Raw genomic sequence first — 44,009 nt, 5'->3', positions numbered from 1 at the left:
GATCCGATGATCACCCACACCATGGCCCTCGACGACATCAACAAGGGATTCGAGCTGATGCATTCCGGCGAGAGCATCCGCTCGGTCGTGGTCTACTGAGCGCGAAGATGGAACTTGTAACGCAAAACCAATGCTTCGGCGGGACCCAGTCGGTTTACCGGCACGCGTCTGAGGCGTGCCGCGTCGAGATGACGTTCGGCCTCTATATCCCGCCACAGGCGCGAACGCGTTCGGTCCCGCTGCTATGGTTTCTGTCGGGGCTGACCTGCACGCATGAGAACGCCATGATCAAGGCGGGCCTGCAGCGGCACGCGGCGGAACAGGGTCTGGCACTGGTATTCCCCGACACGTCGCCGCGCGGCGAAGGCGTCGCTGACGACGAGGCCTATGACCTCGGTCAAGGCGCAGGGTTCTATGTCAATGCGATTCAGCAGCCCTGGGCACGGCACTACCGGATGTACGACTACATCGTAACGGAACTGCCCGCTTTGCTGCAGGAGCAATTTCCGGTCAACGGCGTCAACGGCATTACCGGGCACTCGATGGGCGGCCATGGCGCGCTGACGATCGCCTTTCGCAATCCCGGCTTGTTCCGTTCGGTTTCCGCCTTCGCGCCGATCGTCAATCCGACCCGCTCGGATTGGGGCCGCAAGCAGTTCTCGGCCTATCTCGGCGATGACGAGGCCCATTGGGGCAAATACGACGCCTGCCTGCTCTTGAGCGAACTCGGCTGGCAGGGCGATATCCTGATCGATCAGGGTGCGGCGGACCAGTTTCTCGGACAGTTACAGCCCGAGGCGATGGCTCGGCTGCTGGCGGAGCGGCGGCAGGCCGGCGTCCTCAGGATGCAGGCGGGATACGATCACAGCTATTGCTTCGTGGCGAGCTTTGGCGAGGACCACGTGCGCTGGCATGCAGAGCGGCTGAACACCGCGTAAGGGAGAGTACGCATGGCTTCAAGACTTGGTGACCTAGTTGCGGCTGGACTCGTATTCGGTGGAGTTCTTGCAGGCGCGGCTGAACCGGCAGTTGCGCTGGATCCCGCAACGGGCGATCCAGCGGCGGGTGAGAAAGTCTTTCGCAAGTGTCAGGCCTGTCACGCGATCGGTCCGGATGCGAAGTCGAAGACCGGTCCCGCGCTGACCGGCATAATCGGCCGGCCAGCCGGCAAAACGGAAGGCTTCAGCTATTCCACCGCGATGAGCAAGGTGGCCGAGACCGGCTTGGTCTGGACGCCGGACAAGATCGGCGAGTTTCTGACAAACCCGAAAGGATTCCTGCCCGGCACGAAGATGACCTTTGCGGGATTGCGCAAGGATCAGGAGCGCGCCGATCTGATCGCATATTTGGCGAAGTTTCCTTAACCGCAAAACAGGAGCCGAAACACCAGCAGGAGGAAGGCGGCCCAGGCAGCGCATGGATCTTCGGAAATAGTGTCGCAAGCCGATACCGGGAAAGAGGAGACCGTAAGGTTTTCCCGGGGCGAGCGGGGTGAATTGCCCTGATCGGCAGCACTCAAGAGGAGGATGAAATGAAACGACTTATTTCAATGCTTGCCTTGATGTCGATAGGCGGCGCGAACGTCGCCCTCGCCAACTCGGAACTTCAAAAGCAGATCGAGGATCCCAATCAATGGGCCATCCAAACCGGCGACTATGCCAATCTGCGCTACTCCAAGCTCGACCAGATCAACAAGGATAATGTCGGCAAACTGCAGGTGGCGTGGACTTTCTCGACCGGCGTTCTGCGCGGTCATGAAGGCTCGCCGCTGGTTGTCGGCGACATTATGTATGTCCATACGCCGTTCCCGAATACGGTCTATGCGCTGGATCTCAGCAAAGACGGCCAGATCATTTGGCGTTATGAGCCGAAACAGGATGCGGAAGTCATTCCCGTGATGTGCTGCGACACCGTCAATCGCGGCGTCGCCTATGCCGACAACAAGATCTTCCTGCATCAGGCCGATACGACCGTGGTCGCGCTGGATGCCAAGACTGGCAAGGTGATCTGGAGCGTCAAGAACGGCGATCCGGCCAAGGGCGAGACCAATACCGCCACCGTTCTGCCGGTGAAGGACAAGGTCATCGTCGGCATCTCGGGCGGCGAGTTCGGGGTTCGCGGTTCCGTGACGGCCTATTCGATGGCGGATGGCAAGCTCCTGTGGCGCGGTTACTCCATGGGGCCGGACAGCGACACGCTGATGGATCCTGAGAAAACCACCCATCTCGGCAAGCCGGTCGGCAAGGACTCCGGCCTGACCACCTGGGAAGGCGATCAGTGGAAGATCGGCGGTGGCACGACCTGGGGCTGGTATTCCTATGATCCCGAAGAGAACCTCATGTACTACGGGTCGGGCAATCCTTCGACCTGGAATCCGACCCAGCGGCCCGGCGACAACCGCTGGTCGATGACCATCTGGGCGCGCGATGTCGACACTGGCATGGCCAAATGGGTCTATCAGATGACGCCGCATGACGAGTGGGACTATGACGGCATCAACGAGATGATCCTCACCGAGCAGAAGATCGACGACAAGGATCGCAAGCTGCTGACTCATTTCGACCGCAACGGCTTTGGCTATACGCTGGACCGCGTTAACGGCGAACTGCTGGTGGCGGAGAAATACGATCCCACCGTCAACTGGGCGACTGAAGTGGTCATGGATCCGAAGTCCGACCAGTATGGGCGGCCGCAGGTGGTGTCGCAGTATTCGACCGAGCAGAATGGCGAGGACACCAACACGACCGGCGTCTGCCCGGCAGCGCTCGGCACCAAAGACCAGCAGCCCGCGGCCTACTCGCCGAAGACCGAGCTGTTCTACGTGCCCACCAATCACGTCTGCATGGACTACGAACCGTTCCGGGTAAGCTACACCGCCGGCCAGCCCTACGTCGGGGCCACGCTTTCGATGTATCCGCCGAAGGATAGCCACGGAGGCATGGGCAACTTCATTGCCTGGGACAACAAGGAAGGCAAGATCAAGTGGTCGCTGCCTGAACCGTTCTCCGTCTGGTCGGGTGCGCTGGCAACAGCCGGCGACGTGGTCTTCTACGGAACGCTCGAGGGCTATCTGAAGGCGGTCGACGCCGCGACAGGCAAGGAGCTCTATCGCTTCAAGACGCCTTCCGGCGTGATCGGCAACGTGATGACCTATGCTCATGGCGGCAACCAATATGTGGCCGTCCTTTCGGGTGTCGGCGGCTGGGCCGGTATCGGTCTGGCGGCCGGCCTGACCAACCCGACTGACGGTCTCGGAGCCGTCGGCGGCTATTCGGCCCTCAGCAACTATACTGCGCTTGGTGGCACGCTCACCGTGTTCTCGCTGCCGAAATAAGAGGCAATCCTTGCCCAGGGAATTGGCGCGGGTTCATGAAAGCCCGCGCCAATTCGTTCTCTGCCCAAAGGACGTAAGATGACCAGAACTAGACCAGCACTGCCGATGATCTTCGCCGTGTGGACGCTTATGGCCGGCGCCGCCGGCGCACAGGATGCCCCGGCGGCAACGGACAATATCACCGCCGTCCGCGACGAAAATGGGCGCTACTATACCGCCGATGACGTTCCCACCTTCAATATTGCCAAGGATGGCACGGTCGACTGGATGACCTATTCGGGCTTTCGCCGCTACCACTCGGAATGTCATGTCTGTCATGGTCCGGAGGGCGAGGGCTCAAGCTATGCGCCGGCCTTGAAGAAGTCTGCGATAACAATGGACTACTACGCTTTCATCGATGTCGTCACGAACGGACGCAAGAAGGTGAATGCTGCCGAGAATTCGGTGATGCCGGCCTTTGGCCAAAACGTCAACGTGATGTGTTATCTCGATGACATCTACACCTATTTGAAGGCGCGCGGAGCCGATGCGCTGCCGCGGGGACGCCCGGCCAAGAAGGAGCCGAAATCCGATGCGATCCGGGATGCTGAAAACGATTGCCTCGGCCGCGATTAGCCTTGCTGCAACCGGCGTACTGCTGCTGGCGGTTGCCGGCACTGCGCCGGTAGCGGCTCAGACGTCGGACCTGGTGTCGAAGCAGGCGTTTCGGGTCTGTGCCGATCCGGCCAATCTGCCGATGTCGGATCGCTCAGGTGCAGGGTTCGAGAACAAGATCGCCGAGCTGATGGCGTCCAGGCTCGAACTACCGCTGGAATACAGCTGGTTTCCCATGGCGACAGGCTTCATTCGCAAGACCCTGCAGGCCAATGCCTGCGATGTGGTCATCGGCTACGCCCAGGGCGACGAACTGGTATTGAACACCAACCACTACTACACCTCCGCCTATGTACTGATTGTCCCCTCGAGCGGTCCGTTGGCAGGCGTCACGACACTGGCCGATCCTCTTCTCGAGGACAAGCGGATCGGCGTCATAGCGGGAACTCCGCCGGCAACGCATGTGGCAAGAAATGGACTGATGTCGAAGGCGAAGGGGTACCATCTGATGGTCGACCGGCGCTACGAGGATCCGGCCGATGACATGCTGGCCGACCTGAAATCCGGAGCCATCGACGCAGCCATCCTCTGGGGGCCGATCGGCGCCCCACTGGTCAAGGCGAGCCATCCGGACCTGAAAGTGACGCCGCTCTTGTCGGAGCCGACACCGCCGAAGCTTTTCTATCGCATCACCATGGGCGTGCGGCAGGGCGAGAAGGTCTGGGAGCGCAAGCTTAATTCCCTGATCCGCCGCAATCAGTCCGAGATCAACGCAATTCTCGCAGAGGCGGGCGTGCCGCTCATGAACGATATGGGGACGGGGCCGCTCGAGCTGCCAAAATGATAAGTCTGCGGCTTGTTTCCCTGTTCCTGCTTATCGCTTCTCCGGTCGGTGCCGCCGAGGAGCCGGCCGGCTACCGCGAAAGCGAATACCGCGCCGAGGTGCCGGCAACACTTTCCGGCGCAACCGTCGTATCGACCGAAGCCGCCCATGCGTTGTGGAAGACTGGTCAGGTGGCCTTCATCGACGTTCTGCCCCGTGCGCCGAAGCCGGAGAACCTACCCGCGGGTACGGTCTGGAACGAAAAACCGCGGCTATCCGTCCCTGCCGCTCTGTGGCTGCCGAATGTCGGCTATGGCCGCCTGGCGGATGTCATGCAGAGCTACTTTCGTGCCGGGCTGGAAAAGGCCACGGGCGGCGACAAGGATCGGCCCGTGTTGTTCTTCTGCATCAGTGGCTGCTGGATGTCCTGGAATGCCGCCAAGCGCGCCGTGGAATATGGCTACACCCGTGTCTTCTGGTATCCACAGGGGACCGATGGCTGGACAACGGCCGGTTATCCCATCGAGCGCCTCGACCCGGAACCGAGTGGGCAATGAAATGATCACTGCCGGAAAGCAGGCTCCCCGACGCGACCGGGCGCCGGCGCCAGAAAGCGTCCGAAAGCACGCGGCCCGTCGCCGGTTGCGATCTCGCCGATAGTCTCCAAGCTTTCGGAGTCGATCACCGTGAGGCTGTTTGAAAACCAGTTCGCCACGACGATCTGTCGGCCATCCGCTGATGTGTCGATGCCTTCCGGATATTCGCCGGTATCGATGACCGCGACCGCGGCCAAGCTTTGCGCGTCGAAGACGCTGACGCTGTCGTCATATTGGTTGGTGACGAAACCTCGTCCGGAGGCAAAGGCCACCGCATAGGGTCGTTCGCGGGTCGCGGCATGGCCGAGCACTCGGCCGCTGACGGGATCGACGGCCGTTACCGTATTGCTGCCGACATCCGCGGAAAACACCCGGCCATCAGGCGAAAATGTCACACCGAACGGACGCGATCCGACGGCCACCCGATGTCGAAGCGTCAGCGTCTCAGCATCGAAGATCGAGATCTGGTTGGCGTCCCGGTCGGCAGTCGCCAGCCATTGCCGGTCATGGGAAAGGGCCAGGCCGGCTGGCGCGCTGCCCGTTGAAAGCACGTTCAAGGTGGCAAGGCTATCGGCGGCGATGACAAAGACCCGCGCATTGTACCAGTCCGACACGAAGACCCGGCCGCGCCGCTCGTCTACCGCAACGCCGATCGGCCCGCCGTCAAGCCTCCGCTCGGCTGCCGGCGCGCCGGCTGGCATGCCGTAGCGGCGCAGCATCTTGCTGTCCGGACTGACGGTGAAAACGGCACCAAGCTCAGGCGCGACGGCAATGCCCGCCGGCTGACCCGGCACCGAGATCCGTCCGACCTCGACCATTCGGTCGAGGTCGATCACGCTGAGATCGCTCGACGACTGGTTGGTGACATAGGCATAGTCGGCAAAGGCGCTGCCTGGCGTCGTCAGGCCGACGAGCGCCACGGCGAGGAGGCGGCAGCTATTTGCCAAACTTCTTTTCGAGCGCATCGAGGCCGGCCTTGTAGACTGCGCCAACGGCGGCAAGGGCTGCCTCGTCGTTCAAGTCGGCGGGGGGATCGTTGTTCGGATAGCCGCGGTAGAAGGCGCCCTTCCATTCGATATGAGAGCCGCCGCCGGCCTTCGGCGTCACCGTCAGGTGCCCGGAAAAATTGGTGACCGGCAACACGGACACGTCGACCTCGGTAATCCTGTAGGAATAGGACATTTTCGCCCCGTCATATTTATAAAGGACCTCGGAAATTGTCGGGCCTTCGGCCTCTTTGAGCGTCAGCAGGCGCGTCGCGTCAAGCGCGTTGCCACCCTGGCCCGTGGTCGAGAACACATCTGGGTGCCAGGTCATATCCTGGAAATTGCCGATCACCGCCCAGACTGCATCCGGTGCCGCCGCGACATCGACCGCGAGCACCAGCTTCTGGCGTGTCGGACCATGGGCAAGGGCTGTATTTGTCAGCAACAGCAGGAATGTCAGCAGGAGATGACCGAGATACCGCATGAAACGCCTCACGATTTGAAGAAGTGGTTTTTCAGGATGTAACGCATGCCGCGCAGCCAGCTGTCGTCCGTATTCGACCGGATGTCGACCGCGAGGCCACGCAGTCTCCCGCCGGAACGTGCGTCGCGCAGCACGAGATTGATCGACAGGACGAGGTTGGAAACCTTCCGCACTTCGCCGACCAACGCATAGTCGGCGCCGAGCCGGGCGGCCATCCGCACGTCGCAGCCGTAGCAGTCGGCCGGGTTGACCGTGGCAGCGAGCTCGGCCGCGACGGGATCATTCGAGAGGATGACGAAACCTTCCTCGACGAAACGGTCGCGCGTCGCACTCTTCAGCAGTTCTATCCGCGCTGTTTCGTCGGCGCGCACACCATTGTAGGCGCCCTCCGTGGAGAGATCGATGAAGGTCAGGCCAAGGAAAGCCACCTTGGCGCCGGGCATCAGTGGCTTGTACGGCGCTGCCAAAGCAAGCGCCGGCGACAAGGCGAGCACAAGTGCGATCAGGATGCGTTGCATAAGGCTCAGCCTAACACAGGCATTTTGCGCGACTACGCTCCATAAGTCTCGGTTTTGCTACACAAATTGGGCTGATAATCTCCTCCCAGAGGAGTGCCAGGAAGATTGGGAGGTCGGTCCGGCGATGTCTAAGCTATCGCTTACGCTTGCCGTTCTTTCGGTGGCGATGCTTGTCGCGTTCCCCTTGCGGGCCGCGCAGGTGAAGACGGCCGTGCTGCGGATCGATCGTGTGGTCGGCCCGCCGATCTCGCGGCTTGATGCGCCGCCTGCCGATCTCGGTTTTGCCGGCGGTATGCTGGGCAACGAGGATAATCGAACGACCGGCGCCTTCACGGGCATGGATTACACCCTGAAAACGCAAGCGGTTGCGCCCGAGCAGGCGGGGACGGCGCTCGATGCGCTGAAAGCCGAAGGTATCCGCCTTATCGCGGTGATCGCTGAAGGTGACACCCTGAAGGCGCTGTCCGACAGGGCCGGCCCCGACGTGCTGCTCCTGAACGCAGGCGCTCGCGACGAGACGCTGCGCGATGCCGACTGCCGGGCCAATGTGCTGCATGTTTCGCCGAGCCGCTCCATGCTCAGCGACAGTATTGTCCAGTTTCTCATGTGGAAGAAATGGTCGCGTATCCTGCTGATTCACGGCTCGCATCCCGAGGACAAGCAACTGGCCGACACCTATCGCAGTTCAGCCGCCAAATTTGGAGCGAAGATCGTCGAGGAGCGCGAGTTCGTTGACACCGGCGGGGGCCGCCGCACGGACACTGGCCATGTCATGGTGCAAAAGCAAATCCCCGTCTTTACCCAGGATGCCGAGGATTATGACGTGATCATCGCGGCCGATGAGGCCGGCGTCTTCGCACCCTACCTGCCTTATCATACTTGGGATCCGAGACCTGTGGCGGGGTCTGCGGGCCTTCGCCCGGTCTCCTGGCATGCCGCTCATGAATCCTGGGGCGCGACCCAGTTCCAACGCCGCTTCGAGAAACTGACCGGCCGCAACATGCGCGAGGAGGACTACCAGGCCTGGCTCGCCATGCGCGTGATTGGTGAGGTCGTGACGCGGTCCGGCAAGGCTGATCCGGCCACCGTGCGGGCCTATGCCCTTTCGGCGGAGTTCGAATTGGCTGCGTTCAAGGGCCAGAAGCTGACCTTCCGGCCTTGGAACGGGCAACTGCGCCAGCCGATCCTTTTGACCGACGGCCGGGTGACGGTTTCCGTGTCGCCACAGGATGGTTACCTGCACCAGCACTCGCCGCTCGACACGCTGGGCATCGATGCGCCTGAAACCGCCTGCCGCGCTTTTGGAGGATAGAATGCCGAGATTCGCACTGGTGTTTTTGCCAGCCGTTCTGATGCTTGCCAGTCCCGCCGAAGCCAACAAGGTTTTCGTGAGCAACGAGCGCGGCAACAGCGTGACCGTGCTCGACAGCCAAAGCTGGGAGGTGATCGCCACATTTCCGGCCGGCAACAGGCCGCGCGGCATCACCATCAGTCCGGATGGCAAGGAACTCTATGTCTGCGCTTCGGATGACGACACTGTCCGGGTCTTCGATCCCGAGACCTACAAGGAACTGCATACGCTGCCGTCAGGCCCGGATCCGGAACTTTTCGCCCTCAATCCCGCGGGCAACCCGCTCTATATCGCCAACGAGGACGATAATCTGGTGACCGTCGTCGACGTCAAAACGCGCCAGGTTCTGGCCGAGGTGCCCGTAGGGGTCGAACCGGAAGGCGTCGCGGTCAGTCCGGATGCCCAGACCCTGATCAATACGTCCGAAACCACCAACATGGCGCATTTTATCGATACCTCGACCTACAAGATCGTACACAACGTGTTGGTAGACCAGCGGCCGCGCTATGCCGAATTCACGGCTGACGGCAAGAAGCTCTACGTCAGCTCTGAGATCGGCGGCACCGTTTCGGTGATCGACGTGTCGAAGGCTGAGCCGACCATCGAAAAGAAGGTCAGCTTTGCCGTGCCGGGGGTTTTGCCGGAATGGTTGCAGCCGGTCGGCGTCAAGGCGACCAAGGACGGCTCGCGCGTTTTCGTGGCGCTCGGCCCAGCCAACCGCGTCGCGGTCATCGACGGCGCGACGGATGAGGTCCTCGATTACCTGCTTGTCGGGCAGCGCGTCTGGCAGTTGGCATTCACCCCAGGCGAGGAATTCCTGATCACCACGAATGGTAATTCCAACGACGTTAGTATCATTGACGTCAAGTCACAAAAGGTGATCCGCTCGGTCCAAGTCGGCGAGCAGCCTTGGGGGGTTGTGGTCGCCCCGAACTGAAGTGGAGCAATGCGGAAAGACCTATTGGGAGGAATGTTCACGGTGCATAGATTTATTATCGCGGCATTGGCCGCGCTCTCTCTGGCAGGCCCGGCCGTTGCGACACCGCTCTGCACCGAACTCGGCTTTGCCGGGCTGCTTGCCAAATGCAACCGGGGCGAGCCGATCGAGATCACGCTCGGCTCCGGCAAGCCGCTTGGCAAGGGTGCCGTTGCGCTTCAGTCTGGCGCTTATTACGAAATGCGCATCACAGCGGACGGCTCGGCGGAACTGGCAATTACCGGCGAGCCGTTCTTTCGTGCGATCTGGATGAACGAGATCGTCATCAACGGCATAGAAGTACGCCCCATGGCGATCGACAGCCTCGAGTTCGACGAGGCGGGCACGGCGACCCTGTCCTTCATCGCCATAAAGCCGGGCAGCTACGAGGTGAGGATTCCGAACACGACAAGCGACAGCCAGAAGGTGGTGATCTCCATTCAGTGACGCGGTTCTAGAAGAGGGAAAGCCGATGAAAGTCCGTTTGATGACCACCGTCATTCTTGCCGTTCTGCTCGGCGCGCCGTTGGCCCTGTATGCCGAAGAGATTTCTGCGGACAAGCAGAAGGCGATAGCGGACATGCTCGCCACCATGAAATGCGAGGTGGACCCCGCCAATATCGAGGCGGGCGGCGAGGGCTACGAGCTCGATGATGTGTTCTGCAGCGATGGCCAATACGATATGAACCTCAACGCTGACCTGACCGTCGCCGATAAACGCAAAGAATGAGTGCGGGCGTGAACCGAGTAGCGAAATCACATAGAGGTCCGCTGTCCGGCAAGCAAAAAACGAAGGCGGCAGTTTGGGGAGGAAGGCAATGAACTTTTTGAAACGATTTCTCGCCGCATGTTTGTTCGCCTTCGGGCCGGCGGCTGCCGTGGCCGAGGATCTGCCTGAATTGCGCGCTGCGATGCTGGCGTCGGGCACCGTCAACTGGGAGATTTCCACCATCAAGGCCCACGAGTTCGACCGCAAGAACGGCTTCGAGCTAACCGTCCAGGACTATGCAGACAACGGTGCAACGCGCGTCGCCTTCGAGGGCGGTGAGGCTGACACGATGGTGGCCGACTGGATATGGGTGGCCAACCAGCGTGCCGCTGGCAAGAACTACGTTTTCATTCCCTATTCGCTGGCAGTCGGGGGACTGGTGGTCAAGGATGACAGCGGCATCAAGGCGCTGCCGGACCTTGCCGGCAAGAAGATAGGCATCGCCGGCGGGCCGCTCGACAAGAGCTGGCTGATCCTGCGCGCCTATGCCAAGCAGCAACATGGCATGGACCTGGCCACTGAGACCGAGCAGGTGTTCGGGGCGCCGCCGCTGATCTTCAAGTCGGCTCTGTCCGGCGAGACGGCGGGCGCCATCAATTTCTGGCACTTCCTCGCTAAGATGAAGGCCAAGGGCATGCATGAGTTGATCTCCGTCTCGGATGCCGCAGCGGCACTCAAGCTTGATCCCGACACGCCGCTGCTCGGCTATGTGCTGAAGGGCGATTATGCCGCGGCCCATCCGGGGATCGTGAAGGGGCTCTACAAGGCATCACGCGCGGCCAAGGATCTGCTGCGCGATGATGACGAGGCGTGGAAGGGTTGCGAGACAAGATGAATGCTGGGGACGACGCTGAATTCATCGCGCTGCGCGACGGCTATCGCGCCGGCATTCCGAGCGGCAAGCCGATCGACGAGGCGGCCGCCGACCGGTTTCTGCGGCTGATGGCGGACCTTGGCGGAACCGAGCTGGTCGGCAAGGCGACAAGCCTGCCCAATGGATTATTCCTGCACCTTGAGTAAGACGTTGCAACATCCTGCGCTGGTTCGTGCATCGTCATTGGGCCTTCTGCTGGTGTTCTGGATAGCAGCGGCAGGACTGACGGCGGACGCGTCGGTCCTCCCTCAACCCTGGGCACTGTGGGTACCTTTTGAGAAGGCCGCGGCCTCCGGCGCTTTGCCTTATCACCTCGGCATGACGTTGTGGCGTGTGATTTGCGCCTTCGTCCCGGCGATGGCCATCGGCGTGGCGCTCGGCTTTCTGATGGGCCGCGTTCCCGCCGTCGATCGATGGCTCGATCCGTGGCTCGTCGTCTTTCTCAACCTGCCGGCTCTCGTGCTGATTGTGCTGTGCTATCTCTGGATCGGCCTCAACGAGACGGCGGCGATCATCGCAGTTGTTCTCAACAAGATTCCGAATGTCGCCACGATCCTGCGCGAAGGTGCGCGGGCACTCGATCCGCACCTCGGCGCCATGGCTCAGGTCTATCGCATGGCGCCAATGGCGCGGCTGCGTCACGTGATCATGCCGCAGCTCGCACCCTTCCTTGCCGGTGCTGCCCGCTCCGGGATTGCGGTGATATGGAAGATCGTCCTGGTGGTCGAGTTTCTCGGCCGCTCCAGCGGTATCGGTTTTCAGATCCATTTCTATTTTCAGCTTTTCGACGTTGCCATGGTACTGGTCTACGCGCTTTCCTTCATCGGCGTGATGCTTCTCGTCGAGGCGATGTTCCTGCAGCCGGTCGAACGCCGCGTGCGGCGCTGGAGGACGGCATGATCAAGGTCGATATCAGACGAAAGGCGTTCGGAGATGACGAGATCCTCCGCGACATCCACTTCGAGATGAAGGTCGGCGAGACTCTCGCTATCCTCGGCCCGTCGGGTATCGGGAAATCGACGCTGCTTCGGCTGATCGTCGGCATCGACTTGGCCTTCGAGGGTGAGATCAACCGGCCGGAAAAGATCGCCATGGTTTTCCAGGAGCCCGTTCTCCTGCCGTGGCGGAGCGTACTGGAGAACCTCACCTTGGTGCATCCGCAACTTGGAACGCAAGCGGCGCTTTCGGCGCTGGAGCGGACAGGCATTGTCGACAAGGCGCAGCTCTTTCCCGGCCAGCTGTCGCTCGGCCAGCAGCGGCGGCTGGCGCTGGCGCGCGCTTTCGCCGGGCGGCCCGAACTTCTTGTGATGGACGAGCCCTATGTGTCGCTCGACCCGACGACCGCCGAGGAAATGCTGGCGTTGACCGAGGCGCTGATCGCCGAAACCGCCCCTGCCGTCATCCTCGTGACCCATTCAGACGTCGAGGCGAACCGGCTGGCTCGGCGTTGCCTCCGTCTTGCCGGAAGCCCGGCGACGATCATAAGGGAGTTTGCGGCAGGATCGGCCTCGGCCTTCTGGGAAGGACGTCATGATCGGGCTTGAGATCAGCCATGTCAGCCACAGCTACGGATCGCGCAAGGCGCTCGACAATGTCAGTTTCTCCGTAGCGGCTGGCCGGTTCTGCGCGCTGCTTGGGCCGAACGGTGCGGGTAAATCGACGCTGTTCGCGCTCCTCACCCGTCTGATTGCGACGGGGGAGGGCCACATCAGCGTGGCCGGCTTCGACATTGCGCGCGATCCGCGTGCGGCGCTCGCCCGCATTGGCGTTGTGTTCCAGCAGCCGACGCTCGATCTGGACATGACGGTGCGCCGCAATTTGCGTTATTTCGCTGGACTGCATGGACTGGCGGGACGGCAGGCCGCCTTGGCGACCGAAGCGGCTCTGGAGCAGCTCGGCATGGCCGAGCGGGCCGACGAGCAGGTGCGCGCTCTCAACGGCGGACATCGCCGCCGCATGGAGATCGCCCGGGCGCTGATCCACGGGCCGCAGGTCCTGCTGCTCGACGAACCGACGGTCGGATTGGACGCCGCCTCCCGGCAGGCGATTACCGATCATGTACATCTTTTGGCCGAGGCCGGGCTTGCCGTGCTCTGGGCAACCCATCTGGTCGACGAGATCCGGCCGGCCGATCAGGTCGTCGTGCTGCATCGTGGAAAGGTCCTCAGCGATGGCAGTGCCGAGGACCTCGCTGGCGGGCAGGGGCTTGCCAAGGCGTTTCTGTCGATGACGGCCGAGGGCCGGGAGGTTCCGGCATGAAGGCATGGCTGATTGCGCTTTGCGCCATCATCACCCGCGAAAACCTGCGCTTCGTTCGCCAGCGGGGCCGCTTCCTGGCGGCCCTCGTTCGCCCTCTTGTCTGGCTTATCGTCTTTGCCGCCGGCTTCCGTGCAGCACTCGGCGTATCGATCATACCGCCCTACCAGACCTATATCACCTACGAGGTCTATATCCTTCCGGGACTTTGCGGCATGATCCAGCTGTTCAACGGCATGCAATCGTCGCTGTCACTGGTCTACGATCAGGAAATGGGGTCGATGCGCCTGTTGCTGACGTCGCCCCTGCCGCGCTGGTGGCTGCTTTTCTCAAAGCTGCTGGCCGGCGTGATCGTATCCATCCTGCAGGTCGCCGTGTTCCTGGGGATTGCGGCACTCACCGGCATCACTGTGCCACTGTCCGGCTATATCGCGGTGCTGCCGGCATTGCTAGTCAGCGGATTGATGCTCGGCGCCCTTGGGTTGTTGATTTCGTCGACCGTCCGGCAGCTCGAGAATTTCGCCGGCGTCATGAACTTCGTGATCTTTCCGATGTTCTTCCTGTCCTCGGCGCTTTATCCCTTATGGAAGATGGCGGAAAGCTCGCCGTTGCTGCACGATATCTGCGCCTTGAACCCGTTTACCTATGCGGTTGAATTGATACGCTTTGCGCTCTACGGCGAGCTTAATCTCACGGCGCTCGCCTGGGTCAGCACCTGCTTCGTCCTGTTCATGCTGGCAGCCCTCTGGGGCTATGATCCAGCCCGCGCCATGCTCCGCTCGAAGGGCTGAGCTGGGGCGCGGGTCATAGCCGTTCGACGCCGAAAACCGACACTTTCCGCTATGTTGCCGCCGGCGGCATTTGCCTTGATCCTGTTTTCTCACGGAAGACGCGAAGACGTTCAAGAGAGAGGAGGAACCAATGCTAAAGCTACATCCGTCCATCGACAACGGCTTTCCGCCGGCCAGTCCGGGCTTCCAGGGGGGCAGGCTGAAATGCCAATGCGCAACCAATCCGGTAGCCGTCGAGATCGGTGCGCAGACGGCGCACAATCATGCCTGCGGCTGCACCAAATGCTGGAAGCCCGAGGGTGCCACCTTTGCTCAGATCGCCGTCGTCAGCCGCGACAAGGTGAATGTCGCCTCAGGCTCGGAGAAACTGCAGATCGTCGATCCGAGCGCGACGATCCAGCGCTACGCCTGCAAGGATTGCGGCACGCACATGTACGGCCGGATCGAGAACACCAAGCATCCCTTCTATGGCCTCGATTTCGTTCACACCGAACTCAGTGACGAGACCGGCTGGTCGCCGCCCGAATTCGCGGCCTTCGTTTCTTCCATCATCGAAAGCGGCGTCAACCCCGACAGGATGCCGGAAATTCGTGCACGCCTGACGGAACTCGGTCTGCAGCCCTACGACTGCCTGTCTCCGACCCTGATGGATGCGATCGCGACGCATGTCGCCAAACAGTCCGGCGCCCTGCCGGCCTGACTTCGAGGCCAACGCCTCCTCCCTCGGACTCCGCCCGTTGTTCTCCCTCACGGGGGATCTCCCCAGCGGGCGGGGTCTGAAGCATATCTTCAGCCGGTCCGAAGAAAATGACTGCGCCTGCTGAGCCACAGGCATGCTACAGGCCGAGTAGCTACGCTTTCCATTTGATGGAGCAGCCCATCGAGGGCTGCTGGTCCGCCGGTCCTTTGCCGGTCCGCAAAACCATGGCCATGGCCTCGAAGAGATCCCGCCTCAAATCGGCTGGGTCGATTTCCTTGCGCGACGCGTCCAATCGGCCGCGATATTGCAGTTCCATGTCCCTGTTGAAGCCGAAGAAGTCGGGTGTGCAGACCGCGCCATAGGTTTTGGCGACGGACTGGTCCTCGTCGTAGAGATAGGGAAAGGGCAGGGCGTGCCGCGACGCGAAAAGCTTCATGTTATCGAAGGAGTCCTCCGGATAGGCCTCGGCGTCATTGGCGTTGATCGCGACGAAACCGATGCCGTGTTCCTTGAGGGCGATCGCGTCCCGGGCGATGCGGTCGATGACCGCTTTCACGTAAGGGCAGTGATTGCAGATGAAGACAACGACGAGCCCGTTCGGGCCGGAAAGGTCCAGGATCGAATAGGTTCGACCGTCGGTTGCCGGCAGGCGGGCGTCGACGGCCTTCCAGCCGAAATCACAGAGGGGTGGGATTGCTGCCATGCCGCCGTCACCTCGCCTTTCAACAACGCGATGAGGAAAGTGTACGCCGTTTTTCGCCCGCTTCCCGCTCAAATGTAATTAGGATCAATCACGATTTTTTGGTTCGATGCCTAACTTCAGCGTGATCCGAGCGCTGCCAATCTCGGTTCATCGGCGGCGGTGCGCAGCGCGCTGATATTGCCGGCATAAGCCTCCCGCCCGCCTTTGAAGACGGCCGAGCCGGCAACAAGCACGGCGGCGCCGGCTCGGGCGACGAGCGGCGCGGTCTCGGGTGTCAACCCGCCGTCGATTTCGATGAGGATCGGCCTCGCGCCGATCATCGCCCGGACCCTCGCTACCTTATCGATGACGGACGGGATGAAGTCCTGGCCGCCGAAGCCGGGATTGACCGACATCAGCAGGATCAGGTCGAGCCGGTCGAGCACATATTCGATGACGGTTTCCGGCGTCGAGGGATTGAGCGAGACGCCGGCCTTGCAGCCGAGGTCGCGGATCGCCTGCAACGACCGGTCGAGGTGGGTGGTCGCTTCGGCATGCACGGTGATGATGTTGCAGCCGACAACGGCGAAGGCCCCGAGATATCGCTCGGCCGGTTCGATCATCAAGTGACAGTCGAAGATCTTGTCTGTCCGGTCCCGGATCGCCTTGATGACCGGTGGCCCGAAGGTGATGTTGGGGACGAAGTGGCCATCCATCACGTCGAGGTGGATCCAATCGGCGCCCGCCTCGCAGACGGCCTCGACCTCTTCGCCGAGCCGCGAGAAATCAGCCGACAGGACCGAGGGGGCTATGATGGTCTTCGGGCTCATGACGAGATCTCCGGATGGTTGGGCTCGACCGTGCTGAACACGCGGCTGGCGGAAATGTCCCCAGCCGTGATGGTCGACAGTTGCTGGGCGTCGACCGGCCCGGCGCTTTCCTCGAACAGGCGGTTGGCTTGCCGCAGCCGGGCCCGGTCGAGCGCGTTGCGGATCGAACGCGCATTGGCGAAGTGCGGCTGGCGCCGACGACGGGCGATGTAGTCGCTCATCATGGCCGCCGCCTTGGTGTCGAACTGGTAGCCCTGACGACCCAGCATGGTCTCGGCGATCGACAGGAGTTCCTTGTCGTCGTAGTCGGGGAAATCGATATGGTGGGCAATGCGCGAGCGGAAGCCCGGATTGCTCTCGAAAAAACGGTCCATGCGATCGGCGTAGCCGGCGAGAATGACCACCAGGTCGTCGCGGTTGTTCTCCATCACTTGCAGCAGGATCTCGATCGCTTCCTGGCCGTAGTCGCGCTCGTTGTCCGGTCGGTAGAGATAATAGGCTTCGTCAATGAACAGCACGCCGCCCATTGCTTTCTTCAGGATTTCTTTGGTCTTGGGCGCGGTGTGGCCGATATACTGCCCGACCAGATCGTCGCGCGTCACCGACACCAGGTGCCCCTTACGGATATAGTCGAGTCTGTGCAGCAGGTTGGCCATGCGCAAGGCGACCGTTGTCTTGCCGGTGCCCGGATTTCCCGTGAAGCTCATGTGCAGCGACGGCGGCTCATGGCTGAGACCCATTGCACGGCGAGCCCGCTCGACGAGCAGCAGGGCCGCCGTCTCGCGGATCCGCTGCTTCACGGGCTTCAGCCCGACGAGTTCCCGGTCCAGTTCGTCGAGGATCTCGGCGACGCCGGAGGCGTTGTATTCCTCAACGAGGTCGACCGATGTCGGCAGGCCTTCGGCGCTTGATGAAGCTTCCGCCATCGCCATCTTGTCTCTCCTTCTACCGCTGCGTTTCCCAGGCATAATGCTGGCTGCGACCGCGGCTCTCCGTCCGGGTCATCCGCAGTGTCGGCTCGTTGTCGGGACGGTTGACGATGAACGACATCGTCACGGTCTCCAAGCCGCGGCTGGAATCGAAGGCGTTGAGGCGGATGTAGTCCTGCGGGTGGGCCTTGCGGCAATCCTCCAATTCCATCATGACGCCCTTGGCGTCCCTGAGATCGAACATCGGATTGCCCCACATTTCCCAGTAGGTGTTGCGGGGGTGCGGATCGTCGGTATATTCAACGCCGATCGCCCATCCCTTGCCGAGGCAATATTCCACCTGTGCGGTTATCTGCTCATCCGACAGGTCCGGCAGGAACGAGAAGCATCCTTGGGTGATACGCATGTCGTCTCTCCTTCTTGTCCGTCAGGCAACGCTTACGCTCGGGACGAAATCCGAACTGTCCGTCGGGGTGTAGTTGAAGCTGATGTTGCCCCAGGTATCGAGGGCGGCTTCCAGCGGCTTGCACCACTTCGCCGCGGCCCTCAGGATTTCAGGACCTTCATGGGCGATGTCGCGGCCTTCGTTGCGGGCCAGCACCATGGCTTCCAGCGCGACCCGGTTGGCGGTGGCTCCTGCCTGGATGCCCATCGGATGGCCGATCGTGCCGCCGCCGAACTGCAGCACGACGTCGTCGCCGAAAAGATCGAGCAGCTGGTGCATCTGGCCGGCATGGATGCCGCCCGATGCCACCGGCATGACCTTCTTGATATCCGCCCAGTCCTGCTCGAAGAAGAGACCGCGCGGAAGGTCGATCTCGTTCCTCATTTCGCGGCAGACATTGTAGTAGCCCTGGACAGTCAACGGGTCGCCCTCGAGCTTGCCGACGGCGGTGCCCGCATGGAGGTGGTCAACACCGGCGAGCCGCAGCCATTTGGCGATGACGCGGAAGGAGATGCCGTGGTTCTTTTGCCGTGTGTAGGTGCCGTGACCGGCCCGGTGCATGTGCAGGATCATGTCGTTCTGCCGGCACCATTCAGAGATCGACTGGATTGCCGTCCAGCCGATGATGAGATCCACCATGACGATGACCGAGCCGAGTTCCTTGGCGAATTCGGCGCGGCGGTACATCTCCTCCATCGTGCCGGCGGTGATGTTGAGGTAGTGCCCCTTGACCTCGCCGGTGACGGCGGAGGCATGGTTGACGGCGTCCATGCAGTAAAGATAGCGGTCGCGCCAATGCATGAAGGGCTGCGAATTGATGTTCTCGTCGTCTTTCATGAAATCGAGGCCGCCCTTCAGGCCCTCGTAGACGACGCGACCATAGTTCTTGCCGGAAAGTCCCAGCTTCGGCTTGGTGGTGGCGCCAAGCAGCGGCTTGCCGAACTTGTCGAGCCGCTCGCGCTCGACGACGATGCCGGTCGGCGGGCCCTTATAGGTCTTCACATAGGCGACGGGGAGGCGCATGTCCTCGAGCCTTGCCGCCTTCAGCGGCTTGAACGAGAAGACGTTGCCGATGATCGATGCCGTCAAGTTGGCGATCGATCCTTCCTCGAACAGGATGAGGTCGTAGGCGACGTAGCAGAAATACTGCCCAGGCGTTCCGGGGACCGGATCGACCCGGTAAGCCTTGGCGCGGTACTGGTCGCAGGCCGTCAGGCGATCGGTCCAGACAACCGTCCAGGTGGCTGTCGAGCTTTCACCGGCAACGGCAGCGGCCGCCTCGATCGGGTCGACCCCCTCCTGTGGCGTAATCCGGAACAGCGCGATGAGGTCGGTGTCCTTCGGCTCGTAGTCTCCGTTCCAGTATCCCATCTGCGCGTATTTGAGCACGCCGGCCTTATAGCGTTCCTTGCCCTTGATCTCTGTCTTCGCATCGGCATTCATGACACAGTCCTTTTTTGCTGGATGGAGGTGACTCAGGCGGCTTGCGACCGCGCCGTCTGGGGTCTCAGGGAGCCGCCGGCATAGCGCCGAGCCATCTCCGACATCGGAACGACCTTGATGAGGGATGCGTTGCCGGCGGTGCCGAAGGCCTCGAAACGGGCCTTGCAGACCGCCGACATGGCGTCCATGGCCGGTTTCAGGAACTTGCGCGGATCAAATTCGGCGCGGCTCGTGTCGGCGACGCGGCGAAAGGCAGCGGTTGCCGCAAGACGCAGATCAGTATCGATATTGACCTTGCGCACGCCGAAGCGGATGCCCCGCACGATCTCCTCGACCGGCACGCCGTAGGTCTCGCGCATTTCGCCGCCATGGGCATTGAAGACGCCCTGCCACTCCTGCGGCACCGAAGAGGACCCGTGCATGACGATATGGGTGTCTGGCAGGCGGTGATGGATCTTCTCGATCACGTCCATGGCGAGCACGTCGCCGGTCGGCTTGCGTGTAAACTTGTAGGCGCCGTGCGAGGTGCCGATCGCCACAGCCAACGCGTCGACCTCGGTCTCGGCGACGAAGCGGGCCGCTTCATCCGGATCGGTCAGAAGCTGCGAACGATCGAGCGCACCTTCGAAGCCGTGGCCGTCCTCGGCTTCGCCATGGCCGGTTTCGAGCGAGCCGAGGCAGCCGAGTTCGCCCTCGACCGAAGCGCCGACCATATGGGCGAGGCGGCTCACTTGCGCAGTGATCGCGACGTTATAGGCGTAGTCGGCAGGAGTCTTTGCATCCTCCCTCAGCGAACCGTCCATCATCACCGAGGTGAAGCCGTGCTGGATCGCCGTGAGGCATGTCGCGACATTGTTGCCATGATCCTGGTGGATGCAGAGCGGGATGTCGGGATACATCTCTTCAAGCGCTTCCATCATCCTGGCGAGCATGATGTCGTTGGCATAGGAGCGGGCGCCGCGGGAGACCTGCAGGATCACAGGAGCGTCGCAAGCGCGCGCCGCTTCCATGATCGCCAGCCCCTGTTCCATGTTGTTGATGTTGAATGCCGGCACGCCATAAGTGCGTTCGGCGGCATGATCGAGCAATTGGCGGAGCGTGATACGGGCCATGGTCAAGCCTCCTTTGTTGATCGGATGCTGTCTTTGCTCGCCTGCGACCCACCCGGGGTGCCGACGAGCGGCGTGTCAGATTCCTGCCGGACAAGCTTCAAGGCTTCGGTGACGATATGGTCGGCGGTGATGCCGAAATGGCGGTAGAGGTCCCCGGCTGGCCCCGAGGCCCCGAAGCCGAGCATGCCAACGAAAGCGCCGTCCCGTCCCATCCAGCGATCCCAGCCGAGACGGCCGGCGGCCTCGACCGCAATGCGTGGGGCATCTCCGAGGACATGCCTCTGATACGATGCATCCTGGACCTCAAACCTCTCCCAGCAAGGCATGGAGACCACCGCTGCTCCCACGCCCTCCTCGGCGCTCAAGCGATCCGCTGCGGCAACGGCGATCTCGACCTCGGATCCGGTTGCGAGAAGCGTGATGTCGCGAGGCCCGCGTGCTTCCTGCAGGACATAGGCCCCGAGCGCTGACAAATTCTCGTCACCGTCCGTCTGGCGCAGCATTGGCAAAGCCTGCCGCGACAGGGCAAGGACGCTCGGCCTGTTCTTCTCACCAAGCGCAATTTCCCAGCATTCTGCGGTCTCGATGATGTCGGCCGGCCGAAAGACATTGAGGTTGGGGGTGGCACGCAGCATGGCCAGATGCTCGACCGGCTGGTGGGTCGGTCCATCCTCGCCGAGCCCGATGGAATCATGGGTCAGGACATAGATCACGGGTAGGCCCATCAGTGCAGATAGACGCATCGCGCCACGCGCATAATCAGAAAACACCAGAAAGGTGCCACCATAGGGAATGAAACCGCCATGCAGGGCGATGCCGTTCATGGCGGCCGCCATGCCGTGCTCGCGGATGCCGTAATGCAGGTAGCGGCCCTTGAATTTTCCCGGCCCAATGGCCTGGGTCTGTGACGTCATCGTCAGGTTCGACCCGGTCAGGTCGGCAGAGCCGCCAACCGTCAAATCCGTGGCACCATTGATGACTTCCAGCGTCATCTGCGAGGCTTGGCGCGTCGCCACCTTGGACGCTATTTTGCGATGCTGGGTTCGGAATTTTGCCAGGAGAGGGGAGACGTCGTCACCCAGCTGCCGGCCGACGGTCTGCTCGAAGCGCTTCTTCGAGCGCGAGGCGTTGAGCCGGATTTCCCAAGCCTCGCGGGCCACCCGGCCGCGCGCCGCAATGCCTTCCCAAGCGGACTTGATCTCGGGCGGCACGAGGAAGGCCGGATGCGGCCACGCAAGCTTTGCGCGGGTCGCGGCGATTTCCTCGTCGCCGAGCGCCGCCCCATGGGTCTTGTGCGAACCCTCCATGCTGGCCGCCCCCTTGCCGATCCGGGTGCGGCAGGCAACCAGCGCTGGCTTGGGGCTCCGGCGCGCCCGCTCGATCGCCTTTGCCACGGCTTCCGGATCATGGCCGTCAACGCGTTGCGCATCCCAGCCGGCCGCGCGGAAGCGGGCAAGCTGATCCATCGAGGTGGAGAGTTCGGTCGAACCGTCGATCGATATCCGGTTGTCGTCCCACAGCACGACCAGCTTGCGGAGCTTCAGATGCCCGGCAAGGTCGATCGCCTCGTGGCTGATGCCCTCCTGCAGGCAACCGTCGCCGGCCACCACATAGGTGAAGTGGTTGCAGAGCGACCTGCCGAAGCGGGCGGTCATCATCTGTTCCGCAATCGCCATGCCGACGGCCGTGGCTATGCCCTGGCCGAGGGGGCCGGTGGTGGTCTCGATACCAAGGGCATGGCCGTGTTCGGGATGGCCGGCAGTTTTCGAGCCGAGTTGGCGAAAGGCCGAAAGCTCGGCCATCGGCATGTCGGCAAAGCCGATCAGGTGATGGATGGCATAGAGCAGCATCGAACCATGGCCAGCCGAAAGCACGAAACGATCGCGATCCGGCCAGTCGGGCAGGCAAGGATCGATCTTGATGAAGCGATTGAAGAGGACGGTCACCGCGTCGGCCATGCCCATCGGCATGCCGGGGTGGCCGGAATTGGCCTTCTGCACCGCATCCATGGCGAGAAACCGGATGGCATGGGCCATCTTGCGTTCCGATGCCGTGGAATGGGTTTCGATCTTCTGCGAAACATTCATGGTTTCCTCCTCACGACATGCGGTGTTTGCGTTCGAGCAGCTTGTGGATGAGCGGCGTGAAAATCAGCTGCATGGCGAGATCGAGCTTGTCGCCTGGCACCACGATGGAATTGGCGCGCGACATGAAGCTGTTGTTGAGCATCGACAGCAGGTACGGAAAATCGATGCTTTGCGGTTTGGCAAAGCGTATGACCAGGATGGATTCGGCAGGCGTCGGTATCCAACGAGCAATGAAGGGATTGGACGTGTCGACGATCGGCACGCGCTGAAAATTGATGTCCGTCAGGGAAAACTGCGGACATATGTAGTGGACGTAATCGGGCATGCGCCGCAGGATGGTGTCTGTCACGGCTTCGGTGGAGTAGCCGCGCGTCGCCTTGTCCCGATGAATTTTCTGGATCCATTCGAGGTTGATCACCGGAACGACGCCGATCTTCAGATCGCAATGCTGGGCGAGATTGACCGTGTCGGTCACGGCGCAGCCATGCAATCCCTCGTAGAACAGCAGATCGCTGTCCCTAAATTCCTCCCAATCCGTAAACGTGCCGGGTTCCGCGCCGTATTTCGCGGCCTCGGCGTCGTCATGCACGTAGTGACGGGTGCGCCCGACCCCACGCCTGCCATATTCGGCAAAGACGCCTTCGAGGATTTCCAGTTCGTTCGCCTCGGCGGAGAAATGGGTGAAGTCGACGCCTCTGACCTTCTCCTCGGCGATCTTGCGGCGCATGGTTTCCCGGTCGAAACGGTGAAAGGCATCACCTTCGATGAAGGATGCCGAAATGCTCTCGCGCTTGAAGATCTTCTCGAACGTGTCCTTCACGGTCGTTGTGCCGGCGCCGGACGAACCGGTAATGGAGATGATTGGGTATTTGGCTGACATGCCGGTCTCCTCAGGCCCGAAACAGACCGCGCTTGCCGAAAAGCGGTGCGCGTTCGCCGATCATGTTGGGGTCGACGTGATAGCGAGCGACGCGCGCTACCTCGCGACGCGAACCGAAAGCCAGAGGCACGCGCTGGTGCAGGTCTTCCGGAACGAGATCGAGAATGCGCGTGACGGAAGTTGTCGCTGCGCCGCCGGCGTTCTCGATAATGAAGGCGATCGGGTTGGCCTCGTAGACCAGCCGCAGCCGGCCCTGATGGTAGCCTTTGCGGCCGTCGGCGGGGTACAGGAAGATCCCGCCACGAACCAGGATCCGATAAGCATCGGCAACCAGCGAGGCGATCCATCGCATGTTGAAGTCCCGCTCGCGCGGTCCCTCTGAGCCTGCCAGGCAGTCGTCGACATAGAGCCGGATCGCTTCTTCCCAGTGTCGATAGTTCGACATGTTGATGGCGAACTCGCTGGTGCGTTCCGGGATGTTGACCGACTTGTAGCCCTGTACGAAGCATCCAAGCCGGCTGGAGAAGATGAAAATCTCCGTGCCCTTGCCGAGCGATAACACCAGGGCGGTTTGTGGTCCGTAGAGGAAGAAGCCGGCTGCCAGCTGCCGGTTTCCGGGTTGCAGAAAGGACTGTGTGGGGTCGCACCCCGGTCCCTTGACGGCGGGCAGCACGGAGAAGACCGTGCCGATTGAGACGTTGGTGTCGATGTTCGACGAGCCGTCGAGCGGATCGATGGCAACCGCGAGGCGCGCATTCGGGTCGAGTAGGACGGGATTTTCCAGTTCTTCCGAGGCGTAGCATGCGACCGGCGCACCCTGCAGGCACGACAGGAAGAGGCCGTCGCATACAACGTCCAGATCCTTCTGCAGGTCCCCGTCGGCATTGCTGCCGCCGCGGATGCCGCTGAACGCCGCGCCGAGCGCTCCCTGGCTGACGAGTTTGCGGACGTCGAGGGCCGCCGTTGATAGCCTTTGGATCACCGCCGCCACTCCGCGCGCAATTTCGTCGCCTTGGGCCGTGCATGAGGCAAGATAAGCCTGGAGAGTTGCGCCTGACATGATGTCTCCTCCCACACAGTGTTCAGCGAAGGATGGCGCAAAAGGAGAGTTTGTAAAATTTATTCAGTTGACTTTGGAAGTTAGATTTACTTACGTTAACTGCGGTATGCGCAATGTGACCCTCCGCCAACTTCGCACCGTTGAGGCCATTTGCCGGCTTGGGAAGATCAACCTTGCCGCCGAAGCTTTGGGCCTAACGGGGCCGGCGCTCACCCTGCAGATCCAGCAATTGGAACGGGATGCGGCTGTCTCGCTTTTCGACAGGACGCGCGGCGGCATGGTTCCAACGGAATACGGTCTCGCTTTCCTTGAGACAGCGCGGGCGGTTGAGGACAGCCTGGTCAGCCTTGAGGACTCGATCGGCGCGATTAAAGGGCTGCGGACCGGGCGATTGCGGCTTGGCGTCGTCTCGACCGGAAAATATTTCGCGCCGCAACTGATTGCCGCCTTTCGCAATGAGCTCCCGGCCATCGAGATCAATCTCTTCATCGGCAACCGCGCCGAGATCATCGCTAAATTGAGGGATCACGAGATCGATATCGCGCTGATGGGGCGACCGCCGCGCGACTTCGAGGTGCGAGCGCAGGTGTTTGGCGATCATCCGCTGGTCTTCATCGCCCCCGCCGGTCATGCCCTCGCAGGCGTGCTCGAAATTTCGCGGGAGCGGATTGCGCAGGAACAGTTTCTGGTGCGGGAAAAGGGCTCGGGGACCCGTATCTCGCTTGAGATCTTTCTGAGCGACACGCCGCACAAGCTGGAGGAGCTCGGCACGGAGATCGCTTCAAACGAGACAATCAAGCAGGCCGTCATCGCGGGCCTGGGGATTGCCTTCATCTCAGGCCATACCATCGAGCAGGAGGTGAAGCTCGGTCGTCTCGTCATTCTCGACGTTGTCGATACGCCGATCCGCCGACAATGGTTCAGCGTATCGCGCGCGGATCGTGCCACCACCCCGGCGATGCAGGCTTTCGAGCGCTTCCTGCTCGCGTCAGGCGCGCGATACCTGCCGGTGGTCAGCAAGCCCTATCCCGTCAACGCCTTCCGTTAAGCCGCCTATAGCCAACGTCCGGAGCCACCGCGCGCGCCTCCAGCTGAGAAGATCGGCGGTTACTGGCATTAGCGTCTGCGGCCGTGGCTGCCTACGAGCAGAAAAGTGATGTCTATTGCCACCTAGGTCTTAATTGCAGGCCCCAACCCGGCTCGCTACCATTCGGCATGAAGGGGAGGTGCCGCATGCTTGTCGGCCGATGTTCGAAAAGCGGTCGGCCTTGATGCTTCAGTCGGGGCCTCCGATGTTCTGCGCAGGGTCGTTGAGCCGGTGTCCGATTGGGGCTCTCGCCCTTGGACACAAGCCATCGGGGAGCGAGCGTGCCGCCCGAAGTGGATTTGCGAAAAGCCCGGCGACAGCGCCACCGCCGGGCCTTGCCGGCGCAGCGGAAAGCGGTTCCGGCTCTGTCACCAAGCAGTGCTCCTGGAGAGCCAAGCTTGTCTCATGCTCGACCTGGCCGCGAGGGCGCCTGCAAAGACCGGAGCGAGCATACCAGTTGGAAAAGGGAATGGAGGAAACATGTCCTGGCATAAACCGAAATTTATCGACGTGAGCTGCGCTATGGAAATCACCCGTTACGCTCCCGCCGACGGGGATGAGCCGATCCTGTTCTGAGGCGGATCGCCACGACGATCGGCTCACAACGCATTAGGTAATCCCGGTGAAGGAAACGTCCGATCTTCGCATCATCATTCTGGGGACCGCCGCGGGCGGCGGTCTTCCCCAATGGAATTGCGGCTGTCTCAACTGCACGATGGCGCGCGATCCAGCCTCCGGCCTCAGACCGCAGAGCCAATCGTCGCTGGCGGTCAGCCTCGACGGCGAGACCTGGGCCGTCTTCAATGCCTCGCCGGACCTCCGCCAGCAGATCCAGGACAATCGTCCGCTGCAGCCGCGCCGGCTGCGCCACAGCCCGATCAACAGCGTCGTGCTGACCAACGGCGACATCGATCACCTGGCCGGACTGCTCGTCCTGCGGGAAAAGCAGCCGCTGACTGTTTTTGCAACCGGCGCCGTCAGCCAGATCCTTGCCGAGAATTCGATCTTCGGCGTTCTCGATCCGCAACTGGTTTCAAGGCGGACCGTCGCGATCGACGCGCCCTTCTGTCCGCTGCCCGGTCTTCAGGCGCGGCTCTTCGCAGTGCCCGGCAAGGTGCCGCTGTTTCTCGAAGAGGGCGAACCGGACCTCAACGTGGAGGGCGAGACCACGGTCGGCATAGAGCTCACGGCCGGCACAAGGCGGGTCTACTATATCCCAGGCTGCGGCCTGCTGACCGACATCCTTGCCGCGCGCCTCCAAGATGCCGACGCCGTGTTCTTCGACGGCACCCTCTTCCGCGACGACGAGATGATCGCCACCGGCACGGGTCTGAAGACCGGCCGCCGCATGGGCCACATGCCGATTGCCGGCGAGGGCGGCAGCCTCGATGCACTCGCTGCGTTGAACATCCGCAGAAAGATCTACGTCCACATCAACAACACCAACCCGATCTGGCGGCCCGGCTCCGAGCGCGAACACGTTGAGGACCGCGGCTTCGAAATCGGCTTCGACGGCATGGAGGTCCGGCTTTGACGACGATGGCAGCCGACAGGCAAACATTCCACGCCCGCCTTCTGGAGATCGGCAAGGACCGCTACCACGACAGGCACCCCTTCCACGGGATGCTGCATGGCGGCCGCTCAACGATGACCCAGGTCAGGGCCTGGGTGATCAACCGCTACTACTACCAGAGCCGCATCCCGATGAAGGACGCCGCCTTCCTGTCGCGCTGCAACGACCCCGACCTGCGTCGGGCATGGCGGTCGCGCATCGAAGACCATGACGGCGGCGTAGATGCGGGAGGCGGTATCCGCCGCTGGCTGCGTCTCGCTGCGGCGGTCGGCCTCGATCCCGGCTACGTCTCCTCGACACGGGGCGTCCTGCCTGCAACCCGTTTTGCCGTCGACGCCTATGTCTCGTTCGTGCGAGAGAAGCCGTTGCTCGAGGCCGTGGCCTCCTCGCTGACCGAGCTGTTCGCGCCGAGGATCCATTCCGAGCGCATCGCAGGACTGCTGGAGCACTATGCGTTCGCCGATGACGCGGCGCTTGCCTATTTCCGCCAGCGGCTGACCGAGGCGCCCCGCGATGTCGAATTCGGGCTCAACTATGTCCTTGATCACGCCGACACGCGGGAGAAACAGGATGCCGCCGCCGCGGCGCTGACGTTCAAGACGGATGTCCTGTGGTCGCAGCTCGATGCGCTTTATTCGGCCTATGTGACGCCCGGCCGCATTCCGCCGGGCGGCTGGGACGGCCGCGACGGCGTCGTCGGCGAGACGATTGCGACGGAGGCAGCGGAATGACCGGCGAGGCGCCGGTGATTTCCGGTACCAGTGTCGTCAAGCTGGCGCGCGGCGTGCGGCTGCGCGCCGATGCGGTCCGCGGCCAGACAGTTCTATTGGCACCGGAACGCGCCATGGCGCTCGACGATATCGCCGTCCGCATCGTTGAGGCCCTCGATGGCAGGCGCAGCCTCGATCGGATCGCCGGCGACTTTGCCGCTGAGTTCGGGGCCCCCGTCGAGCAGATTGCCAGCGATGTCCAGTCTTTCGCCCACGAGCTTGCCATTCGCCGCATGCTGGAGATCGTCGAATGAGCGATAATCTCGCCCTTGCAAAGCAAGTCGACGCCAGGATCTCCAGCGTGCCGCCGCCAATGGCGATGCTGGCGGAGTTAACGCATCGTTGTCCATTGGCCTGTCCGTATTGCTCCAATCCAATTGCCTTGACGCGGGCCGACGAGGAGCTTTCGACCGCGGAATGGATTGGCGTCTTCGAGCAGGCCGCCGCTCTCGGCGTGCTGCATCTGCACCTGTCGGGCGGCGAGCCGGCGGCACGCCGGGATCTGGCGGAATTGACGCAGGCAGCGGCGGCCTTCGGGCTTTATACCAATCTGATCACGTCGGGCGTCGGCCTGACCGAGGCGAGAATTGGCCAGCTGGCCGATGCCGGGCTCGACCATATTCAGCTGTCCATCCAGGGCGTTTCTGCCGAAAGCGCCGACCGGATTGGCGGATACGGGGGCGGTTATGGGCGAAAGATCGCCGTCGCGGGCTGGGTGGCCGAGGCCGGCATTCCGCTGACGCTGAACGCCGTCTGTCACCGGCAGAACATGGGCGAGATCGAGGCGATGATCGAACTGGCGATCCGGCTGAAGGCGCGTCGTATCGAGGTCGCCACCGTGCAGTTTCACGGTTGGGCCGAGCGCAACAAGGCGGCGCTTTTGCCGACGCGCGATCAGGTCGAGCTGGCGACCAGGACCGTCGCCGCGGCGCGCCAGACATACGAGGGGATACTGGTCATCGACTATGTGCCGGCCGACTATTATTCCACCTACCCGAAGGCCTGCATGGGCGGCTGGGGCCGGGTCGGCCTGAACGTCACGCCATCCGGCCGGGTGCTGCCGTGCCATGCGGCGGAAACCATTCCAGGCCTGTCCTTCGCGACCGTCCGCGCCAGCTCGCTCGCGGAGATCTGGTACGAGAGCGACGCCTTCAATGCCTATCGCGGCGACGCCTGGATGCCGGACCTCTGCCGCAGTTGCGAGCGCAAGAAAGTTGATTTTGGCGGCTGCCGTTGCCAGGCGATGACGCTGGCCGGCGATGCGAGAGCCACGGATCCGGTTTGCGTCCGGTCGCCGCTGCGCGACCGCCTGACCCGGGAAACAGATCGGCTTTCGACGCTTTCATCGGATACCCTGATCTACCGCGGTCGGTGAAGCTGGTTCGAGTCGAAATGGGCCGCATAATTTGTCGGGCTGCAAGAGGTGCTGGAGCTGTCGTCAATGAATGCTCCCGTCGCCTGCTTGGAGGGACGATGCGCTCAGATGACCCGGTCAACGTCTGGAAGCTTGCATCGCCATTTCTTGACACGAAGAGCCGGGTGCAGTTGCGACCAATTGGCGACGAACATGGCAGACTGGAACATGCATTGGGTTAGCGACACTTGGGTGTCAAGTTGCAAGCTTTCCTCTCGGCACCTTTCGGGTGCCGAGACAAGGCATACAGTCAGTACGAGCGTTACCAGCCCCATGAGACCCCCACCCATTTATTTACGCATATGCTAATAAATGCGTCAAATGAATGGGTCTGCAGCCGCAGCACCAAAACTGGGCCCATCTATCGCGCACGCGGTGCCTCAGCTGAGCGCTCGTATTGTCCGCTGATCATTGGCGGTTTCGTTTGGAAGCGCGTCCAAGGCCCTGAAATTTGAGTAATTGGTTCACCGGCCGTTCAGACTGTGAACGGCGGCTTTCAGGCGCGCCGCAATCCGGGTCGCGGTTTACCATGAAGGGGTCGGAAGACCCGATGGAAAAAAGATCTGTCAGTTGATCGCCCAAGGGATTGCTTCGCGCGCCTTGGGCCTCTGCGCCATCAATCACGGCTAGGCCAACACTGGTAGGCAGCCCCGCCGGCTTTTCGCGTCCATTCATTTTTGTATACAAAAAAATAGTCAAATGTTGACAAGTCTGTATTTTTGGACTTCCCTTATCTATCCGCATCGCGACAGCGCGCCGGATGCAATGGATGGGGAGTGAGATGATCAACAGACGCTCGACATTGAAATCGTTGGCGCTCGGCGCCGTTTCATTTCTGGCAATCGCTGCGGGAGGAGCCTTTTCCGCGCAGGCCGAGAACAAGGAGCTCAAGATTGGTTTCGTCGGTGTTACCAGCGGCCCCGCCGCAGCCTGGGGCACATCGAATGTCCGCTCGATGCAGACCCGGGCAGACTGGCTTAACGAAATGGGTGGCGTGAAGATCGGCGAGGACACCTACAACGTCACCATCGTCACCTTCGACGATCAGAAAGATCCAAAGCGTGCCATCGCAGGCATGGAAAAAATGGCCCAGGAAGGTATCCACTACGTCGTCGGCCCGAACGTCGATGACGGTGCGGCCGCGGTGCGCCCGGTGGCAGAATCCAAGGGGATCATATATTTCCCCTACGCGTTCCCGAAGGCGCTCTATGCGCCGCCGGCGTCCAACGCCGTGCTCGGCATGGTGGCCAACTACCAGTCGGGACCGGCAATCTATAAGTATCTCAAGGAAAACAAGGGTGTAAAAAAGGTAGCCTTCATCGCGGCCAATGAGTCCGATCCGCTCAGCCAGCGTGACAGCGGCGTCGCCGCGGCCAAGGAACTTGGCCTTGAAGTGGTCGCCGAGAAAGATACGTACCAGAACGATACCCGCGATTTCACGCCAGTGCTGACACCTATCGTGCAACTGAAGCCAGATCTGCTGGTGCTATCGGGAGTTGCGCCCGCAAATGCGCCGCTTCTAATCCGCGCGGCCCGGGAGCTCGGCTATGAAGGATTGATCTCAGCCGAAACCGCACAGGACGCGACCGTGCTGCAGGAAGGCGCCGGTGAACTTGCCAACGGCTTCATTTCCGTCGGCGGCGCCTCGACGCCGGAAATCCGCACGCCGGTGATGGAAGAGTTCATCGATCGCTACACCAAGAAGTTCGGCGAGTACAACGACGAGTCCAACACCAAGGTCTATGCGCTCGAATACATCATCGAAACGCTGAAGGCTAACCCCAAGGCAATCGACGACGTCGAGGAGTTCAAGAAGACCGTTGACACGTTCTCGGCGCCGAACCCTTACGCCAAGGACAGTACGCTGAAATATGTCGGCACGACTTCCTTCGGCCAGAAGCGGCAGCTCTCGGTTCCGATGGTCGTGACCGAATTCAAGGACGGCCAGTTCCAGACGTTGTTCGTCGGCGAAGTGGATTGAACTCGCTCGCTCGAAATACGCAAGGGCCGTGGCGCCGGCATGTCTCTCGGCCGCGCCGCGGCAAGTTGACCGAGGCTTTCAACGACGTCCACGCTCCACTCGGGCCGGATCCGCCACCATGGAACAGGTAATAGCCAACGGACTTTATCTCGGCGCCCAATACGCTCTTATTGCGCTCGGGCTGACGTTGATCTTCGCCCTCATGAACGTGCTCAATTTCGCGCATGGCCAGATGTATGTGCTGGGAGGCTTCGTGACGTACGCGATATACGGCCAGCTCAAATTGCCTTTCGTCGTGGCGCTGCTTTGCTCGGGTGTGACGCTCGCGATCATCGGCGCGCTCATGGAGAAGCTTCTTTTCCGGACGGTCATCCGTCGCAGCAAGCGCGAGGAAAGTACGATGCTGCTGGCGGCAGCGACGGCGTTTTTTCTGGATGCCGTCATGCTGCTCCTTTTCGGTGAGAAGCAGCGCGGCGTACCGAAAATCATCAGCGGCGTCTTCGTCTCCGAGAGGGTGATCCTGCCCTACGACCGCATCCTCGTCGGCGTCATCGCCATCCTGATGATTGCGGCCTTTATGCTCTTCATGCAGTACAGCAAACCTGGCCGCGCCATGCGGGCCTTGGCACAGGATCGCGTCGCGGCCCAATTGATGGGCGTCAAGGTCGAGCGCTATTCGATGATCGGCTTTGCGTTGGGTGCCATGCTTGCAGGCGTCGTCGGCGGATTGCTCGTCAGCATCACCGGTGTCAATTCCGGCATCGGCGGACCGATTTCCATCAAAGCCTTCCTGATGGTCATGATCGGTGGCGCCGGGGTCGTCGGCGGCGCGATCGCCGGGGGCTTCATTCTCGGCATGATGGAATCCGTCGGCCTGACTGTGCTTCGCGAATATGGCGACATCACCTACCTCGTCATCTTCGCCCTGCTGATGATCTTCCTCAGCATCCGCCCGCATGGGCTGATGGGCAAGCCGTGGGGCTGACGCGATGCGCAGGACTCATGCCGCCACCCTCAAGATCGCCTCGGCAGTGCTCTTCCTGCTATGCCTGCTCGTCGCAGTACCGCTGCTGATCAACGCGACCGGGCGAAGCGATCTCTATTACACCCTCACGTCGGTAGCGCTGCTCAGCATCATCAGCGCCGGCGTGTGGATCACGTTCTATATCGGCCGTATCAACATCGGCCAGGGCGCCTATGCGCTGATGGGCGGCTATGTCTCGGCCATTCTGGTCATGAACTACGCCATGTCCTTCTGGCTGACCCTGCCATTGGCGGGGCTCTTCTGCGCCGCCGCGAGCGTACTCATCGGCCTGCCCATTTTGCGGCTGCGCGGCGTCTATTTCGCCATGGTATCGCTCGTATTGACCGAAGTTGCCAGGCTTCTCGCCCTTGCGTTGCCGATTACCAATGGCGCCAGTGGCATCGTCAGCATTCCGCTGCCGTCCCGCCTCAGTCTCTTCGGCCTCACGCTCATTCCGGATTTTGCGACGCTGGCCAATCCTCGCCTGGCCTTCTACATCGCTTCCGTGCTGCTGATGGCGCTTTGCTTCCTGGGCCTTTATCGGCTCGCCCATTCGCGCATTGGCCAGCTCTGCCAATCACTGCAGCAGAACGAGGAGCTCGCTTCGTCGATCGGCGTCAACATCGCCTATCTCCGCGTCATCGCCTATGCGCTTTCCTCCTTCCTCGGTGGCGTCGGTGGAGCGATGTTTGCCTCGATCTCCCAGTCGATCTATCCGTCGAGCTTCACCGTCGCCGATTCAGTGAACTTTATGCTCAACTGCTTCCTCGGCGGTCTCGGTTACGTGCTCGGGCCGATGCTTGGCACCTTCGTGCTCTATTTCGGCTGGGACCTGCTGTTCCAGACGGGTGAATTCCAGCTGCTGATCTTCTCGACGGTGCTGACCGTCCTGATTCTGGTACTGCCGAACGGTCTCCTAAGCCTGGCACTCCCCCGAAAAAGGAGCCTCTAGCGATGGCAGACATCCTGGAAATCGTCGAACTCACCAAACGCTTCGGCGGCCTTGTGGCGGTCAATAACGTTTCCTTCGCCGTGCGCGAACGCGAGATCCTTTCGGTAATCGGCCCGAACGGCGCCGGCAAGTCGACGTTGTTCAAGCTGATCTCGTCCTTCCTTCGGCCGAGCCACGGTGAAGTGCGCCTGAGGGGCGAGCGTATCTCGGGGCTCGCGCCGCACATCGCAGCGCGCAAGGGCGTCGTTCGAACATTCCAGGAAACCACGATCTTCAAGAGCATGACCGTGCGCGACAATGTCGTGACCGCCCATCATCTGCGCTCGCGCGCCACCCTTGCCGGTTTCTACTTCGGTAGCGCCGCAGCGCGTAACGACCTCGACGCCTTCGGTACGTCGGCCGACGAAATCCTTGCGTTCCTGGGTCTGGGGGCGCTCGGCGACGAGATCGCCAGTAACCTGCCGCACGGACATCTGCGCGCGCTCGGGATTGCGATTGCGCTTGCCACCGATCCGGCCGTCGTACTGCTTGACGAACCATTCGCCGGCATGAACCACGACGAAACCCGGCGTGCTTTGGAGATCGTCCGCAAGCTGCGCGAACGTGGCATAACGGTGCTTCTGGTCGAGCACGACATGCCGGCGGTCATGAGTATTTCCGACCGTATCGTGGTGATCAATTTCGGCCAGAAAATCGCCGAGGGCACGCCGACGGAAATTCAGCAGAACCCAAAGGTCATCGAGGCCTATCTCGGTGCCGAGGACGAATCAATCGGATTGTAGGCTATGGAACCGCTGCTGAAATTCGATGACGTCGAGCTCTACTATGACCACGTCTATGCTCTCAAAGGCGTATCGATCGAGGTCAACGAAGGCGAGACCGTCGCCCTCATCGGCGCCAACGGCGCGGGCAAGTCGTCGATCCTGCGCGCCATCACCGGCCTGAGAAAAATCCGCTCGGGCCAAATTCGTTACCGGGGAGATCGCATCGATGGCACGGCTCCGGACCAAATCGTGCGCATGGGTATTTCTATGGTGCCCGAGGCGCGGCGCGTCTTCCCCTTCATGACCGTGCGTGACAATCTTCTGATGGGGGCCTTCACCCGCACCGACAAAGCCGAGATCCGGCAAAGTATCGAGATGGTGCTGACGCGCTTCCCGCGCCTCAAGGAGCGCTATTCACAGCAGGCCGGAACGATGAGCGGCGGCGAGCAGCAGATGCTGGTAATCGGCCGGGCGCTGATGGCACGCCCACGGCTGCTGCTGCTCGACGAGCCGTCGCTCGGTATTGCGCCAAAGCTGGTGCAGGACATCGCGCGTTCGATCGTTGCGATCAATCGCGACGAAAAGGTGAGTGTCCTGCTTGTCGAGCAGAACTCGCGCATGGCGCTCAGGATCTCGCAGCGTGCCTACGCGTTGACGACTGGCAAGGTGGCGCTCAGCGGTAACTCTCCTGAATTGCTGACCGACGAGCGGGTCAAGCATCTCTATCTCGGCGGTGAATTTTAGGCGGCTCACATATGCGCATACTCGTCATAAACCCGAACACGACGGCTTCGATGACCGACAAGATCGGCGAGGCGGCTCAGGCTGCGGCGTCGGCGGCGACTGAAATCGTTGCGGTCAATCCCGAAGACGGCCCGCCGAGCATCGAAGGCTATTTCGACGAGGTTTTCTCCGTACCGGGCATCATCGCGGAAATGGCGAAGGCCGGTTCAGTGGATGCCTATGTGATCGCGTGTTTCGACGACACGGGGCTCGACGCGGCGCGCTGCGCCACGGAGGCACCCGTAATCGGCATCGGCGAAGCGGCCTTCCATGTCGCAACCCTCATTGCCGGCAAGTTCAGCGTTGTCACCACGCTGGCGCGCTCCGTGCCGGTAATCGAGCACAATCTGGTGAAATACGGTCTCGCGTCGCGTTGCGCCAAGGTCCGCGCTTCGGACGTTGCGGTGCTCGATCTCGAATTGCCGGGCTCCAAAGCCAACCGCAAAATCTCTGCCGAAATCGGGCGCGCAATTTCCGAGGACAGGGCCGAGGCAATCGTGCTCGGCTGCGCTGGCATGACCGATCTCGCCCAGGCTCTCGCGCGCGAACATGGCGTCCCGGTAATCGACGGCGTCGCCTGCGCTGTCAAACTGGCGGAGGCGCTATCGGCATTGGACCTCAGGACATCGAAGGTCGGTGGATACGCGGCGCCGCTTGCCAAGCGCTTTGCCGGCTACTATGCGCCGTGGTCTCCGAAGACGAGGTGAGCAGGGCTGGGCGATTTCGCTTCCCATTCTGGTCTCGCTTTGGGATTGTCTGGCAATGGTGCGAGCTGCGATTGACCGCATGGCGTGCCGCGTGAGATCAGGGCCACCAGGCATAGTAGGGCACAAGATCGCCAGAAGTGATGAACATGTTGAAGACCCTCAGGCCGGAAAACGATCCCAAGAAGCCGGCGGCGCGCTGGTCGCCGATCTATCACGGCCTGCGGGACGCCATTGTCAGCCATCGCCTCGCTCCAGGCACCAAACTGCCCGAAGACGAACTGGCCTCGATCTATTCGGTGAGTCGCACGGTTATTCGCGCCGCCCTGCAGGCGCTATCCCATGACTGGCTGGTTCGACTGGAACCCAATCGCGGCGCCTTCGTTGCGCAGCCCTCGACAAAGGAAGCCCGCGACGTCTTCGAAGCCCGCGCGTTGATCGAGCCGAGGGTGGCGGCGCTCGCCGCCAAGATTGCCAAGCCAGAGGATGTGAGGCTGCTACGCAACCACCTCGAGAGGGAGCACGAGGCATTGCATGCCGGGCGCGACAGCGATGCGATCATGCTCTCCGCCATGTTTCATGTCGGCATCGCCGAGATTGCCGATCAATCCGTCCTCACGGACTTTGTCCGTGATCTGGTTTCCCACTCCTCACTGATCATCGCACTCTATTGGAAACGCCGCGATACGACGTGCGAAAGCCATGCGCATCACGCACTGGTCGACGCCATTGAGGCCGGTGACGCCGACAGGGCAGCGCAGCTGATGAGGGAACATCTTTTCGACCTCCTTTCCGGACTCGACCTCGAACGCGCGGAGCGCAGGCCGGAAAACCTCGCCGATGTCCTGCGCTGAAGTCGGCTAGTCTCGAAACAGCCTCGCCACATCCGATCACCATGCTACGGACCGGAGCCGGAGGACGGCGTAGTCATCGACCTTGCCCGGTGCGCTATTGAATTTGAGCACCACGGTATCCAGTCATGCTTGTGTTGCTCCATTTCTCAGGACCAGCTTTGTCGGCTCGGGGTATCCGGCAGCTAGGTTACGCCTATCGCTTCATCGCCACGCCAGCAGGATCAGTTCGATGTCGGTGACGTTGGACACCGTTTCACCTAGCAGGTCGCCCGCCGCCGCAAGGGCAGCCGACGGATCGCCGGCAGCCGACTGTCGGTAAGGGTCTATTCCCAGAAGAACGCGACCGCGCTCGGCATGGCACCGCAGGGACGCGCTTAGTCGAGCTCGAACTGCGCTTTGTAGTCCTGCCGCAGGTGTGACGGCTGATCTTCTTTCCTCAGAAAGCAGTTGCCGACGGCCAGGCATTCGATCTCGGTGCCCATGAAACAGTGGAACGCATCCTCCGGAGTGCAGATGATCGGCTCGCCGCGGACGTTGAAGCTGGTATTGACCAGTACGGGACAGCCGGTTCGCTCCTTGAACGCGCTCAGCAGCGCCCAATAGCGTGGATTGGTGTCTTGATGCACCGTCTGCACCCGGGCCGAATAATCGACATGGGTCACGGCTGGGATCTCCGATCGCGGAACGTTCAGGCGGTCTATGCCGAACAATGCCGCCTCGTCAGGACCGAGGGGCACTTTCCGCCGGTCGAGCACATCGGCCACGAGCAGCATGTAAGGACTGTCGGTGTCGATATCGAACCACTCAGCCACGTCCTCACGTCGGACTGAAGGAGCAAAGGGACGGAAGCTTTCTCGGTATTTGACCTTGAGATTGAGGGTCTTCTGCATCGTTGGCGAGCGCGGATCACCCAGGATCGATCTTCCGCCCAGGGCCCGCGGTCCGAACTCCATGCGCCCCTGCATCCATCCGACCGCCTTGTCGTCGACCAGCGCGTCGACGGTGCGCGCGATCACCGCGTCGTCGTCCAGGACGGTATAAACGGCGCCGCTGGCCGTCAGCCGCTTCTCGATCTCGCGTTGTTCAAATGCTGGACCGAGAAAGGCGCCGGCCATGCGGTCTTGCCCGTCGAGAATGCGGGTGTGTCCGAGATAGCCGTGCCAAGCTGCCAGGGCGGCTCCGACCGCGCCACCGGCATCGCCGGCTGCCGGCTGGATCCATATCTCGTCGAAAATCCGCTTCCTGACGAGCTTGCCGTTCGCGACGCAGTTCAAGGCGACGCCGCCGGCAAGACACAGATGGCGTTCGCCGGTTTCCTGACGGGCAAAACGGGCAAGCTTCAAGACGACTTCTTCGGTGACCGCCTGTATCGAAGCGGCGAGGTCCATCTCCCGCCTGGTCAGGGGCGATTCCGGCTTTCGCGGCTCGGCGCCGAACAGGTGGTGAAAGGCCGGGGACGTCATGGTGAGACCGGCGCAGTAGTCGAAATAGCGCTGGTCGAGACGGAACGAGCCATCCTCCTTCAGGTCGATCAGATTATCCAGGATTTTCTGCGCGAACTGCGGGCGACCATAGGGCGCCAAGCCCATCACTTTATACTCTCCGGAATTGACCTTGAATCCGGTGTAGTAGGTGAACGCCGAGTAAAGCAGCCCTAGGGAATGCGGGAAGCGAATCTCCTTAAGGATCTCGAGGTCGTTGTCGCGGCCATGGCCGACCGACGTCGTGCACCATTCCCCCACCCCGTCCATCGTCAACACCGCGGCGCTCGGGAAAGGCGATGGAAAGAACGCGCTTGCCGCATGCGCCAGATGATGCTCGGTGAACAGAAGCGAACCGGACCATTCCTTCGATCCGGCAAGCTTCCCCAAATGCCTGCGCAACAGTTTCTTTTGAAACAGTTTTTCCTTGATCCACAGCGGCATCGCCATCCTGAAGGAGCGGAAGCCACGCGGGCTTGTCGCAAGATAGGTCTCCAGCAACCGCTCGAACTTCAGAAACGGCTTGTCGTAGAAGACGACATGATCGACGTCCGCCATGTCGCATTCGGCCGCAGCGAGGCAATAGCCCACCGCATTGGCGGGGAAGCTTGCATCGTGTTTCTTGCGCGTGAACCGCTCTTCCTGCGCGGCGGCGACGATGCGCCCGTCTTCGACCATCGCAGCCGCGCTGTCGTGATAAAACGCCGAAATACCGAGAATGCGCATGGCGGGTTCGGCTCAAAACAGGGTGTAGATGAACGGCGCCACCGCGGTGCCCTGGGTCAAGACCACCAATGCACCAAAAACGCCGAGAATGATGAAGATCGGCAGGAGCCAGAACTTCTTGCGGACGCCCATGTAGGCCCAGAGTTCGCGTACGAGTTCCATGGCGCATTTCCTCCACTCATAAACCCGTGGTTTGTCGCTTCAGAACTGCCTGCGTTCAGAACTGCCTGCGTTCAGAACTGATTGCGCATCGTCGCCGGGTCCGGTTCATGCGGTGACCGCTTATTCCAGTAAGTATCGACGCTCTTGTCGAATGATGCGGCGAGCGGATCGTAGCCGCGGAGCCTCAAGACAAGTCCGATCGGAATGAAGGCTGTCGCATAAATCAGCAGCATCACCAGGGGATTGACGATCATGAACAGCAACAGACCGAGCTTGGTCCAGAGCCGGTTTGGCAAAGCGAGCCAGTCGGGCAAGGCGAACGCCAACAGGACGAGGACACCGCCAATGATCGCAAGCCCTATCGTGATCGCAGTCAGCTCGCCGCTGATCAACCACCTCAAGAGGACGAAAGCGAGGAGGATGCCGCCGACCGTGTAGCCGAAACTGCGGTTCGACGGCCCCTCCAAGGCGTGCTCGGAAAAAGATTCGTGCGACTGGTTCATTGTGCACTTCCTCAGCGGCCAGTGCTCATCCTTAAAATACGATATACGCGAAATGCCGTCGCGTCTTGCTTGAAAGGCATGGTTTCGGACGGATGGTATAGAACAATCCGCAACCGATCCGGTCAATATGCCATTGGATATAGACGGCCGGCGACGCATGCTTCCGGTTGAAACGAAAATGGCGGTGCAATCAGGCCATCAAGCAGACCGGGCGTTTTTGGGGAGACTCGATCGGTAAAACTCCTTATATTCCGCGGTACAAAAATGCTCCCGATGGGCTCTATTCTCAATCCATTTGTGTGAATTCAAGTGCAAGAGAAAAGACTCTTATCAGCCAAAGCCGTCGAAACAGACAAGTCGGATTCGGCCGCTTGAACGAGCGGTCGGCAAGCCCAGGTCTGCTGAACGGTTTGCGAGGAGGACAAGAGGTCATGACAAAGCGGCATCTTGGGCTTCTGGTATGCGCAGTCCCTGGCCTGTACCTTTTGTTAAGTCCCATCTATGCTCTGCTGCATTACCAACTATTCGCAGCTGAAACCCCGCACTTCATCCGCTACGTGCTGATCCCAGGCCTGCTTGGTGCAGCCCTCATTGCCATCGGCTTGCTTGCGAAGCCGCGCTTTTCCGCACTTGTCGGCATCTCTGCCTCGAGCGTGTTGTTCGCCCTCTTCCTCTTTGAGGCGATGCATACGGTCTCGGTCGTATCAGTCCGGTTCGAAATGCTCGGCCAACTCAGCGAGGCGCAGGCCGACACGCTCAGGCGCAACAAGAATATGGTTCCCGGCTTCACACTTCGGAGCCTGAACCGGCTTTCCGGCACCGACGAGCTCCCCGAGGCGCTGCTGTCGGGTTTTCCGTCGACGCAAGTGGTGTTGTGCACGTCCAAGGGCGGCGTCGTCAGTTACACGGCGGATCGGTACGGCTTCAATAATCCCGACGATGTGTATAACCGCCGGCTGGACTTGATGCTCCTGGGGGACTCGTTCGTCGAAGGCTTCTGCCTGCCTCCGGGCGAGGACCTTGCATCGAGCGTGCGGGCGGGTGGCGCTGCCGCCGCGAGCATAGGCATTCGAGGAAACGGTCCCCTTGTCGAACTCGCAATGCTCGGTCGTTTCGGTGAAGTTTTACGTCCCCGCCACGTGATGATGGTCTTCGTTGAAGGCAACGACTGGGAGAATCTGGAGCGGGAGCTCGCAGTGCCCTGGCTTCGAGAGGCGCTTTCGCCGGATGCGAACTACGGTTTGCAGTCGACCGCGCAAGCAACCATGCGCGAGGCACGGAGCATTTTGGCGGAGCGAAAAAATACTCCGGTGACGGGTATCGACCTGCTCACGAGAACATCCTTGTTGCGCAATTTCGTCGCCCTGCAGCAAACCCTCTCGAGACTGGGGTTGGTGTATCCGAAGATTGCTGGCAGTAAGCCGGAGTTCAGAAAGATCCTGCACCGTGCGAAAGAACTAACCAAGAGCTGGGGGGGCACTTTTACACTGGTCTACGTACCGAGGATGGACCGTTTCATCGGACCGCTCTCATCGGATCAGCCCTTTGATCCGCTGAGGAGGAGGGTTCTCATTGCTGCCGCGGCAGAGGGGATTCCCGTTATTGATCTTCATGAGGCCATACGCGCTCAAGCCGAGCCTATTCTTCTGTATGCGCCCGACGCTCATTTCAGTCGTGCCGGGGCGAAATTCGCTGCGAACGAAATCCTCCGCTCGATCGCGACGAAGGAGACCGGCTTTCCGATAAGTGCAGAGAACAAATGATCGGCAAACTGCGGCGCAGCGCCAGCTTCCGGTGCCGGCCCGTGATGATCAGTTCGAACCAAGCTGCAGCCGCTGGGAAATATTTGCGAGCTCCACGCGAGTCGTGATTTTGAGCTTGCTGTAGACGCTATGGAGGTGAAGCTTGACGGTGCCGGGGGTTATTCCGAGCCGCGCGGCTATTTCCCGGCTGCGTAAACCTTCCGCCGCAAGGCGGGAAATTTCGAGTTCACGCGGTGTCAATTTCTGCATGACCGATTGACGCTCGACGTCGTGTTCCCCAATCCGATCAATCGCGGCGCTCAAACTTTGATCCACGACATAGCTACCACCTGCCAATACCGCACGAATGCATTCGATAAGGACGCTCGGCGCCTGTTCCTTGAGAACAATGCCGCGCACACCATTGCGCATCGCCTCGGCCAGTTCTTCATCGCCGATATCAGCGGTGAGAATGACGCAAACGAGCTCCGGCCGATCGCTGTGAAGGCGACGAACGAGATCCAGTCCGGTCATTTCCGGCATGCGCAGATCGAGGATGACGAGATCGACCGGCTCCGTCGAGACAACCTCGATCGCCTCCGCGGCAGTCCTGCATTTGGCAACCACCTGCCAATCGGACTCGGCGGCGATCAAAAGGCATAGCGCATCCAGGACTATCAGGTGATCATCCACGACAACGATGCGCGGGCTCATGGATGAGCCGGGATCCTTATGGTTATCCGCGTCCATTGCTCCACCCTATCGATCGAGAGCTCGCCGCCCCACGTAGCCGCGCGTTCACGCAGACTTCGCGGACCAACCTTGCTGCTCTCCAGTTCGGAATGCTCAAGCCGCCGGTCAAAGCCAAAGCCTGTTCCGTCGTCGTCCACGGTCAGGATCACCATAGCGCCCTCGAGCCGGAGCCGGGCCTCGATCGTTCGCGCGTGCCCATGGCGTGCGGCATTGGCGGTCGCCTCCGCGATCATCCGCGCCAGCTCGTCGATGATTGCCGCCGGCAACCAAAGATCCTCGGGATCCAGAACGAAGCGAAAGTCGATCGACCATTGCTGCCGCAAACGATCGGCCAGGGCTTCCAATCGCAGCGCCAGTTGAGAGTCGCAGGCGTGGCGATGGTCGGATCCCGGTTCAAGCGCGCGAATTAGCGTGCGGAGATCTCTTTGTTCTTCGAAAAGCATGGCTTGTATGGCCATCAGACGCCTGTCGATCTCGTCAGGCTCGGCCTTTGACGAGCGCAGGGCTTGCAGTTGCAGGGCCGTTCCTGCCAGCGCTTGCAGCACGCCATCGTGTATATCCCGCCCAATCTTGATGCGCATTTCAAGGGCGGCTGCATCGCTGAGACGGCGCAGCAGGATCGCTTGCTCGAAAAGTGTCTTCAACCGATCGGCGACAATCTCAGCCAAGGCGACGTCATCCAGTGTCGGGGCCGGTGGATCGAGGAGGAACAGGCGCGCCTCGACATCGTTGGCGTGGAACTGCACGGAGATCGCCGACGCGATGGAGAACTCGGCGACGAGCGCCGGAGAGATTGGCAACTCGTCTCCACGCCATCGATCGAAGCGTCCCTCGCCGCGATGAATGAGGGCTCGAGAACGCTTTGCATCGATGATCAGAAGACTGGCATGCTGCAGCACTTTCGGTGTCCACGGTAGGTACGCTGTCGGCGACAAATGCCGAAGCTCGCCTGTGCCGTTCTTCCATATGGCGAGGTTGGTCCAAGGCTCGTCACCGTCACTCCAGATCAGCAGCGCTCGGCACACGCGCATCATCTGTGCCGCATAATCCAACGCCGCTTCGGCCGGCCAATCGCGCCCATCGGGCGCTGAAGGCGTCCGCTCGACCAATCGCAACAAATGGGAGCGCACCGCCTCCTGATGCGTCCCCAGCCATGTGAGAAGAATCGTCGCCGTCAGCAAGGAGAGAATGAACGACAGTGCGACCGCCGCGTCCACGTCCGAATTAAACGGCCAGCCGGTATTCGAAAGCGCTAAGTATGCCAGGACCGCAACCCCAATGGAACCGGTCCATAGGGCGCCGCGCCAGAGCCAGTGCAGCGTCGCTGTCAGCTGGACAAACGGCATGAGCATGAAGACTGGGCCAGACACGCGACCTGTAAGAAAAGCTAAGATAATCAAAGTGGCGACGTCGATCATATGCCGAACGAATGTGCCGCGGACCAGATGGACCTGCGCTTTCCAGACGAAAAGGGCTGCAGCGATGGCGTAGACCAGGTAAGCGATGAGCAGCCAAAAAACGAGGTCCGAGCGAGAGGGGCGGATGGCGGCATCAAGCCAGGTAATCCAGAGACTGCCAATCGCCAGAACGATGCGAGCGATAGCGATCACGCCGTCCGAGCGAGCCCGGAATGTGTTGATCCATGTCTGTCGATTGGTCGCCGTGGCCAACCCATGTTCGGCCTTCACCGTAGAAATCGAGGGCGCCCAGCGCTTCACCGCCAAGGTCCTCTTTTCAGGTTCACACACCATTGGCGGGGATTGAACGCGCGCTGCTGAAAGGCCCGCGACAGTCTCATTTCGGCTCCTGTAGCGATAAGATGCACTTACAGAACTGCGCCAAGACGCTCGCGCAGTGGCAGGCAAGTGCCCCCACCTTTCGGCAGAACAGACGAAATTATGTCGAATTGCACTGCCAAAGGCCAGATTTGTTTCTGATTTTCTAAATTAGTAGCGGAGACGTCACCAACGACTGGCAGGCGGCGTCCGCTTACGTCATGAAGCGGATAGCGGCACTTTGGGTCGACCATTTGCGTGGAAGCGCGAACTGAAGACGATGCGCTGGGCTCTCTCGCAATCCGTCCCACGGAAGTGCTTGCCCATTGACTGTGATGACGACCTCGCGAACAAAGCGCAGCCCGGCCTTCCTTCTTCGAGATGTCAACGCCGGAGAGGCGCTTCGATGAGTGCCGCCCGCTCACCGTCGACTACGGCGCA

48 protein-coding genes and 1 pseudogene are annotated in these 44,009 nt (G+C 61.3%); 30 read left to right on the top strand and 19 right to left on the bottom strand.

Features of this window, described 5'->3' with window-relative positions; translation table 11 throughout:
- Positions 1-107 precede the first annotated feature (107 nt).
- The 6 genes from fghA (at position 108) to N181_RS02825 (ending at position 5,308) form a co-directional block, all read left to right on the top strand.
- Positions 108-938, top strand: coding sequence for an S-formylglutathione hydrolase (fghA, locus tag N181_RS02850; RefSeq protein ID WP_037435397.1), 831 nt, complete (start codon positions 108-110; stop codon positions 936-938).
- A gap of 12 nt (positions 939-950) precedes the next feature.
- A complete protein-coding gene (locus N181_RS02845) occupies positions 951-1,364 on the top strand; it encodes a c-type cytochrome (protein WP_037430130.1) in 414 nt (137 codons plus the stop codon).
- 167 nt (positions 1,365-1,531) lie between these two features.
- Complete coding sequence (gene xoxF5, locus N181_RS02840) at positions 1,532-3,334, top strand: lanthanide-dependent methanol dehydrogenase XoxF5 (RefSeq protein ID WP_037430131.1); 1,803 nt, start codon at positions 1,532-1,534, stop codon at positions 3,332-3,334.
- A 78-nt stretch (positions 3,335-3,412) separates the two neighbouring features.
- Positions 3,413-3,949 carry a c-type cytochrome, methanol metabolism-related gene (locus N181_RS02835; RefSeq protein WP_037430132.1) on the top strand — a complete coding sequence of 179 codons (537 nt, stop codon included), beginning with the start codon at positions 3,413-3,415 and terminating at the stop codon, positions 3,947-3,949.
- A complete protein-coding gene (locus N181_RS02830) occupies positions 3,906-4,772 on the top strand; it encodes a substrate-binding domain-containing protein (protein ID WP_037430133.1) in 867 nt (288 codons plus the stop codon). The genes N181_RS02835 and N181_RS02830 overlap by 44 nt, the downstream gene beginning before the upstream one ends.
- Positions 4,769-5,308, top strand: coding sequence for a PQQ-dependent catabolism-associated CXXCW motif protein (locus N181_RS02825; RefSeq protein WP_037435402.1), 540 nt, complete (start codon positions 4,769-4,771; stop codon positions 5,306-5,308). The genes N181_RS02830 and N181_RS02825 overlap by 4 nt, the downstream gene beginning before the upstream one ends.
- A 5-nt stretch (positions 5,309-5,313) precedes the next feature.
- Here N181_RS02825 and N181_RS02820 read toward each other — a convergent pair whose 3' ends face one another.
- Genes N181_RS02820 through N181_RS02810 form a run of 3 tightly spaced genes read right to left on the bottom strand, consistent with a single transcriptional unit; the run spans position 5,314 to position 7,335 of the window.
- Positions 5,314-6,312 (bottom strand): YncE family protein, encoded by a 999-nt coding sequence (locus N181_RS02820; protein WP_037435404.1) that lies wholly within the window; start codon positions 6,310-6,312, stop codon positions 5,314-5,316.
- Entirely contained in the window at positions 6,284-6,817 is a 534-nt protein-coding gene (locus N181_RS02815) for an SRPBCC family protein (RefSeq protein ID WP_037430143.1), read from the bottom strand. The genes N181_RS02820 and N181_RS02815 overlap by 29 nt, the downstream gene beginning before the upstream one ends.
- Before the next feature lie 8 nt (positions 6,818-6,825).
- On the bottom strand, positions 6,826-7,335 hold the full coding sequence (locus tag N181_RS02810; RefSeq protein ID WP_037430145.1) for a DUF3280 domain-containing protein: 510 nt from the start codon (positions 7,333-7,335) through the stop codon (positions 6,826-6,828).
- Positions 7,336-7,459: 124 nt separating this feature from the next.
- Between N181_RS02810 and N181_RS02805 the strand changes: the two genes are divergently transcribed.
- The 10 genes and pseudogenes from N181_RS02805 (at position 7,460) to gfa (ending at position 15,052) form a co-directional block, all read left to right on the top strand.
- Entirely contained in the window at positions 7,460-8,647 is a 1,188-nt protein-coding gene (locus N181_RS02805; RefSeq protein ID WP_037435405.1) for an ABC transporter substrate-binding protein, read from the top strand.
- Between the two features lies 1 nt (position 8,648).
- The gene (locus N181_RS02800) at positions 8,649-9,623 is read left to right on the top strand and encodes a YVTN family beta-propeller repeat protein (protein WP_037430154.1); all 975 of its coding nucleotides are present in this window, start codon (positions 8,649-8,651) and stop codon (positions 9,621-9,623) included.
- A gap of 33 nt (positions 9,624-9,656) precedes the next feature.
- Positions 9,657-10,109, top strand: a complete 453-nt coding sequence (locus N181_RS02795; protein WP_037430157.1) for a cupredoxin domain-containing protein — start codon at positions 9,657-9,659, stop codon at positions 10,107-10,109.
- A gap of 25 nt (positions 10,110-10,134) precedes the next feature.
- The gene (locus tag N181_RS02790) at positions 10,135-10,392 is read left to right on the top strand and encodes a hypothetical protein (RefSeq protein WP_037430159.1); all 258 of its coding nucleotides are present in this window, start codon (positions 10,135-10,137) and stop codon (positions 10,390-10,392) included.
- Positions 10,393-10,480: 88 nt separating this feature from the next.
- Positions 10,481-11,451, top strand: a pseudogene (locus N181_RS02785) (ABC transporter substrate-binding protein).
- A complete protein-coding gene (locus N181_RS02780; protein ID WP_050994606.1) occupies positions 11,426-12,205 on the top strand; it encodes an ABC transporter permease in 780 nt (259 codons plus the stop codon). The pseudogene N181_RS02785 and the gene N181_RS02780 overlap by 26 nt, the downstream one beginning before the upstream one ends.
- Positions 12,202-12,849 carry an ABC transporter ATP-binding protein gene (locus tag N181_RS02775; RefSeq protein WP_037430163.1) on the top strand — a complete coding sequence of 216 codons (648 nt, stop codon included), beginning with the start codon at positions 12,202-12,204 and terminating at the stop codon, positions 12,847-12,849. Before N181_RS02780 ends, N181_RS02775 begins: the two co-directional genes overlap by 4 nt.
- The gene (locus tag N181_RS02770) at positions 12,836-13,564 is read left to right on the top strand and encodes an ABC transporter ATP-binding protein (protein WP_037430165.1); all 729 of its coding nucleotides are present in this window, start codon (positions 12,836-12,838) and stop codon (positions 13,562-13,564) included. Before N181_RS02775 ends, N181_RS02770 begins: the two co-directional genes overlap by 14 nt.
- Positions 13,561-14,352 carry an ABC transporter permease gene (locus tag N181_RS02765; protein WP_037430170.1) on the top strand — a complete coding sequence of 264 codons (792 nt, stop codon included), beginning with the start codon at positions 13,561-13,563 and terminating at the stop codon, positions 14,350-14,352. The genes N181_RS02770 and N181_RS02765 overlap by 4 nt, the downstream gene beginning before the upstream one ends.
- A 130-nt stretch (positions 14,353-14,482) precedes the next feature.
- Complete coding sequence (gfa, locus tag N181_RS02760; RefSeq protein WP_014332002.1) at positions 14,483-15,052, top strand: S-(hydroxymethyl)glutathione synthase; 570 nt, start codon at positions 14,483-14,485, stop codon at positions 15,050-15,052.
- A 151-nt stretch (positions 15,053-15,203) separates the two neighbouring features.
- Here gfa and N181_RS02755 read toward each other — a convergent pair whose 3' ends face one another.
- The 9 genes from N181_RS02755 to N181_RS02715 all read right to left on the bottom strand — a co-directional run bounded on the left by N181_RS02755 (position 15,204) and on the right by N181_RS02715 (position 24,520).
- Positions 15,204-15,755 carry a thioredoxin family protein gene (locus tag N181_RS02755; RefSeq protein WP_037430173.1) on the bottom strand — a complete coding sequence of 184 codons (552 nt, stop codon included), beginning with the start codon at positions 15,753-15,755 and terminating at the stop codon, positions 15,204-15,206.
- 116 nt (positions 15,756-15,871) lie between these two features.
- Positions 15,872-16,564: a ribulose-phosphate 3-epimerase gene (gene rpe / locus N181_RS02750; RefSeq protein WP_037430175.1), complete on the bottom strand. Its 693-nt coding sequence runs from the start codon at positions 16,562-16,564 to the stop codon at positions 15,872-15,874.
- The gene (gene cbbX, locus N181_RS02745) at positions 16,561-17,496 is read right to left on the bottom strand and encodes a CbbX protein (RefSeq protein WP_037430177.1); all 936 of its coding nucleotides are present in this window, start codon (positions 17,494-17,496) and stop codon (positions 16,561-16,563) included. The genes rpe and cbbX overlap by 4 nt, the downstream gene beginning before the upstream one ends.
- A 13-nt stretch (positions 17,497-17,509) precedes the next feature.
- Positions 17,510-17,899 carry a ribulose bisphosphate carboxylase small subunit gene (locus N181_RS02740; RefSeq protein WP_037430178.1) on the bottom strand — a complete coding sequence of 130 codons (390 nt, stop codon included), beginning with the start codon at positions 17,897-17,899 and terminating at the stop codon, positions 17,510-17,512.
- Positions 17,900-17,920: 21 nt separating this feature from the next.
- The gene (locus N181_RS02735) at positions 17,921-19,381 is read right to left on the bottom strand and encodes a form I ribulose bisphosphate carboxylase large subunit (protein ID WP_037430179.1); all 1,461 of its coding nucleotides are present in this window, start codon (positions 19,379-19,381) and stop codon (positions 17,921-17,923) included.
- A 32-nt stretch (positions 19,382-19,413) separates the two neighbouring features.
- Positions 19,414-20,493 carry a class II fructose-bisphosphate aldolase gene (fba, locus tag N181_RS02730; protein ID WP_037430180.1) on the bottom strand — a complete coding sequence of 360 codons (1,080 nt, stop codon included), beginning with the start codon at positions 20,491-20,493 and terminating at the stop codon, positions 19,414-19,416.
- A 2-nt stretch (positions 20,494-20,495) separates the two neighbouring features.
- Positions 20,496-22,580: a transketolase gene (gene tkt / locus N181_RS02725; protein ID WP_060563228.1), complete on the bottom strand. Its 2,085-nt coding sequence runs from the start codon at positions 22,578-22,580 to the stop codon at positions 20,496-20,498.
- 10 nt (positions 22,581-22,590) lie between these two features.
- A complete protein-coding gene (locus N181_RS02720) occupies positions 22,591-23,460 on the bottom strand; it encodes a phosphoribulokinase (RefSeq protein WP_037430192.1) in 870 nt (289 codons plus the stop codon).
- Positions 23,461-23,470: 10 nt separating this feature from the next.
- Positions 23,471-24,520: a class 1 fructose-bisphosphatase gene (locus N181_RS02715; RefSeq protein ID WP_037430194.1), complete on the bottom strand. Its 1,050-nt coding sequence runs from the start codon at positions 24,518-24,520 to the stop codon at positions 23,471-23,473.
- 106 nt (positions 24,521-24,626) lie between these two features.
- Between N181_RS02715 and N181_RS02710 the strand changes: the two genes are divergently transcribed.
- The 6 genes from N181_RS02710 to pqqE all read left to right on the top strand — a co-directional run bounded on the left by N181_RS02710 (position 24,627) and on the right by pqqE (position 29,325).
- A complete protein-coding gene (locus N181_RS02710) occupies positions 24,627-25,568 on the top strand; it encodes a LysR family transcriptional regulator (RefSeq protein WP_037430197.1) in 942 nt (313 codons plus the stop codon).
- A gap of 519 nt (positions 25,569-26,087) precedes the next feature.
- A complete protein-coding gene (gene pqqA / locus N181_RS02705) occupies positions 26,088-26,183 on the top strand; it encodes a pyrroloquinoline quinone precursor peptide PqqA (RefSeq protein WP_014331991.1) in 96 nt (31 codons plus the stop codon).
- 46 nt (positions 26,184-26,229) lie between these two features.
- Positions 26,230-27,141, top strand: a complete 912-nt coding sequence (pqqB, locus tag N181_RS02700) for a pyrroloquinoline quinone biosynthesis protein PqqB (protein ID WP_037430199.1) — start codon at positions 26,230-26,232, stop codon at positions 27,139-27,141.
- Positions 27,142-27,146: 5 nt separating this feature from the next.
- Positions 27,147-27,911, top strand: a complete 765-nt coding sequence (gene pqqC, locus N181_RS02695) for a pyrroloquinoline-quinone synthase PqqC (RefSeq protein ID WP_060563229.1) — start codon at positions 27,147-27,149, stop codon at positions 27,909-27,911.
- The gene (gene pqqD / locus N181_RS02690; RefSeq protein ID WP_037430202.1) at positions 27,908-28,204 is read left to right on the top strand and encodes a pyrroloquinoline quinone biosynthesis peptide chaperone PqqD; all 297 of its coding nucleotides are present in this window, start codon (positions 27,908-27,910) and stop codon (positions 28,202-28,204) included. Before pqqC ends, pqqD begins: the two co-directional genes overlap by 4 nt.
- Positions 28,201-29,325, top strand: a complete 1,125-nt coding sequence (gene pqqE, locus N181_RS02685; protein ID WP_037430203.1) for a pyrroloquinoline quinone biosynthesis protein PqqE — start codon at positions 28,201-28,203, stop codon at positions 29,323-29,325. The genes pqqD and pqqE overlap by 4 nt, the downstream gene beginning before the upstream one ends.
- Positions 29,326-29,429: 104 nt before the next feature.
- On the opposite strand, the gene N181_RS34420 is transcribed toward pqqE, so the two are convergent.
- Both N181_RS34420 and N181_RS32805 read right to left on the bottom strand, forming a co-directional pair.
- Positions 29,430-29,639, bottom strand: coding sequence for a hypothetical protein (locus tag N181_RS34420; protein ID WP_037470524.1), 210 nt, complete (start codon positions 29,637-29,639; stop codon positions 29,430-29,432).
- A 133-nt stretch (positions 29,640-29,772) separates the two neighbouring features.
- Complete coding sequence (locus N181_RS32805; RefSeq protein ID WP_141322183.1) at positions 29,773-30,153, bottom strand: hypothetical protein; 381 nt, start codon at positions 30,151-30,153, stop codon at positions 29,773-29,775.
- On the opposite strand from N181_RS32805, the gene N181_RS02680 reads away from it, so the two are divergent.
- From N181_RS02680 to N181_RS02650, 7 genes are all read left to right on the top strand, one after another.
- A complete protein-coding gene (locus tag N181_RS02680) occupies positions 30,146-31,345 on the top strand; it encodes an ABC transporter substrate-binding protein (RefSeq protein WP_037391418.1) in 1,200 nt (399 codons plus the stop codon). The two genes, N181_RS32805 and N181_RS02680, sit on opposite strands and share 8 nt — an antisense overlap.
- A gap of 118 nt (positions 31,346-31,463) precedes the next feature.
- Positions 31,464-32,330 carry a branched-chain amino acid ABC transporter permease gene (locus N181_RS02675; RefSeq protein WP_037430204.1) on the top strand — a complete coding sequence of 289 codons (867 nt, stop codon included), beginning with the start codon at positions 31,464-31,466 and terminating at the stop codon, positions 32,328-32,330.
- Between the two features lie 4 nt (positions 32,331-32,334).
- Positions 32,335-33,321, top strand: coding sequence for a branched-chain amino acid ABC transporter permease (locus tag N181_RS02670; protein WP_050999874.1), 987 nt, complete (start codon positions 32,335-32,337; stop codon positions 33,319-33,321).
- Between the two features lie 2 nt (positions 33,322-33,323).
- Entirely contained in the window at positions 33,324-34,103 is a 780-nt protein-coding gene (locus N181_RS02665; RefSeq protein WP_037435416.1) for an ABC transporter ATP-binding protein, read from the top strand.
- Between the two features lie 3 nt (positions 34,104-34,106).
- Positions 34,107-34,829, top strand: a complete 723-nt coding sequence (locus N181_RS02660) for an ABC transporter ATP-binding protein (RefSeq protein ID WP_037430206.1) — start codon at positions 34,107-34,109, stop codon at positions 34,827-34,829.
- A gap of 11 nt (positions 34,830-34,840) precedes the next feature.
- Positions 34,841-35,575: an aspartate/glutamate racemase family protein gene (locus N181_RS02655; RefSeq protein WP_037430207.1), complete on the top strand. Its 735-nt coding sequence runs from the start codon at positions 34,841-34,843 to the stop codon at positions 35,573-35,575.
- A gap of 146 nt (positions 35,576-35,721) precedes the next feature.
- Positions 35,722-36,426, top strand: a complete 705-nt coding sequence (locus N181_RS02650; protein WP_037430215.1) for a GntR family transcriptional regulator — start codon at positions 35,722-35,724, stop codon at positions 36,424-36,426.
- Between the two features lie 374 nt (positions 36,427-36,800).
- On the opposite strand, the gene N181_RS02645 is transcribed toward N181_RS02650, so the two are convergent.
- The 3 genes from N181_RS02645 to N181_RS02640 all read right to left on the bottom strand — a co-directional run bounded on the left by N181_RS02645 (position 36,801) and on the right by N181_RS02640 (position 39,298).
- A complete protein-coding gene (locus N181_RS02645) occupies positions 36,801-38,633 on the bottom strand; it encodes a carbamoyltransferase family protein (protein WP_037430208.1) in 1,833 nt (610 codons plus the stop codon).
- A gap of 12 nt (positions 38,634-38,645) precedes the next feature.
- Complete coding sequence (locus N181_RS33920; RefSeq protein WP_014331978.1) at positions 38,646-38,795, bottom strand: DUF5989 family protein; 150 nt, start codon at positions 38,793-38,795, stop codon at positions 38,646-38,648.
- A 71-nt stretch (positions 38,796-38,866) separates the two neighbouring features.
- Positions 38,867-39,298, bottom strand: a complete 432-nt coding sequence (locus N181_RS02640) for a hypothetical protein (protein ID WP_037430209.1) — start codon at positions 39,296-39,298, stop codon at positions 38,867-38,869.
- Positions 39,299-39,729: 431 nt separating this feature from the next.
- On the opposite strand from N181_RS02640, the gene N181_RS02635 reads away from it, so the two are divergent.
- A complete protein-coding gene (locus N181_RS02635; RefSeq protein WP_037430210.1) occupies positions 39,730-41,061 on the top strand; it encodes an SGNH/GDSL hydrolase family protein in 1,332 nt (443 codons plus the stop codon).
- A gap of 48 nt (positions 41,062-41,109) precedes the next feature.
- Here the strand turns inward: N181_RS02635 and N181_RS02630 are convergent, their stop codons facing one another.
- Both N181_RS02630 and N181_RS02625 read right to left on the bottom strand, forming a co-directional pair.
- The gene (locus N181_RS02630; RefSeq protein WP_037430211.1) at positions 41,110-41,790 is read right to left on the bottom strand and encodes a response regulator; all 681 of its coding nucleotides are present in this window, start codon (positions 41,788-41,790) and stop codon (positions 41,110-41,112) included.
- Positions 41,751-43,511: a sensor histidine kinase gene (locus N181_RS02625; RefSeq protein WP_037430218.1), complete on the bottom strand. Its 1,761-nt coding sequence runs from the start codon at positions 43,509-43,511 to the stop codon at positions 41,751-41,753. Before N181_RS02625 ends, N181_RS02630 begins: the two co-directional genes overlap by 40 nt.
- Positions 43,512-44,009: the final 498 nt, after the last annotated feature.

It is taken from the genome of Sinorhizobium fredii USDA 205, from assembly GCF_001461695.1.
GTDB classification, from domain to species: domain Bacteria; phylum Pseudomonadota; class Alphaproteobacteria; order Rhizobiales; family Rhizobiaceae; genus Sinorhizobium; species Sinorhizobium fredii.
Note: the sequence above shows the minus strand (reverse complement) of the source record. Positions and strands in the feature narration are given on the sequence as shown.

What these genes read in the sequence shown, in the direction of transcription:
- tkt (WP_060563228.1), bottom strand. Translation starts at nt 22,580, where the DNA reads ATGAATGTTTCGCAGAAGATCGAAACCCATTCCACGGCATCGGAACGC.
- pqqA (WP_014331991.1), top strand. Translation starts at nt 26,088, where the DNA reads ATGTCCTGGCATAAACCGAAATTTATCGACGTGAGCTGCGCTATGGAA.
- N181_RS02825 (WP_037435402.1), top strand. Translation starts at nt 4,769, where the DNA reads ATGATAAGTCTGCGGCTTGTTTCCCTGTTCCTGCTTATCGCTTCTCCG.
- N181_RS02735 (WP_037430179.1), bottom strand. Translation starts at nt 19,381, where the DNA reads ATGAATGCCGATGCGAAGACAGAGATCAAGGGCAAGGAACGCTATAAG.
- N181_RS02675 (WP_037430204.1), top strand. Translation starts at nt 31,464, where the DNA reads ATGGAACAGGTAATAGCCAACGGACTTTATCTCGGCGCCCAATACGCT.
- N181_RS02810 (WP_037430145.1), bottom strand. Translation starts at nt 7,335, where the DNA reads ATGCAACGCATCCTGATCGCACTTGTGCTCGCCTTGTCGCCGGCGCTT.
- N181_RS02830 (WP_037430133.1), top strand. Translation starts at nt 3,906, where the DNA reads ATGCGATCCGGGATGCTGAAAACGATTGCCTCGGCCGCGATTAGCCTT.
- N181_RS02670 (WP_050999874.1), top strand. Translation starts at nt 32,335, where the DNA reads ATGCGCAGGACTCATGCCGCCACCCTCAAGATCGCCTCGGCAGTGCTC.
- N181_RS02665 (WP_037435416.1), top strand. Translation starts at nt 33,324, where the DNA reads ATGGCAGACATCCTGGAAATCGTCGAACTCACCAAACGCTTCGGCGGC.
- N181_RS02680 (WP_037391418.1), top strand. Translation starts at nt 30,146, where the DNA reads ATGATCAACAGACGCTCGACATTGAAATCGTTGGCGCTCGGCGCCGTT.
- N181_RS02715 (WP_037430194.1), bottom strand. Translation starts at nt 24,520, where the DNA reads ATGTCAGGCGCAACTCTCCAGGCTTATCTTGCCTCATGCACGGCCCAA.
- N181_RS02660 (WP_037430206.1), top strand. Translation starts at nt 34,107, where the DNA reads ATGGAACCGCTGCTGAAATTCGATGACGTCGAGCTCTACTATGACCAC.
- N181_RS02780 (WP_050994606.1), top strand. Translation starts at nt 11,426, where the DNA reads ATGGATTATTCCTGCACCTTGAGTAAGACGTTGCAACATCCTGCGCTG.
- fba (WP_037430180.1), bottom strand. Translation starts at nt 20,493, where the DNA reads ATGGCCCGTATCACGCTCCGCCAATTGCTCGATCATGCCGCCGAACGC.
- fghA (WP_037435397.1), top strand. Translation starts at nt 108, where the DNA reads ATGGAACTTGTAACGCAAAACCAATGCTTCGGCGGGACCCAGTCGGTT.
- pqqE (WP_037430203.1), top strand. Translation starts at nt 28,201, where the DNA reads ATGAGCGATAATCTCGCCCTTGCAAAGCAAGTCGACGCCAGGATCTCC.
- N181_RS02790 (WP_037430159.1), top strand. Translation starts at nt 10,135, where the DNA reads ATGAAAGTCCGTTTGATGACCACCGTCATTCTTGCCGTTCTGCTCGGC.
- N181_RS02815 (WP_037430143.1), bottom strand. Translation starts at nt 6,817, where the DNA reads ATGCGGTATCTCGGTCATCTCCTGCTGACATTCCTGCTGTTGCTGACA.
- N181_RS02635 (WP_037430210.1), top strand. Translation starts at nt 39,730, where the DNA reads ATGACAAAGCGGCATCTTGGGCTTCTGGTATGCGCAGTCCCTGGCCTG.
- cbbX (WP_037430177.1), bottom strand. Translation starts at nt 17,496, where the DNA reads ATGGCGATGGCGGAAGCTTCATCAAGCGCCGAAGGCCTGCCGACATCG.
- N181_RS02630 (WP_037430211.1), bottom strand. Translation starts at nt 41,790, where the DNA reads ATGGACGCGGATAACCATAAGGATCCCGGCTCATCCATGAGCCCGCGC.
- N181_RS02655 (WP_037430207.1), top strand. Translation starts at nt 34,841, where the DNA reads ATGCGCATACTCGTCATAAACCCGAACACGACGGCTTCGATGACCGAC.
- N181_RS02640 (WP_037430209.1), bottom strand. Translation starts at nt 39,298, where the DNA reads ATGAACCAGTCGCACGAATCTTTTTCCGAGCACGCCTTGGAGGGGCCG.
- N181_RS02645 (WP_037430208.1), bottom strand. Translation starts at nt 38,633, where the DNA reads ATGCGCATTCTCGGTATTTCGGCGTTTTATCACGACAGCGCGGCTGCG.
- rpe (WP_037430175.1), bottom strand. Translation starts at nt 16,564, where the DNA reads ATGAGCCCGAAGACCATCATAGCCCCCTCGGTCCTGTCGGCTGATTTC.
- N181_RS02765 (WP_037430170.1), top strand. Translation starts at nt 13,561, where the DNA reads ATGAAGGCATGGCTGATTGCGCTTTGCGCCATCATCACCCGCGAAAAC.
- N181_RS02650 (WP_037430215.1), top strand. Translation starts at nt 35,722, where the DNA reads ATGTTGAAGACCCTCAGGCCGGAAAACGATCCCAAGAAGCCGGCGGCG.
- N181_RS02755 (WP_037430173.1), bottom strand. Translation starts at nt 15,755, where the DNA reads ATGGCAGCAATCCCACCCCTCTGTGATTTCGGCTGGAAGGCCGTCGAC.
- pqqD (WP_037430202.1), top strand. Translation starts at nt 27,908, where the DNA reads ATGACCGGCGAGGCGCCGGTGATTTCCGGTACCAGTGTCGTCAAGCTG.
- N181_RS02805 (WP_037435405.1), top strand. Translation starts at nt 7,460, where the DNA reads ATGTCTAAGCTATCGCTTACGCTTGCCGTTCTTTCGGTGGCGATGCTT.
- N181_RS02845 (WP_037430130.1), top strand. Translation starts at nt 951, where the DNA reads ATGGCTTCAAGACTTGGTGACCTAGTTGCGGCTGGACTCGTATTCGGT.
- N181_RS02775 (WP_037430163.1), top strand. Translation starts at nt 12,202, where the DNA reads ATGATCAAGGTCGATATCAGACGAAAGGCGTTCGGAGATGACGAGATC.
- N181_RS33920 (WP_014331978.1), bottom strand. Translation starts at nt 38,795, where the DNA reads ATGGAACTCGTACGCGAACTCTGGGCCTACATGGGCGTCCGCAAGAAG.
- N181_RS02740 (WP_037430178.1), bottom strand. Translation starts at nt 17,899, where the DNA reads ATGCGTATCACCCAAGGATGCTTCTCGTTCCTGCCGGACCTGTCGGAT.
- xoxF5 (WP_037430131.1), top strand. Translation starts at nt 1,532, where the DNA reads ATGAAACGACTTATTTCAATGCTTGCCTTGATGTCGATAGGCGGCGCG.
- N181_RS34420 (WP_037470524.1), bottom strand. Translation starts at nt 29,639, where the DNA reads ATGGGGCTGGTAACGCTCGTACTGACTGTATGCCTTGTCTCGGCACCC.
- N181_RS02795 (WP_037430157.1), top strand. Translation starts at nt 9,657, where the DNA reads ATGTTCACGGTGCATAGATTTATTATCGCGGCATTGGCCGCGCTCTCT.
- pqqC (WP_060563229.1), top strand. Translation starts at nt 27,147, where the DNA reads ATGGCAGCCGACAGGCAAACATTCCACGCCCGCCTTCTGGAGATCGGC.
- N181_RS02770 (WP_037430165.1), top strand. Translation starts at nt 12,836, where the DNA reads ATGATCGGGCTTGAGATCAGCCATGTCAGCCACAGCTACGGATCGCGC.
- N181_RS02710 (WP_037430197.1), top strand. Translation starts at nt 24,627, where the DNA reads ATGCGCAATGTGACCCTCCGCCAACTTCGCACCGTTGAGGCCATTTGC.
- N181_RS02720 (WP_037430192.1), bottom strand. Translation starts at nt 23,460, where the DNA reads ATGTCAGCCAAATACCCAATCATCTCCATTACCGGTTCGTCCGGCGCC.
- N181_RS02820 (WP_037435404.1), bottom strand. Translation starts at nt 6,312, where the DNA reads ATGCGCTCGAAAAGAAGTTTGGCAAATAGCTGCCGCCTCCTCGCCGTG.
- gfa (WP_014332002.1), top strand. Translation starts at nt 14,483, where the DNA reads ATGCTAAAGCTACATCCGTCCATCGACAACGGCTTTCCGCCGGCCAGT.
- N181_RS02800 (WP_037430154.1), top strand. Translation starts at nt 8,649, where the DNA reads ATGCCGAGATTCGCACTGGTGTTTTTGCCAGCCGTTCTGATGCTTGCC.
- N181_RS02835 (WP_037430132.1), top strand. Translation starts at nt 3,413, where the DNA reads ATGACCAGAACTAGACCAGCACTGCCGATGATCTTCGCCGTGTGGACG.